A 55693-nucleotide genomic window follows, 5' to 3' on the forward strand; every position below is an offset into this window, starting at 1 on the left:
GTTCGGCCGCCGGGCGCGGCGGTGGGCCGGCGCGGGCCCGCGGTGGCGCCGCCGGTACGCCCGGCGGTCCGGCGGGCGGCACCCGCCAGGGCGGCGCCGGACTCCACCGCAGCCGCGGCGGGGCGAAGGCCGCCGAAGCCGAAGCCCAGGGGAAGGGCAGGGGCGAGAAGGAGCGCACCGCCGGGCAGCGGCCGGACTACCTCGTCGAGGACGAGGAGCCCAGCACGCCGCAGCGCACGGTGGCGCCCCGCGTCATCGAGTAGCCCGCCGCCCGCCGGGCCGGCCCCCGCCGGCGGTCGGCCCGGCGGGCGGCGGGGGATAAATCGGGAGACGGTACCCCGGCCGCCCTGCTAGCTTCCGCGTCCATGGACCCCGTCGGTGAAAAAGCGATACGCGCCTCGTTCGTCAACTGCTCGAAGGGCGAGGCGAGCAGGATCAATCTCCCCGCACTGCCGGACGTCTCCTGGGGGGACCTGGACTTCCTGGGGTGGCGTGATCCGGGTGCGCCGGACCGGAGTTATCTGGTCGCGCCGCGCGGCGAGGGACTGATCGGCGTGACGCTGCGGGTGCCGCAGGGCGTGCGGCGGACCTTCACCAAGACGACGGTGTGCTCGGTCTGCCTGACCGGGCACCCCGGTTCCGGGGTCAGCCTGCTCGCCGCCCGCCGCGCCGGTCCCGCGGGCCGCCAGGGCAACACCGTGGGGACGTATCTCTGCGCCGACCTCGCCTGCTCCCTCTACGTCCGCGGGCGCAAGCAGTCCCAACTGGCCGGCCGGCACGAGGAGACGCTCCCGGTGGAGGAGCGGATCGCCCGCGCGGTGCGGAACCTGGACGCCTTCCTGGACAAGGTCCTGGAGGGCGCGGCCTAGGGCCGGGCGCACGGCCAGACCCACCGCTCCGACCCACCGTTCCGACCCGCCGCTCCGGCCCACCGGCCCGATCCACCGCCGGGCCCCGGGCGCTCCTCTAGAGCCCGTGCTCCGCGAGGAAGTCAGTGACCAGCGCCAGCCACTCCTCGCCCCGTTCCACCATCGGCAGATGGCCGCTCGCGATCTCCGCGTACGCGGCTCCCGGTATCCGGTCCGCCAGGTGGCGGGAGTGGGAGGGGTGCAGCAGCGCGTCCCGGGTCGTGGCGATGACCAGGGTCGGGACCGCGATGCCCGGGAGGTCGGCGGTGGTGTCCACGGTCCCGACGAGGGCCGTCTGTTCGGCCGAGCCGCGCGGCGGCAGCGCCGGGTCCGGGTCCAGGACGGCCGCCAGCTCGGCCGGCGGCAGCGCGCTCAGGTACTCGGGCGCCAGCCCGCTGAGGGCGCGGGCCTGGGCGAAGCCGGCGTAGTCGCCCCGGTCCAGGAGGCGCAGCCACAGGTCCAGCCAGATCCGCGCCCGGGCGTCCGGCTTCGCCAGGCCGGCGGTCAGGACGAGGCCGCGCACCCGCTCGGGGTGGCGCGCGGCGGCCCGTACGGAGACCGCCGTGCCCAGGGAGAAGCCGATCAGGGTGAAGGTCTCCAAGCCCGCCGCGGTGGCCTGTCCGACCACCGCGTCGGCCAGCGCGTCCAGCTCCAACGGGCCGGTGGCGCGCGGGGTTTCGCCGGACCCGGGGTAGTCGGGGGCCACCACGCGGTGGCCGGAGGCGGTGAGTGCGGGGATCAGGGTGCCGTAGTTGTTGTGGACGCTGCCGGTCGCGCCGTGGGCGAGCAGTACGCCGGGGCCGGCGGCCGGGCCCGCGACGGTCGTGGCGAGCGGCGGAAGGGGGGCGGGGGCGGCACCGTGCGGTGCGGGAATCTGCGTCATGGGAAAGAGGTTGCAGCCTGACACCGGTGTGAAGGTCAAGCCGGCGGCGGCAGCAGGTCCCGCCGGCGCGAGCAGCAGGGGGAGACGACGGCATGGAGGATCGGATGCATATCGGGGAGCTGGCGCGCCGCACCGGCGCCAGCACCCGCTCACTGCGCTACTACGAGCAGCGCGGGCTACTGTGCGCCCGCCGCGACCCGAACGGCTACCGCAGCTACGACGCCGAGTCGGTCGAGACCGTCGCCCGGATCCGCGAACTGCTCGCCACGGGGCTGAACACCGACACCATCCGCGCGCTGCTGCCCTGCGCCCAGGGCGGACCCGGGCTCACCCCGTGTGCGTTCTCGTCTGGCGTGGTGGAGCAGCAGATGGCCCAACTCGACGCGGAGATAGCCCAGTTGCGGGAGCGCCGGGCGGCGCTGGGCGCGTATGCAGAGATCATGCGGGAACGGCGCGTCCAGGACCGGGCGTTGGCCGCGATGGCGCTACGGTCGGCCTGAGCGGCCCGGCGCACCGGACACCCGGCACCGGAGCCGCCGGCACGGCGCGCACAGCGCGATCATCGGGAGCAACGGGGGACGGCGTGCTGAGAGTGCATTTCACCGCGCGGGATCTGGCCTGCACGCGACTGGCCGACGGGGCGGATCCGCTCTGGGAAACGGTGCTGAGCCTGCACGCGCTGCGCGACCCCCGGGCCCGCAGCGACCCGGCGCTCACGGCCTGGCGCCGGCACGCCGTACGGCACGGGCCGGGCCCGCTGCGCACCGTCCTGCCGCTGGTGCCGCAGCACGGCTACTTCCCGGACTTCCTCACCCCGTTCGCGGCCCTGCACGGCGTGGAACCCGGCCTGGAGGCGGTGATGAGCACCCCGCGCCGGCGGCTGCGCGCGGAGCTGGCGCTGCTGGCCGAGCGGCACGGGCAGCCGCTGCCGCCGTGGGTCCGCGAGATCGCCGACGGCGAGCCGCCCGCGCTGCGCCGGCTGGCCCGCGGGCTGCGTACGTACCACCATCTCGCCATCGCGCCCGGCTGGCCGCGGATCGCCCAACAGGTCGGCGCGGACCGGGCGTTGCGCCGGCACGCGCTCGGCGAGGCGGGCGCGGAGGCGATGCTGCGCACCTTCGGCCCGACGATGCGCTGGCAGCGGCCCGTCCTGGAGGTCGCCTATCCCGTCGACCGGGAACTCCACCTCGCGGGGCGGGGGCTGGTCTTCGTCCCCTCGTACTTCTGCCGGGGCGATCCGGTGGCGCTGGCGGACGGGGAGCTGCCGCCGGTGCTGGTGTATCCGGCGGCGGCGCCGCAACGCCCGGCGTACGGCGAAGGGCCCCGCTTCCGTGCGTACGGAAGCGGGGCCCTCGATGGCCGGGTGGCCCCGGGAGGGGCCGGTCGGCTCAGAAGCGCCGGGTGATCAGCGCCCGCTTGACCTCCTGGATTGCCTTCGTGACCTCGATACCGCGCGGGCAGGCGTCCGTGCAGTTGAAGGTCGTACGGCAGCGCCAGACGCCGTCCTTGTCGTTGAGGATTTCGAGCCGCTGCTCGCCGCCCTCGTCGCGCGAGTCGAAGATGAAGCGGTGCGCGTTGACGATCGCCGCCGGGCCGAAGTACTGGCCGTCGTTCCAGAACACGGGGCACGACGTGGTGCAGGCCGCGCACAGGATGCACTTGGTGGTGTCGTCGAAGCGCTCGCGGTCCTCGGCGGACTGGCGGCGCTCGCGGGTCGGCTCGTTGCCGGTCGTGATCAGGAAGGGCATCACGTCCCGGTACGCCTGGAAGAAGGGCTCCATGTCGACGACAAGGTCCTTCAGCACCGTCAGGCCCTTGATGGCCTCGACGGTGATCGGCTTCTCGGGGTTGATGTCCTTGATCAGCGTCTTGCAGGCCAGGCGGTTGCGGCCGTTGATGCGCATGGCGTCGGAGCCGCAGATGCCGTGGGCGCAGGAGCGCCGGAAGGTCAGCGAACCGTCCTGGTCCCACTTGATCTTGTGGAGGGCGTCCAGGACGCGCTCCTTGGGATCGATCTCCAGCTGGAAGTCCTGCCAGCTGGCGTCCTCCGCGACCTCCGGGTTGAACCGGCGGATCCGGAAGGTGACGCTGATCAGGTGCGACGCGTCGTTCTCGGCCGCGTCCAGCGCCGCGGAGTGCTTGTCGAGAGTCGGGGTGCTCATCAGTACTTACGCTCCATCGGCTGGTAGCGGGTCTGCACGACCGGCTTGTAGTCGAGGCGGATCGACTCGGAGCCGTCTGCGCCCACCTCGCGGTACGCCATGGTGTGCCGCATGAAGTTGACGTCGTCGCGGTTGGGGTAGTCCTCGCGGTAGTGGCCGCCGCGGGACTCCTTGCGGGCCAGGGCGGACACCGCCATGACCTCGGCCAGGTCGAGCAGGTTGCCCAGCTCGACGGCCTCCAGCAGGTCGGTGTTGAACCGCTTGCCCTTGTCCTGGATCGCCACGTTCCGGTAGCGCTCGCGCAGCTCGGCGATCTTCTCGACCGCGGTCTTGATCGTCTGCTCGGTGCGGAACACCATCACGTTGGCGTCCATGCACTCCTGGAGCTCCTTGCGCAGCTCCGCCACCCGCTCGTTGCCGGTGGAGTTCCGCAGCCGCTCCACCTGGTCGGCGACGAGCTTCGCCGGGTCCTCGGGCAGCTCCACGAAGTCGGCGGTGGCCGAGTACTCCGCGGCGGCGATGCCGGCCCGGCGGCCGAAGACGTTGATGTCCAGGAGGGAGTTGGTGCCCAGGCGGTTGGCGCCGTGGACGGAGACGCAGGCGACCTCGCCGGCGGCGTACAGGCCCGGGACGACGGTGGTGTTGTCGGCCAGCACCTCGCCCTCGACGTTGGTCGGGATGCCGCCCATGGCGTAGTGCGCGGTCGGCTGGATCGGGATCGGGTCCGTGTAGGGCTCGATACCGAGGTACGTGCGCGCGAACTCGGTGATGTCCGGGAGCTTGGCGTCCAGCTGCTCCGGCGGCAGGTGCGTCAGGTCCAGGTAGACGTGGTCGCCGTCGGGACCGCAGCCGCGGCCCTCGCGGATCTCCGTGTAGATGGAGCGCGAGACGACGTCACGCGAGGCGAGGTCCTTCATGACGGGCGCGTACTTCTCCATGAAGCGCTCGCCGTCCTTGTTGCGGAGGATGCCGCCCTCACCGCGCGCACCCTCGGTCAGGAGGATGCCCATGCGCCAGATGCCCGTCGGGTGGAACTGGAAGAACTCCATGTCCTCCAGGGGCAGGCCGCGGCGGTACGCGGCGGCCTGGCCGTCACCGGTCAGGGTGTGCGCGTTGGAGGTCACCTTGAAGAACTTGCCGGTGCCGCCGGACGCGAAGATGATCGCCTTCGCCTGGAAGACGTGGATCTCGCCGGTCGCCAGCTCGTACGCGACGACGCCCGCGGACTTCTTGACGCCGTCGACGTCCTGGAGCAGCAGGTCGAGCACGTAGAACTCGTTGAAGAACTCCACGCCCTCCTTGACGCAGTTCTGGTACAGCGTCTGGAGGATCATGTGGCCGGTGCGGTCCGAGGCGTAGCAGGACCGGCGGACCGGGGCCTCACCGTGGTTGCGGGAGTGGCCGCCGAAGCGGCGCTGGTCGATCGTGCCGTCCGGGGTGCGGTTGAACGGCAGGCCCATCTTCTCCAGGTCGAGGACCGAGTCGATGGCCTCCTTCGCGAGGATCTCGGCGGCGTCCTGGTCGACCAGGTAGTCGCCGCCCTTGATCGTGTCGAAGGTGTGCCACTCCCAGTTGTCCTCCTCGACGTTCGCGAGGGCGGCGGCCATGCCGCCCTGGGCGGCGCCGGTGTGGGAGCGGGTCGGGTAGAGCTTCGTCAGCACGGCGGTGCGGCTGCGCTTGGTCGACTCGATGGCCGCGCGCATGCCCGCGCCGCCGGCGCCGACGATGACGGTGTCGTACTTGTGGATCTTCATTGATTGGTACCTCGGTCCCTCGTGGCCCGGCGCCTAGCGGATGTTCGGGTCGAAGGTGAAGATCACCAGCGTGCCCAGAAGGACGGTGAACACCGTGGCGGTGTAGAGCAGCATCTTCAGCCAGAAGCGGGTGTTGTCCCGCTGCGCGTAGTCGTTGATGACGGTGCGCAGGCCGTTCGCGCCGTGCAGCATGGCGAGCCAGAGCATGCACAGGTCCCAGGCCTGCCAGAACGGCGAGGCCCAGCGGCCGGCCACGAAGGCGAAGCCGATCTTGGAGACGCCGCCGTCGAGCATCAGCTGGATCAGCAGGTGGCCGAGGACGAGGACGACGAGCACGATGCCGGACAGCCGCATGAACAGCCAGCCGTACAGCTCGAAGTTGGTGCGGGTCGACTTCGGGGTCTTGCCGGTGCGCTTGCGCGGCGGCTCGATGACCGGTGCGGGGTTGTCCACGTCGTAGAGCGGGACGCCGTCGGACGCGCCCGCCGCGGTGGCACCTGCGGTGGTGGAATCAGCAGACATCTCGCGTCAGCTCCCGAACAGCGTGCGCAGCGTGTGCTGGAGCACGGGGTAGAAGGCACCGGCCATCAGCACGACCCAGACACCGACAACGGTCCACAACAGCTGCTTCTGGTACTTCGGGCCCTTGGACCAGAAGTCCACCGCGATGACCCGGAGGCCGTTGAGCGCGTGGAAGAGGATGGCGGCCACCAGGCCGTACTCCATCACGTTGACGATGGGCGTCTTGTATGTCGCAACGACGTTGTCGTACGCCTCGGGAGAGACGCGCACGAGAGCGGTGTCGAGGACGTGGACGAACAGGAAGAAGAAAATGAGGACGCCGGTGACTCGGTGAGCCACCCAGGACCACATGCCTTCCCGGCCGCGGTACAGCGTTCCAGCCGGCACGGAAGAACCCTCCGGGAGCGGGGACTAGGGCCGCGCCGGCTTCTCTGTCGGTCGGGCCCGGCCGGGTACGGTCCACCGGCCGCTCGTCATCGTATCGACGAGCTGTCGGTTCCTCGCGCGGGGGTCCTTAGGTGTGATCAAACAGGCACCAACGGGCTATCACACAAGCACGAAGCGGGACGTCAGGGACAGGTGGCCGCAAGTCGCGCCAGTCGGCCGCGGGCCAGTCGCCGCAATTCGTCCGCGGTGACCGACCGCTCCTGGTCCGGTGCGTTGCCCAGCCGGGTGCGGAGGGCGTACAGCGTCCGGTCCAGCAGCTCCTCGTCGCGGTAGCCGTCCAGGCAGAGCGTGAAGACATGGCGGAAGCGGCGCTCGTACTCGGCGTGCGCGGCCCGCAGCGCGGTGGCGGCGGCGCGGGTGCCGGGGCCGCGGGCAGCCGTCGGGAGCGGGGCGGCGGACTCCCGCGCGAGGGCCCCGGCCACCTCGGTCGGGGTGAGGTCGTAGCTGGCCTCGTCGCAGGCGGCCAGCAGGGATCCGGGGTCCGGGTAGGGGCGGTGCGCGGCGACCCGCTCGGCCCAGCGGCGGCTGCCGCAGCAGGCCAGCAGGGCGGCCACCGCAGCGTCGTGGGAGAGGGCGTTGAAGCGGTCGAGACCGCGCGGCGGGGGGTGTGCCGATGGCGGCGCGATCCGGCTCTGCCAAGGTATGCCGCACCTCTGGACGTGCGGGTGAGGCCGCGTCATCGGGCGGGCGGCCGGGGTGTCGCCGGACAGCGTGGGCTCCTCGGACGGATGAGATCGGATGCGAAGGGGTCTGTTCGACGGGTGCGGGGCGGGCGGCTGACGGAAGCTGGAGGGGCGCTTGAGCGGAGTTGAGCGAAATCGGATGAAAAGCCTGATGCGTACGGAAGCGGAGGCGGGTGCGGTGATGCGGCGGACGATGCGGCACCAGGCGGATTTCCGGCGGTCCAGCGGCCCCCGTGAAGGGGTGAGCGACGGTGACCCCACGCTAACGACGCTTGTCGGCCACTGTCCGATGGATGCGCGATTTTCACCCGGATGAGAGAGCTTTTGCGCGCACGGTGGACGACCCGTTCTGCGCTCCTGGCAATGCCTTCGCCCCGAAAAGTGAGGATTGCACGATGTCGAACCCGATGCGGCTGCCGCAGTTCCTGTGGCCCTCGGCCTCCCCACCGCCCCCTCGGAAGCCCCGCGGCACCGGCCCGGCGGCCCGGTCCGTGCTGCTGGCCGCCCCGGTGCTCGCCGGAGCGCTGGTGCTCAGCGGCTGCTCGGGAGCGGCCGATTCCCAGCCCCCCGGGCGTGCCGTGGCCCCCGAAGGCCGTGCCGCGCCCACCCCCACCTGGGCAAAGGTGACCGGTCCGCCGCACATCGTCCCGGCCGTACGGGAGTTCCGCCCGGCCGACGGCATCGGCTGGCGTCCGTCCAAGGGCGCCCGGGTGGTGGTGACGGCCGGAGCGAAGAGCACCGTCGCCGATGAAGCGCAACTCATGGCCAAGGATCTCGGCGGGCTCCCGGTTGTGTGGGGGGAGCAGACCGTGCGGCCCGGGGACGTCGAGGTGAAGCTCACCGGAAAGGGCGGCGGCCGGCCGGACAACGCGCCGCCCGCGAGCACCGCCGACGAGTCCTACACGCTCACCGCCCGCGGCACCCGGCTCACTCTCACGGCCCCCACCGACGCCGGGATCTTCAACGGCACCCGCACCGTCAAGCAGGCCGTCCGCACCGCCGGCGGGCTCCCCGAGGGCACCATCGACGACCGTCCGGACCGCCCCGAGCGCGGGATGATGCTGGACAACGCCCGCAAGCCGTTCACCGCGGCCTGGATCGAGGCCCGCATCCGGGAGCTCGCCGACCTCAAGCTCAACCAGCTCCAGCTGCACTTCTCCGACGACCAGGGCTTCCGCATCCAGAGCGACAGCCACCCCGAGATCGTCTCCGCGGACCATCTGACCAAGGACCAGGTCCGCCACCTGGTGAAGGTCGGGCAGAGCCTGCACGTCGCGGTCATCCCGGAGATCGACTCGCCCGGCCACCTCGGTGCCGTGCTGGACCACCATCCCGACCTCCAGCTGCGCAGCGCCTCCGGCAGGGTGGTGCGCGGCGCGATCGACATCTCCAAGCCGCAGTCCGCCGAGCTGGTCGACTCGCTGCTGAAGGAGTTCACCCAGCTGTTCCAGGGCCCGTACTGGCACCTGGGCGGCGACGAGTACCAGGCGCTGACGGCCAGTGATCCGGAGGCGTCGTATCCGCAGCTCGCCCAGGCCGCACGGGCGAAGTACGGGTCCGGTGCCACCATCAAGGACCTGGCCGCCGGCTGGCTCAACGACCGGCAGAAGACCGTGGAGGCGGGCGGCAAGAGCCGGATCGAGGCCTGGAACGACGGCTTCTTCGCCGACGGCAAGGTGGCCGCGGACAAGAACCGCACGGTCGTCTACTGGACCGGCAAGGAGATCGGCGCCCGCGACCCGGCCGCGTACCTTAACGAGGGCCGCCGGGTGCTGAACGCCAACGACGAGTACCTCTACTACGTGCTCGGCGAGCCCAACAACTTCACGTATCCGACCGGCGAGCGGATCTACCGGAGCTGGACCCCGAGGGTGCTGCGCGGCACCGCCCCGGTGTCCGTGCCGGTGAGCCGGACCGGGCCCGACCGGATCCCGGGCGGGCGGTTCGCGGTCTGGTCCGACCGGTCGCAGGCGCAGACCGAGCAGCAGATCGCGGACGGTATCCGGCTGCCGCTGGCGGCGCTGGCGCAGAAGACCTGGGACCCGCGGACCCCCGCCATGTCCTGGGCGGACTTCAAGGCGCTGGCGAACCGGGTGTGAGCGCTCCGGGGAGAAGCACCGGAGACGGGATACGAGGGACGGCCGGGGCCGCCACCCCCCACAGGAGAGGCCCCGGCCGTCGTTCTCGGAGAGCCCGCAACGGGCTCCTAATCGATACAGCGCCGACGGGCCGAAAAGCGTCACACGGGGTACGGGCGGCGGCACGGCCAGTGGTCTGGACGTGAGCCGGGCAGGGCCCGTAACGTGCCAGAACGCGCCGGTGGGCGCGTTGATCGCGGCCGTTCCGGCGGCCGAAGAACGGCCAGTTACCCGGGAGTTCAGATGGAATCGTGCGCGCGTGACGCTTGTGCGCCGAACGTCCCAAGAGGTGGGCCGGGTGCCGGAAGACCGATCTCACGGGTTACGGTCAGCAGACGCAGCCGGATTACCGGCGGTCGGCCGGGCAGCTGAGCGAGGCGATCGCACGGCGGCTCCGGCGGACGGACGACGAACCATCAGCGAAGAACCAGCGGCAGTGCGAAGCAGCAAGGACCGGGCGGCGGACATTCAGCGTGCGACAGGATGGACCCGTGCGAGGGGACGACATTCAGCCGGACGACGGTCGGCTGACGGTTGCCGTGCAGGCGGCGCAGGACGGCGACGAGGCGGCCTTCCGGGTCGTCTACCGCGCAGTGCATCCGCGACTTCTCGGATATGTACGGACCTTGGTGGGCGAAGCGGACGCGGAGGATGTGGCGTCCGAGTCCTGGCTCCAGATAACCCGCGACCTCGCCCGCTTCAGCGGCGACGCGGACCGCTTCCGCGGCTGGGCTGCCCGGATTGCCCGAAATCGCGCGCTTGACCATATTCGGATGCGCGGGCGCCGCCCCGTCATCGGCGGCGACGAAAGTGAACTCGCCGACACTCCCGGCGCGTCCGACACCGCGGGCGAGGCGCTGGAGGCACTGGGCACCGGCCACACGCTCCGGCTGATAGCGCGGCTGCCGCAGGATCAGGCCGAGGCGGTGACGCTGCGGGTGGTCGTCGGGCTGGACGCCAAGAGTGCGGCACAGGTCCTGGGCAAGCGGCCCGGGGCGGTGCGCACGGCGGCGCACCGTGGGCTGCGCAGGCTCGCCGAGCTGCTGGAGGAGGGCGGTGCGGACGGCGGGGGACAGGGTTCCTCCGGGGCGTCCGCGGCCGGTTCGGGCAAGGGTGGTGGAACCGTGGGTGAGGTGCCCATACAAGGGCGAAGACGTCGCGATGGTGTGGCGGAATCGTACGTACCAGGTGTGACGGAAACGGCCGCACGAACGCAGAAGGACATGTGATGGCCGACGACGACCGGTACAGCTGGCTCGACAAGGACGCCGCGGAGCGACTGCTGCGTGGCGAGCCGGTCAGTTCCCGGGACGGCGACGGCGCACACGAACTCGAACAGCTGCTGACGGCCGCCGCGGCCGTCGGCTCCGGCCTGCCCGAAAGCGCCGTCCTGCCCGGCGAGGAGGCGGCGCTGGCCGCCTTCCGCCAGGCCGGGCACGGCCCCGACGCGCGTGCGCGCGATGCCGCCCGGGCCGGCCGGCTGCCCACCGTGCATGCCGCCCGCTCCACCGACGTCGCGGAACGCACCCGGCTCGCCCGCCCGTTCCGGCGCGGCTTCGCGGTCGCCCTCGCGGTCTGCGCGATCGGCGGCATCGCGGTCGCGGCCGGTACGGGCGTACTGCCGACCCCTTTCCGGGGCGGCGAACCCGAGCCCGGTGCCAGCGTCTCGGCGGCCGAGTCGCCGAGCCCCCTCGACGGCGGGCAGCCCGCGCAGACCGGCGGCGAAACCAGCCGGACCCCGGGGGCCGCCCCCGGCGGCCGGACCGCCACCCCCGGCCCGACGCCCACCCCGGGCGGCAGCCCCGGGAGCAGCCGGAGCCCGGCCACGCCCGGCCCCGCCGACGGAATCCTCGGCGGCACCATAGGTGGCGACGGCAAGAACCTGCCCGGCGGAGCCAACAAGAAGAACCTGCTGCTGACGGTCTGCACGGACTACGAATCGGGCAAACGCGGCGATATGGACCGCGACACGCTCAAGCGCCTGGAGAGCAAGGCCGGCGGCCCGGACAAGGTGCACGCCTTCTGCCGGCAGTACCTGGCGCAGAGCCAGACCGGCGGCAGCACGGGTGACAACGATGGCTTGGGCGGCGGCAGCGGCCACAGCGGCGGTCAGAACGGCAGCGGCGGTGGCGGTGGCGGCGGTGGCGGCGGCCAGAACAGCAGTGGCGGCAGCGGCGACGAGGAGGGTGACTCTTCCCCCTCCGCCTCGCCGAGCGTGAGCCCCCCGCCGGCCCCCACCACCCCCGCGCCGACCCCCTCCACGGCCTCGCCCACCCCCGCCTGAACGGCTCCCGCCGGCCAGGTGTGACGTTTTTTGAGCCAGTGACGCAGTAGAGAATGAGCCGACTGGTCATCGGCGGCGCACGAGCCGGGGTTCCCCCCGTACCCACGGCTCAGCGCACACGGCGCGGGCGGGGCACGTTCCCCCGGCCCTGCCCGCGCCCAAGCTTCAGCCCCCATTGCGCCTAAGCCGGCGCCGCTCTCGCGGAGTCGGTTGCGCGGAGTGGGGGTTTCTCAATTTTCGCTTCGGTCAAAGACCTTTCTTGGGGGGCGCCGTTCAGGGCGCTTCGCGGCCGGAGTTCCGCGGGTGCGGCTCTCCGCCTTCCGGCTTGTGGGTTCGGGAGAGCAGGGCCGATCGGTCCGCTGTGGTGAATTCGCCGGTCGGCGGAAGTCCCGCCTGTTTCTGGAAGGCGCGGAGCGCCGTGGCGGTTTCGGTGGCGTAGTAGCCGGTGGGGGAGTGGGGAAAGAGGCCCAATTGGGTTAGCCGGGCCTGGAGGTCGCGTACGGGGGCACCGTGCGCGCTGGTTCTCATGAGGGTGGTCGCCGTCGCGGGATGACAGGCCGCGGCCAGTGCGAGCACCGCCAGCACCGCCGCCGTTCGCCGTCCGCTGCTCCGCCGCATGACCCACCCTCTTCCCAGCGGTGCGACGGGGCGAACCTGCGGGCATGCTGTGAATACGGCGGAAACCGGTACTGGTCACCCATTTGGAGGCGTACGGGATATGGCGCGGTACAGCGAGAGCGGGCTGCCCCTTGAGCCGGTGTACGGGCCCGAGGCGCTGGCGGGGTGGGATCCGGCGCAGAAGCTGGGGGAGCCGGGCGCGTACCCGTACACGCGCGGGGTCTATCCGTCGATGTACACCGGGCGTGCCTGGACGATGCGGCAGTACGCGGGGTTCGGTACGGCGCGGGAGTCCAACGCGCGCTATCGGCAGCTGATCGAGCACGGCACGACCGGGCTGTCGGTCGCCTTCGATCTGCCGACCCAGATGGGGCACGACTCGGACACCCCGATCGCGGCCGGCGAGGTCGGCAAGGTCGGGGTGGCGATCGATTCCGTCGAGGACATGGAGGTGCTCTTCGGCGGAATTCCGCTGGGGACGGTGTCGACGTCCATGACCATCAACGCGCCGGCGGCGCTGTTGCTGCTGCTCTACCAACTGGTGGGCGAGCAGCAGGGAGTGGCCGGCGGGCAGCTGAACGGCACCGTGCAGAACGACGTGCTGAAGGAATACATCGCGCGCGGCACCTATATCTTTCCGCCGCAGCCGTCACTGCGGCTGACCGCGGATATCTTCCGCTACTGCCGGGCGGAGATTCCCCGGTGGAACACGATCTCGATCTCCGGCTATCACATGGCGGAGGCCGGTGCCTCGCCGGTGCAGGAGATCGCCTTTACGCTCGCCAACGGCATCGCCTATGTCCGTACCGCGCTCGCGGCGGGAATGGACGTCGACGACTTCGCGCCCCGGCTGTCGTTCTTCTTCGTCGCGCGGACCACGCTCCTGGAAGAGATCGCCAAGTTCCGGGCGGCGCGCAGGATTTGGGCGCGGGTGATGCGGGAGGAATTCGGTGCGCGGAATCCGAAGTCGCAGATGCTGCGGTTCCATACGCAGACGGCGGGGGTGCAGCTGACCGCGCAGCAGCCGGAGATCAATCTCGCGCGGGTGACGGTCCAGGGGCTGGCCGCGGTGCTCGGCGGGACCCAGTCGCTGCACACCAACGCGTTCGACGAGGCCATCGCGCTGCCCACGGACAAGGCGGCGCGGCTGGCGCTGCGGACCCAGCAGGTGCTCGCGTACGAGACCGATGTGACCGCCACCGTCGATCCGTTCGCCGGGTCGTACGCCGTCGAGGCGATGACGGACGAGGTGGAGGCGGCGGCCGTGGAACTGCTGGGGCGGGTGGCGGACATGGGGGGCGCGGTGGCGGCCATCGAACGGGGCTTCCAGAAGGACGAGATCGAGCGCAACGCGTACCGGATCGCGCAGGAGACGGACGCGGGGGAGCGGGTGGTGGTCGGCGTCAACCGCTTCCGGACCGAGGAGGAGGAGCCGTACGAACCGCTGCGGGTGGATCCGGAGATCGAGGCGCGGCAGGCCGAGCGGCTGGCGGCGCTTCGCGCGCGGCGGACCGGGTCCGCGGTGACCGCGGCGCTCGGCGCGCTGCGCAAGGCCGCCGAGGGGACGGACAACGTGCTCTACCCGATGCGCGAGGCGCTGCACGCGAAGGCGACGGTGGGCGAGGTGTGCGATGCGCTGCGCGGGGTGTGGGGGACGTATGTGCCGACGAACGCGTTCTGAGGCGCTGTGGGGGGCATCGCCGAGGTAAGTCCACAAGCCGGACGGCGGCCGGTGACCGCCGGCCGCCGCCCCGCCCAGGGCATGTCCTGTGGAACTGCGAGAACTGTGAGAACTGTGCGAACTGCGTTGGGGCTTCGCCGCGCAACGGCGAATCGCAGGACAGGCCCCAAAAGCGTGTTCGCCACAGGTGACGCGCTCGGCCGTCGGCGTTACCGGGCTGTTTCCGTCCAGGTGACCGGCAGTTCGTGGACACCGTAGATGTTCATGTCGGTCTTGAGCTTCACCTCGCGGGCGGGGATGGCGAGTTCGAGGGTCGGGAAGCGACGCAGCAGTCCGTCGAAGCCGGCGCGCATCTCGATGCGGGCCAGTTGCTGGCCCAGGCACTGGTGGACGCCGTGGCCGAAGGCCAGGTGACCGCGGGCCTTGCGGTGCACGTCCAGGGTGTCGGGGCTGTCGAAGCGCCGGGGGTCGTGGTTGGCGGCCAACAGCGCGACGAGGACGGTGGATCCCTTGGGGATCGTCTCACCGCCGAGTTCGATGTCCTCCGTGGCGTAGCGGTAGAAGACGTCGCCGACGGTCAGGTAGCGCAGGAGTTCCTCGACGGCATCGGGCAGCAGATCCGGGTCGGCGCGCAGTTCGGCCAGCTGCTCGGGGTGCTCCAGGAGCGCGAAGGTGCCCAGTGCCAGCATGTTGGCGGTGGTCTCGTGGCCCGCGAGCAGCAGCAGGAAGGCGATACTGGTCAGTTCCTCGATGCTGAGGTCGTCATGGCGGGCCAGGTCGGACAGGAGGTCGTCGCCGGGTTCGGCGCGCTTGCGGGTGACCAGTTCGGCCAGGTACGTGGTCATTGCGCCGTACGCGGCCATTTTCTCGTCGAGCGTTACGTCCTTCTCCATGAACTTGGTGGAGTTGACCTGGAAGTTCTCCCGGTCCGCGTAGGGGACACCGAGCAGTTCGCAGATCACCAGCGAGGGCACCGGCAGCGCGAACTCCTTGACCAGGTCGACCGGCGGGGCCAGGCGCGCCATCTCGTCCAGTTGCCGCTCGACGATGTCGCTGATGTGCTCTTCGAGCTGCTTCATGCGTTTGACGGTGAAGGCGCCGGTGAGCTTGCGCCGCAGCCGGGTGTGGTCCGGCGGGTCCATGGAGATGAACAGGCCTGGCACCTGCGGGGACGGTTCGGTGGCGGCGGGCATGCCGGGGGTCTCGAACGGCACGTGGAGAATGCCGATGTCCTGGCGGGAGCTGAACCGGGTGTCGGCCATGAGGTGGCGGACCGCGTCGTAACCGGTGACGAGCCAGCCCTCGTGACCGTTGGGGAAGACCAGGGGACTGACCGGGCGGGCCTCGCGCAGCCGGGTGATGCCGCGGGGCGGGTCGAAGGGGCCCGCATCGCGCTCCATCGGGAGGCCGTGCGGGACGGGAGCCGTTTCACTCATCTGCTTGCCTTTCGCGGTGGTTGTTGCGGCCGGACGGCGGCGGGTGACTGCGGACCGGCGCGCCGTGGCGTGGGCATGACAGGAGAGCCCGTGGGGGCCTCCTGCCATCGGAGGCCGAAGTGACCGGGGAGTGGGCGAGTGGGCGGGGCCGGTGCTCAGGGCTTGGCGCGGAGGACGTCGATGTTGCCGTACCGGGTACGGGCGCGGACCTCGACGGTGTCCTCGGCCGTGTCCGGGGACTCGGACGCGGTGAGTGTGTTGCGCACCTGCCCGGAGCGCGAGCTGACGTCGAGCCAGGCGGCCGTGCCCTCGCGGATACCGACCTCGATGGCGCCGTAGGAGGTCTCCAACTGGACGGTTCCGCGGGCCACGTCGGCCACGCGCACGGTGCCGTGGGCGGTGGTCGCGGCGACCGAGCTCTCGGCGCGCCGGATGTCGATGTCGCCGTTGGCGTTGCTCACCCGCAGCTCGCCGGTCACGGCGCCGACGGTCGTGGTGCCGTGCGAGTTCTTCAGGACGGCGGAGCCGTCGATGAGGCCGACGCGCAGGCTGCCGGTGCTGGTGGTGATCTCGGCCGTGCCCTCGACCCGGTCCACGGTGATCGAGCCGTGCGAAGCGGTCAGATACAGCGGTCCGGTCGTGTCCAGCCGTACATCGCCCGCGGAGGTCTTCACGCGGACCTCGCCGAGCCGGCCCTCGCCGAGCACCTGGGCCCAGGCGCCGGTCATGTCGATGCGTGAGCCCGCGGGCAGTTCGACCGTCACATCGACGGTGCCGGGGCGGCGAAGCGAATTGCGCAGCTTGGGGGTCCTCACGGTCAGGGTGCCGCTTGCGTACGTGACCTCGGTCTGCTCGGCCGACCGCACGTCCCGGTCCTGCTTCGGGTCGCGGGGCCGCACCTCGACGACCGTGTCGAGGCGGTCGCCCGCGGTGAACTGGATGGAACCGGCCTCCACGTGCACCGTGGCCGCGATCGGTTCGGGAGTGTCGAAAGAAGGCATGGCTGTCCCGTCCTCTTGGGTCTCATGATCGTCCCCGCTCGTGGGGACGTGGTGTGGGTGAAGTGGCGCGGGCGCGGGCGCGGCTAGCGCACCCAGCCCTTGAAGTTCTGTCCGAGGGTGTGGGCCCGCTCCCCCGTACGGGGCCGCGCACCGCCCTCGACCGCGGCCGACACGGCGCGCACCAGCCACGCGTTGACCGACAGGCCCTCGCGGCTCGCGGCCTCCTCGGCGCGCGCCTTGAGGTGGGCCGGCAGCCGCAGATTGACGCGGGCCGTGCCACCTTCGTCGCCGTCCGCGGGGAGCGGCGCCGCGAGCGGTTCGGCGGGTGCGGTCGCCGCTTCCGGGTGGCCGTTGTCACCGGGCGGCAGCGTCACCACGAAGTCGGGGTCCAGCCCGCGCAGCCGTACGTCGACCGAGCCGGGGGCGAGTTCGCGGGTGATCTCGTCCATCGCGGCGGAGAGCACATTGAGCATGGTCAGACGGGTCGCCGACTCCAGAGGTGCGGTGAGCCGCTCGGCCAGCTCGCGGGCATCTTCCCCGCCGGCTTCGGCGGCCACCGCCAGTTCGCGGCGGAGAGTGTCGACATACGGGGTGAGGTCCATGACGTCATGATGGCACCACTGTGGTGCCATATGCAAGTCCGGATGGCGTCGCATGTGTGGCGGGTCCGGGGGTGGCCGCCCTGACCTGCGGAAAGGGGGAGGGATGCGACCTGAGCCATTGTGGCGCCATGCGCGCTCCTGTGCTTTCGGGGGTGGGGAATGGCGGCGGGCGGCACCGGGTGGCGCCGGGCGGCACCGGGCGGCACCGGGTGGCACCGGGTGGTGCTGGGTGGTGCTGGACGGTGCCGGATGGTGCCAAGTCGCGCCATCCGGCGTTGTGTGATGCCGCGATCCCGTGTGATGCCGCGCGATGCCGCGTGATCCCGTCTGACGCCATGCGATGCCGCGAGAGGGCGGACTGCCGGCCCCTCGTGCTCCGCCGCCGTTCAAGAGCTGTCGCCGCTGGCCTTTCGGGCTTACCTCGGCGGTACCCCCTGTGCAGTGGTCCGGAGCGCCGGGCCGGGTGCGGTGCGGGGGGCCTCGGCCGGTCGGTCACACTGGTGGCATGTCGTCACCCCGCAGGGCGTGCCCCGTCTGCACCCGAGAGATCGCCGTCGTCGGCGGGCGTTTCGCTCGTCATGATCCTCCCCCAGCTAACGCTGGGAGGTACCCCCACGGGACGGCGTACAGGATCGAGCTGATCTCCTGCCCGGGGTCGCGGCGGACGGCCCCGATGATGGCGCCGGCGGAGAAGCTGTTCGACCCGGAGGAGCCGCCGATGCCCGGTCAGCAGCCGCTGTTCTGAGGCCGTTCGGCGAACTACGGTGCCAGCACGTCCAGTTCGGCCATCGCGCCGGCCGTGATCTCCCGCGTCAGGGACTCCGCGCGGGCCGCGTCCCCGGTCCGTACCGCCTCGGCGACCTGGACGTGCAGGGTCACCGCGGCCGGGTCGGGGTCGGTGAACATGACGTGGTGCTGGGTGCGGCCGGTGAGGACGGCGTCGACGACATCGGCGAGGCGGGCGAACATCTCGTTGCCGGAGGCGGTGAGCACCACCCGGTGGAAGGCCATGTCGTGGACGAGGTAGGCGTCGAGCTGCTGGCCGCGTGAGGTGGCCACCATGCCCATGGCGTGCTCGGTGAGCTGGGCGCACTGGGCGGGCGTGGCGTGGGTGGCGGCGAGTCCGGCCGCGACCGGTTCGACGGCCGAGCGTAGCACGGTCAGCGAGCGCAGCTGCCGGGGGCGATCCCGGCCGGTCAGCCGCCAGCCGATGACCCGGGGGTCGTAGACGTTCCACTCCTCGGTGGGGCGCACGGTCACCCCCACCCGGCGCCGGGAGGCGACCAGTTGCATGGACTCCAGGACCCGGATCGCCTCGCGGATGACGGTGCGCGAGACGTCGAAGCGCTGCGCCAGCTCGTCCGTGCGCAGGACCGTTCCCGGGGGGTAGTCGCCCGCGGTGATCGCGGGCCCCAGGGACTCCAGTACGCGGCCGTGCAGGCCCTTCTCCCCGTTGTCCCCGGTGTCCGCGGGCGCCCCGTTTTCCATGGGCCAAGCCTACGGTCCCGCACCTCGGCCAAATAAGTATGACTTTTGCGTCACAGGGGCTTGAATACGTCGTACCTAATGGGTTTCAGTGGGGGCGCACGAGGTCGAAGACGACGGCGTCATAGCGGTATGGCGCGGTCCGTCCTGCTAGGTGAGGTAAACGGGATGAGCAGCGCCGACGTCATCGTCGTGATGGGCGTGGCCGGGACCGGCAAGACCACGATCGGTCCGCTGGTGGCCGCCGCACTGGGCGTTCCGTACGCCGAGGGCGACGACTTCCATCCGCCGGCCAATATCGCCAAGATGTCGGCGGGCACCCCGCTGGACGACGCCGACCGCGGCCCCTGGCTCGACGCCATCGGCGCCTGGGCGCACGGCCGGGCCGGGCAGGGCGGAGTGGTCAGCAGCTCCGCGCTCAAGCGCGCCTACCGCGACCGGCTGCGGGCCGCCGCCCCGGGTGTGGTCTTCCTCCATCTCACCGGTGACCGCGCGCTGATCGAGGCGCGGATGGCTGAGCGCAAGGGCCACTTCATGCCGGCCGCGCTGCTGGACTCGCAGTTCGCCACGCTCGAACCGCTCGGACCGGACGAGGCGGGCGTCGCCGTCGATGTGTCCGGGACGCCGGAGGAGATCGCCGGACGGGCGGTGGCCGCACTGCGGGCCCTGGCCCCGAACAGCTAGCCCCGCCCCCCCCGGGCCGCACCCCACACTCGCCACCCCCCGCACCCCCTTCCCCCTCCGTTCAACCAAGGGAATCGCCGTGACACATCTCAGCGTCGAGATGCTCGCAGCGGATGCGACCGCGCCCATCACCACGGCCGGTCATGCACAGCTGGGCATCGCCGTTCTGGCGGGTATCGCCGTCATCGTTCTGCTGATCACCAAGTTCAAGCTGCATGCGTTCCTGTCGCTGATCGTCGGCTCTCTGGTGCTCGGCGCGGTGGCCGGGGCGCCGCTCGACAAAGCCATCGCCAGCTTCTCGACCGGGCTCGGGACCACGGTCGCCGGTACGGGAGTGCTGATCGCGCTGGGCGCCGTACTGGGGAAGCTGCTCGCCGACTCGGGCGGCGCGGACCAGATCGTGGACACGATCCTGGCCAGGGCCGGCCGGCGGGCGATGCCCTGGGCGATGGTGCTGATCGCCGGGATCGTGGGGCTGCCGATCTTCTTCGAGGTCGGGATCGTGCTGCTGATCCCGGTGGTGCTGCTGGTCGCCAAGCGCGGCAACTTCTCGCTGATGCGGATCGGGATTCCGGCCCTGGCCGGGCTGTCCGTGATGCACGGGCTGATCCCGCCGCACCCCGGGCCGCTGGCCGCGATCGACGCGGTCAAGGCGAACCTGGGCGTCACGCTGGCCCTCGGCGTCGTCGTCGCGATACCCGCCGCGATCATCGCCGGCCCGGTGTTCTCGCGGTACGCGGCCCGATGGGTCGACATCGCCCCGCCCGAGAAGATGGTGCCCGAGCGGGCTTCCGAGGAGCTGGCGAAGCGGCCGGGCTTCGGGATCACCGTGGCCACCGTGCTGCTGCCGGTGGTGATGATGCTGGCCAAGGCGCTGCTGGACGTCGTCGTGGACGACCCGAAGGACGGCCTCCAGCGGGTCTTCGACGTCGTCGGCTCACCGCTGATCGCGCTGCTCACCGCCGTCGTCGTCGCGATGTTCACCCTCGGGCGCTCGGCCGGCTTCACCCGTGGCCGGATCGCCTCGACCGTCGAGAAGTCGCTCGGCCCGATCGCCGGGGTGCTGCTGATCGTCGGCGCGGGCGGCGGCTTCAAGCAGACACTGGTGGACTCCGGCGTCGGCCAGATGATCCTGGACATATCCCGGCACTGGAACGTCTCGGCGCTGCTGCTGGCCTGGCTGATCGCGGTCGCCATCCGGCTCGCGACCGGCTCCGCGACGGTGGCCACCATCTCCGCGGCGGGCCTGGTCGCCCCGCTCGCCGCCGAGATGAGCACCACGCACAGCGCGCTGCTGGTGCTGGCCATCGGTGCCGGGTCGCTGTTCTTCAGCCATGTCAACGACGCGGGCTTCTGGATGGTCAAGGAGTACTTCGGGATGGACGTCGGCCAGACCCTGAAGACATGGTCGGTGATGGAGACGCTGATCTCGGTGGTCGGGATCGCGGGCGTGCTGCTGCTGTCGCTGGTCGTCTAGCGACGGCAGCGGCAGCAACCGCCCGCTCCGCCGGGGAACTTCGCGACGATGCGGCCTCGCCGCGGTGCGGGAGCGGCACCGCGGCGGGGCCGACGCCACTGGCGGAGACTCAGACCGCCTGCGTGGCACCGAAGTACGCGCCCAGGGCAGCCGCCACCGGTGCCGTCGCCCCGTCCGCCGGTGCCGCGAGTGCGATATAGCCGTCGGGGCGGACGAGGAACACGCCCGGCCCGGCGCCGTATGCGTCCCGTATGTGCCCGTCGGCGTCGAGCAGGTCGGGCGCCGGGCCGCCCACCCGGACCGTGCGGAGCAGCGCCGGGTCGTCGGCCCCCGGAAGTGACGCGACGTCAAGATCCGTGTCACCCAGGGCGATCAGGGTGAAGTGCGGGCCCCTGAAGGCGTCGAAGAGGCGGCTGGGGGTGCCGTCGGCGGTGGTGCAAGGGGCGTCGGGGGCCCGGTCGCCGGCGGTGCGGGCGCCCTCGGGGAGGCCGGTGCGCAGTTCGCGGGTGAGCGGGCTGTCCGGGTAGCCGATGTCGAGCTGGTGCAGGTCCCGGCCGCGGCGCAGCGAACCGGAGCGGTGCAGCCGGGTGCTGGTCTCCAAGATGCGGGCCGCGATCGGGCGGCGCTCGGTCTGATAGGTGTCGAGGAGGCTTTCGGGGGCGCCGTGCCGCAGCACCTGGCCGAGCTTCCAGCCGAGGTTGTAGGCGTCCTGGACGCTGGTGTTCATGCCCTGGCCGCCCGCGGGCGAGTGGATGTGCGCGGCGTCGCCGGCCAGGAAGACCCGGCCGTGGCGGTAGGTGTCCGCCATCCCCGCCCGGGGGCGGTAGACGGAGGACCACAGCACCTCGCGGACCTGCTCGGGGGCGAGGTGGGTATGGCACGCGATCAGCGCGCGGACCGCCTCGGGGGAGGTGTCCGGGTCGCCGCCGGCCGCCGCGAAGCACTGGAAGTGGTCGGTGCCGACGAGCGGGAGCAGCGTGACGAAGCCGTGCGGCGGCAGCACCCAGCGGTGCCAGTGGTCCCGGTCCAGGCCGTCGATCCGCACGTCCGCGACGATCGAGACGCCGGGCGGCAGGTCCGGGCCGCTCATCTGGATGCCGAGCTGCCTGCGGACGGTGCTGCGCCCGCCGTCGGCGGCCACCAGGTAGGCGGCGCGGACGGTGCGGACGGCGCCGTCCGCACCGGTCAGCCGGGCGGTCACGCCGTCCGCGTCCTCGGTGAAGTCTTGCAGCTCGGTGCCCAACAGGACGCTGCCGCCCAGCTCCAACAGCCGTGCGTGCAGCACCTGTTGGTTGCGCCACTGGGGGAGCATCAGGGCGTTGGAGTACGGGGTCGAGGGGGTGGGGTCGACCAGCTCGATCATCTCGTGGGTGTGGGCGATCCGGCCGTCCTCCCACAGCGCCAGCGGCGGGTACAGGCCCCCCGCGGCCTGGGCGGCGGCGAGCACGCCGAGGTCGTCGAAGACCTCCTGGGTGCGCGGCTGGACGCCGGTGCCGCGGGCGCCGCGGGAGAACTCCGGCTGCCGCTCGACGAGCAGCGCGGTCACTCCGCGGCGGGCGAGGTCGATGGCGAGGGCGAGGCCGGTCGGACCTGCGCCGGTGATCAGTACGTCGACGGGCGCGGTCGCGGCGTCGGCGGTGTCCCCCGGCATGGCCTCAACGATGTCTTTAACGGTGTTAAGTTCCATGGTTCCCAGGCTGCATTTAACGGTGTTAAGTTGTCAACGTGGTTTCGCGAATCGACCGGAAGCAAGTGGCCGGGACGGCCCTGCGGCTGCTGAACGAGGTCGGCCTCGACGGGCTGACGCTGCGCCGCATCGCCAAGGAGCTGAACGTCCAGGCCCCCGCGCTCTACTGGCACTTCAGGAACAAGCAGGAGCTGCTGGACGAGATGGCCACCGAGATGTTCCGCCGGATGACCGGGCCCCTGGTGGCGGAGCACCGGTCCGGCGGCGGCCAGGTCTGGGAGACCTGGCAGGAGATGGTGGTCGCCACCTGCTCCACTCTGCGCGAAGCCCTGCTCGGCTACCGCGACGGCGCCAAGATGATCAGCGGTACGCGGATGACCGACGACAGCTTCGCCGCGCCGCTCGAACTCTTCATGAGCCACTTCACCGCGGCCGGCTTCGCACTGCCCGAGGCGGCGCGCGCCTGGTGGACCGCGTACAACTTCACCATCGGACTCGTGATCGAGGAGCAGTCGGTCCACCCCGACCCCGCGGCGCCGCAGGTGCGGGACCCCGCGTACGACGTCACCGACCGCGAGCGGCGGCTGGCCGCGGACTATCCGCTCGCCGCGACGGCCGGGCGGCAGATGTTCGGCGACTTCGAGGAGGGGTTCCGCACCGGGCTGCGGATCATCATCGCGGGCATCGAGGCCAACCACGGGCCGGGGGACGGGAGTTGAGGGTGAGCCGGCGGATCCGGCCGGGCGGATCCGCCGGCGCTACCGGCGGGGGTCGATCGCGCGTCGCAGCCGGGGCGTCAGCGGCCGTTCCACCCAGCGGTGCATCATCCACGCCAGTGTCAGCATCAGGCCGACGGTCAGCAGCAGCGTGGCGTACGAGGGCAGCCCGGCGCCGTGGTGCAGGGCGTGGATCACGACCCAGCCCAGATGCTCGTGGACGAGGTAGAAGGGGTAGGTCAGCGCCCCGGCGACGGTCAGCCAGCGCCAGTTCGCCCGGTGCAGCTTGCCCAGCGCGACGGCCGCGACCAGCGCGAAGCCCGCGGTGACGACGGCGACGATGCCGGCCGCCGAGCGGTAGGAGAAGGCGTGCACGGAGGCCGGGTGCCAGAGCCCGGCGACCGCGTAGTGCTGCCCGATCAGCCAGCTGACCAGCACGATCGTCCAGGCGACCGGGTCCCGCGGGCCGAAGCGGTGCAGCAGGTAGAGGCCGACCCCGCCGATGAAGAACGGGGCGTACTGCGGCATCAGCACGACGTTGAGGAACGGCTCGTGGGCCGACTGCGCCAGCGCCGCGGCCAGCGTCCAGCCCGCGCAGAAGAGGACCACCCGGCCGCGGGTGGCGCCCGGCAGGACCACGCACAGCGCGAAGAGCGCGTAGAACCGCATCTCGGCCCAGAGCGTCCAGCACACACCGAGGACGCGGTGCACGCCCAGCGGGTACTGGAGCATGGTCAGATTCGTCAGCACCTCGCTGGGCGAGAGCGCCTTGTAGGCCACCCACGGAAGCGTGAAGACCGCGGTGACCAGAAGGATCGCGACCCAGTACGCCGGGTAGAGGCGGGATATCCGGGAGGCGACGAAGGAGCGCAGGGTCCGCCCCCAGCCGCTCAGGCAGATCACGAAGCCGCTGATCACGAAGAAGATCTGCACACCCAGGCAGCCGTAGGCGAACAGCCCCGAGACGTACGGGAATTGGTGGGCCGGCGAGCCGCCCCAGGCGCGGGAGATGTCGCCGCTGCGGCCCCCGTAGTGGTACCCGGCGACCATCAGGGCGGCGATCAGCCGCAGCCCGTCCAGCGCGCGCAGCCGGGCGGCGCCGCCCTCCTTGCCGCGGCCCCGGGGTGCGGCGCTCGGCTCGGTGGCGGTGGCGGTGGCGGTGCGGTCCGGCGCCGCGGGGCGGATGCCGTTCGCCGGTGTGGTGGTGGTCATCCGAAAGCGGCCCGCTTCTTCAGTCGGCGCTGTACGGCCCGTGCCCGGCGCGCGACCCGGCGGACGGTGGCGTTGCGCGGGATGAACGACAGCTGGGAGGGGATCGCGCCGGGCAGCGCCAGCGCGGTGAGCCGGCGGCGCTTGAAGTAGCGCCGGGTGTACGGGTCGAGGTGGGCCGCGAGATAGCGCTCGGCGGCCGGGCGCAGCTGCGGGTAGATCTGGTGCTGCATCGCGTAGCCGACGGCGGTGACCAGGCCGTTGATGTTCTCCGCGGCGGTGGCGGCGCGCGGCTGCGGGCTCTGGTCGTCGAGGTCGGGCACCAGCGCGTCCACGATCGTCACCGGCACCCGGTTGCTGTTCTGGTACGGCGTCAGTCGTTCCAGCAGCAGCCCGGTACCGGTCCGCGCGACCGGCAGGCCGTAGAACGCGGAGGCGGTCAGCAGCGCGGTGGAGAAGCAGCCGACGACCAGCGCGGGCCGCATCCGCTGGTAGAGCACCTCGGCCAGGACCGGGCGGTCCAGCACCGTCAGGGAGATCTCCAGCTTCTCCGCCTCCCGCTCCAGCAGCTGCGACCAGCGGGCCGGCGCGGACGGATGCGGTTTGAAGACGATCTCGCGGTGGCCGCGCTCGACGGCACCGCGCACCATCCGCACATGCAGCTCCTCCTCCTCTTCGGGAGTGAGGATGGACAGCGCCGAGAGGTACTGGCCCAGGAGCAGCGCGGCGCCCTCCGGTACGCCGTCCAGGTCCGTCGACTCGTCCGCATCCTCGGCGAGTTCGGCGAGCACCTTGGTGAAGACCGCGGTCGGTACGGTCTCCGGCTCGACGTCGAACTCGGTGAGCAGCAGCGGCTTCAGCCCCGGGACGAGGTCCAGGTGGAGCAGCCGGTTGATGCGGGTGCCGACGAGCGGGTCGAGCTTGTTGCGGGTGGGGCCGTAGCTCATCAGCCCGTCCGCGTAGACGTCGACCGGCGCCTCCGGGAAGAGCTGGGCCAGCGCGAGGGCCGGGCTGACCTGGATGGACTCCACGACCAGCTCGACGCGGTCGTCGCCCAGGTCCCACAGCATCCTCAAGTACCGCTCCCACAGCGGGACATCGTCCGCGCGCGGCGACCAGCCGCCGGGGTGGAACGGGCGGATCGTCTCGTTCCAGGACAGCACCCGGTCGAACCGGCCGCGCAGCCGCGCGAAGCCCGGCATGGTGTCCAGCGAGGCGGTGGTCTCCGGGGTCGTGGCGTTGTTGCTGAGCAGCAGCAGCCGGCGGTCGGCCGCGGGGAAGCAGTCCGCGTCCAGCGCGGCGGCCAGCGTCGCCGCGCCGTAGAGCGTCGACGCCAGGAAGATCTGGGTAGTGGGCCGGTTCGGCATCAGGCGGCGACCTCCGCCGGGACAGGGCGGCGGCGCAGCCGCCGCAGCCGGGACGCGCGCTGCACATCCATCGAATCCAGGGCGTCCTTCAGTACGTCCTGCGGCATGCGTTTCATGGCCGCCGCGCTCATCGCGCGCAATTTACGGGCCACCGGCGGCTCGAATCGTTCGATCGAACCGAGGTGGTGGGAAATGATCGCGCAATAGGTGCGCACCGCTTTGGGCAGCAGCAGATGCGCATCGCGATCCTGTGCGGTTTCCTCGATCACCTGATCGAAAGCGCGGATGAAGTCCAATTGCCGTACGTCTCCGATCTGGGTCAGCGACGACGCCACTCCGCGCCGGTAGAAAACCCCGAGCAGGCCGGTCACCGCCATGGATTCCGCCTCGCGGTGCAGCCGCCAGATCCACGGGCGGTCCTCCGCGGTGCGCAGTCCGTCCCGGAAATGCAGCACTCCGGCGTCCAGCAGCCGGCGGTGGTAGATGCCGGCCCAGGCGTAGGCGTAGTCGACCGAGGTGGAGCGGTCCGTGGGCAGGATCGCCGCCCGGGGGTCCATCACCACTCCGCGCCGGCCGTGCGGGACCCGGTGCACGGTGCGCGCCTTGGCGGTGCACTGGACATGGTCCGTGCGGACGAAGTCGCACCCCAACTCCTCGATCACGCCGAGGAGTTCGGGGAGGTATCCGGGCTCCAGCCAGTCGTCGCCGTCGAGGAAGGTGACGTACTCGCCGCGGGCCGCGTCCAGTCCGGTGTTGCGGGCGGTGGCCAGGCCGCCGTTCTTCTCGTGCCGCAGTACCCGGGCGCCCGGCAGCTCGCGCCCGGCGCGCGCGAGGATCTGCGGGGTCTCGTCGCGTGAACAATCGTCGACGAGCAGGAATTCGAAGTCCTCGCGAGAGTTTGCCGCCAGGCTTTTCAGGGTGTCGGGCGCGTATGTCTGCACGTTGTAGAACGGCACGATGACGGAGAGCTTAACCACCCGCGTGACGTTAGGTCCGGCGCCCGGCATTCGTCTTGACGCGGTGCGTACTTCGCGGTGAACGAAGAATGGCGGGATGGTTAACCGGCTCGATAATCGGTCGGGTTCGGTATCCGTCGGCGCGCTGTTAACCCTTTGTTGCTTCCCAGTTGGCCCGCCGACCCACGGGCCTTCCTAGCGTCTTCGACGTGCCATCACGTACCGAATCCTCGCTGCGGGTCGCGGTGCTCGCCGACTCGGACACCCGGTGGAAATGGGGCGCTTTGACAGCGTACCGCCTCCAACCGGGCAGCCGGCTCGACGGCTATCTGCTCCGCGGTCGTGCCACCCCCACGGTCCGCCAGCTCGACGAGGTCGGCGCCCGTGCGGACGCGCTGCGGGAAATCAGGGGAGTCGACTTCCTGGACGTGATGGAGCGCGCCGCGCGCGGCGCCGGCCCGGACCGCTGCGACGTCGTGGTGCTGGCCTGCGTGGGCGGCGCGGTGCAGGCGATGCTGCACGGCCTCGCCCACGCCTGGCGGGGTGCACGGCGCCGCCCCGTCGTCGTCACCGGTTACGTCGGTGTGGTCTACGAGAAGCTCGCCGACGGGCTGCTGCTGCGGCACGGCGCGGATGTGGTGCTCGCCAACTCCCGCCATGACGCGGACCGGTTCCGCGCGGTCTACCACGGAGTGGGAGCCGCCACCGGCAGCGTCGTGGAGTGCGCGCTGCCGTTCCTCGGCGGCACGCCCTACGCCGGCGAACACCACCCGTACACCGTGGTGTTCGCCGCCCAGCCGTCCGTCCCGGACAACCGTGCCGACCGAACATACCTGCTGCGCCGAGCAGTTGAGCACGCCCGCCGGCACCCCGACCGCGAGGTGCTGATCAAGCTCCGCAGCAGGCCCGGCGAGCACACCACGCACATCGAGGAACTGCCGTACCAGAAGCTCGCCGCGAAGATCCCCGGCGGCCTGCCCGCCAACTGCCGCCTGGTGTACGGGAACATGGGCGAGGTCCTGGATCGCACCGACCTGATGGTCACGGTCAGCTCCACCGCCGCCCTGGAGTCGCTGCACCGCGGCATCCCCACCGCGGTCCTCACCGACCTCGGCATCCGCGAGGCGCTCGGCAACCACCACTTCCTCGGCTCCGGCTGCCTCGTCTCCTGGGACGCACTCGACGCCGGCCGCCGCCCGGTGCCGGCCCCGACGTGGCTGGCCCGCCAGGGAGTCGCCGCGTCCGGCACCCCCGGCACCACCCCGCACGACGCGTACGAGCACGCCTTCGATGTCGCCCGCGACCGGGTCGACGAGCTGCGCACCGCCGACCGGCTGCCGCCGATCACCCCGTACTACACACCCCGCACCGCCCCCGGCTACCTCCCCGGCATCCTGGCCCGCTACGGCCTCGACCCGCAGGGCGCGCCGCTCACCGGGCACACCGAGGAGCCCGCGGAGGCCGGCGGGCTGCGCCGGATCGCCCGCGACACGGTCCGCGAGGCCGCCCGCGGCGCCTACCGGCACGGGGTCCAGCGCGTCGCGCCCGCCATCCGCCGCTGGGGGCAGCTGTGACCGTCCCCCGCTCCCGCCCGACGAAGGAGTTCGCAATGCACCCCACCGTGGTGGCCGTCATCCCCGCCCGCGGCGGCTCCAAGGGCGTACCGGCCAAGAACCTCGCCGCCGTCGGGGGAGTGCCCCTGGTGGCCCGCGCGGTCCGCGAGTGCCGGGCCGCCCGGCTGGTCACCGACGTGGTCGTCTCCACCGACGACGCCGGGATCGCGGCAGCCGCGCGTGGCGCCGGCGCCATCGTCATACGCCGCCCCGGCGAGATCGCCGGTGACACCGCCACCAGCGAGGCCGCGGTACGGCACGCCATGGACGCCTACGAGCAGGAGCAGGGCCGGCCGGTCGACGCGGTGCTGCTGGTCCAGTGCACCAGCCCGTTCCTGGTCCGCGAGGACATCGACGCGGTGGCCGCCGCGGTGGTCGAGGGCGGCGCGGACAGCGCGCTGACCGTGGCCCCCTTCCACGGCTTCGTCTGGCGGGACGCCGAGCCCGATGACCCCGCCGACCCCGAGGCCCCGGAGGCCACCGGCGGCTTCGGCGTCAACCACGACAAGTCCTTCCGGCCGCGCCGCCAGGACCGCCCGCAGGACCTGCTGGAGACCGGCGCCGCCTACGCCATGGACGCGGCCGGCTTCCGCATCAGCGGCCACCGCTTCTTCGGCCGTACGGAACTGGTCCGCACCGACCCCGCCCGGGTGCTGGAGATCGACGATCCGCACGACCTGGCCCGCGCCCGCGCGCTCGCCCCGCTGCTGGACGCCTCTCCCCCAAGCACTCCGTGCAGGGGGTACCCCCAGGCTTCGAGGGCGCTTCCGACGAGGGACGACATCGACGCCGTCGTCCTCGACTTCGACGGCACCCAGACCGACGACCGGGTGCTGATCGACGCCGACGGACGGGAGACCGTGGCCGTGCACCGCGGGGACGGCCTCGGGATCGCCGCGCTGCGCAAGGCGGAACTGCACCTGCTGATCCTCTCCACCGAGCAGAACCCGGTGGTGGCCGCCCGCGCCCGCAAGCTCAAGGTGCCGGTGCTGCACGGCATCGACCGCAAGGACCTCGCCCTCAAGCAGTGGTGCGAGGAGGCCGGTGTGCAGCCCGAGCGGGTGCTCTACGTCGGCAACGACGTCAATGACCTGCCGTGCTTCGACCTCGTCGGCTGGCCGGTCGCGGTCGCCTCGGCGCACGACGCGGTGCGCGGCGCGGCCCGCGCGGTCACCGCGACGCCCGGCGGCAGCGGCGCCATCCGCGAGATCGCCGGCTGGCTTCTCGGCCCCTCCCTGTGACGCCGTTACAGCGCCCGCCCGCCACGACCGCCACCCCGTTGCCCACTCCCGTGACCCACCCCTATACCGCCCCCGTACCAGAGCAGAGGAACCTCCCATGAGCAGCAACTCCCGTCTCCGCGCCCTCGGTGACCGCCTCGCCGGCCCCGGCCGCCCCGTCTACGTCACCGGCGAGATCGGCATCAACCACAACGGCGACCTGGAGAACGCGTTCGCGCTGATCGACGCCGCCGCCGACGCCGGCTGCGACGCGGTCAAGTTCCAGAAGCGGACCCCGGAGATCTGCACCCCGCGCGACCAGTGGGACATCGAGCGCGACACCCCCTGGGGCCGGATGACCTACATCGACTACCGCCACCGCGTGGAGTTCGACGAGGACGGCTACCGCGCCATCGACGAGTACTGCAACAAGCGCGGCATCGCCTGGTTCGCCTCCCCCTGGGACGTCGAGTCCGTCGCCTTCCTGGAGAAGTTCGACGTCCCCTGCTACAAGGTCGCCTCCGCCTCGCTCACCGACGACGAGCTGCTGCGCGCCATGCGCGCCACCGGCCGCACCGTCATCCTGTCGACCGGCATGTCGACCCCCCGGCAGATCCGGCACGCCGTCGAGGTCCTGGGCAGCGACAACATCCTGCTCTGCCACGCCACCAGCACCTACCCGGCCAAGGCCGAAGAGCTCAACCTCCGCATGATCCACACCCTCCAGGCCGAGTACCCCAACGTCCCGATCGGCTACAGCGGCCACGAGACCGGCCTCCAGACCACCCTCGCCGCGGTCGCCCTCGGCGCCACCTTCATCGAGCGGCACATCACCCTCGACCGCGCCATGTGGGGCTCCGACCAGGCCGCGTCCGTCGAGCCGCAGGGTCTGACCCGCCTGGTCCGCGACATCCGCACCATCGAGGAGTCCCTCGGCGACGGCGTCAAGAAGGTCTACGAGAGCGAGCTGGGCCCGATGAAGAAGCTGCGCCGGGTCGCCGGCGTGGTCGCCGAGGCGGAGGCCACCGAGGCCGCCGAGGCCGCCGACCGTGCACCGGCGACCGTCTGACGGACTGACAGGAGTTCCGGACGTGAGCTCACCCGAAGGGACCCGCGCCGAGCCGCCCGCAGCCGGCGCGCCGGTCCCGCCCCAGGAGACGGCGGGGACTCCCGCCCGCCGTCTCCTCGGGGTCCCCCGCCAGCGAAAGAGATCAGTGCCCTCGGGAGACGCGCCCCCCATGCCCGCTTCGGACACCGCCGGCGACACCGCCACCCTCGCCTTCGTCGAGAGCCCGGTGCAGCTGCTGAACGTCCTCGAATGGGCCCACGCCGACCGGGCCGGCGCGCTCACCGTCGTCGTGCTCGCCCCGCACGACCCGATGACCCGCGGCCAGCTGCGCCGGATGGCCGAACTCGCCCGCGACGAAGGCCATACCGTCCGCTGGGAAGAGGCCCGCGGCGGTGCGACCGCGCCGCTGCGCACCGTCGGCGGACTGACCGGGCACCTGCGCCGCGCCCACCGCATCGTCATCGGCGACCCGTTCTCCCGCTACGTCCAGCTCCTCCTCGGCCTCGTCCGGGCCCGCGACATCGTGGTGGTCGACGACGGCACCGCCACCATGGAGTTCATCTCCCAACTCGCCCGCGGCGAACGGCTGGTGCGCTGGCACCGGCACGGCAGCGGACGCCGCCCGCGCGATCTGCTGTTCGCCCCGTTCGCCGCCACCGCCCGCCGCCGGCTCACCCCGGGGCCCGAGGACGCCCGGCGCCGCCGCACCGTCGCCCTCTTCAGCTCGATGCCGGTCGAGGCGCCAACGGGCATACAGATCCAGGCCAACGAGTTCGCCTGGATGCGCGGGCGCTTCGGCCCGCCCCGCCCCACCCGCACCGCCGACATCGTGGGCACCTCGCTGGTGGAGACCGGAGTCGTTGACGCCGACCGCTACCTGGAGGCGGTCGCCGCCCTGGCCCGGACGCACGGCGCCACCCGCTACTTCGCCCACCGCCGCGAACGCCCCGGCAAACTCCGCCGCCTGGCCACCGAGACCGGCCTGGAGGTGGTGCGCCCCGACCTGCCCCTGGAACTCATCGCCCGCCGCGGGCCCATCGGCCGGTTGATCCTCAGCTTCCCGTCCACCGTCGTCCACACCCTGCCGCTGGCCCTCCAGGGCACCGGCGTCGAGGTCGCCGTCTGCGACATCGACCCCGCCTGGCTCACCGCCAACGCCTCGCCGCGCGCCCAGGGTTTCCTCGACGACGTCACCGGCACCGCCCGCGACGTGCGGCGACTGCCGCCCGCCGAAAGCGACGCGGCGCCGTAAGCGGTACTTCATACCCGTCCCATAAACCGTCCATGCACCGAGCGGCCTAAATTTTCTTCCCCTAACGGGCTGAACTTTTGTTGATCGAGGGACAGTTGCCCAGTTCGGCCCCGTACCCTTCAACGGGTGAACCAACTGATGTCCCGCGATGCCGACCACCCTCATGCCCCCGACCTCGCCGGCACCCTCCCCGAGGAACTGGTCCCCGAACTCACCGCGTTCCGCCGCGACTTGCACCGGCACCCGGAGCTCGGCAACCAGGAGTTCCGGACCACCGCGGCGATCAAGGACCGCCTGGAGCGGGCCGGGCTGCACCCCCGGATCCTCGCCACCGGCACCGGCCTCATCTGTGACATCGGTACGGACACCGGCGCCGGCGACCTGCTCGCCCTGCGCGCGGACATCGACGCCCTCCCCATCCCCGACACCAAGACCGTCGGCTACGCCTCCACGATCCCCGGCCGGGCGCACGCCTGCGGACACGACGTGCACACCACCGTCGTCCTCGGCGCGGGCCTGGTCCTCGCCGACCTGGCCCGGTCCGGCCGGCTGCCGCGCCCCGTGCGCCTGATCTTCCAGCCCGCCGAGGAAGTCCTCCCCGGCGGCGCCGCCGACGCCATCGAGTCCGACGTCCTGGAAGGCGTCGGCCGGATCCTCGCCGTCCACTGCGACCCGCGCGTCGACGCCGGCCGGATCGGGCTCCGTACGGGAGCGATCACCTCCGCCTGCGACCGCCTGGAGGTCGAACTCGACGGCCCCGGCGGCCACACCGCCCGCCCGCACCTGACGACGGACATGGTCACCGCGGCGTCGCGGGTGGCCCTCGACGTGCCGGCCCTCATCGGCCGCCGGGTCGACGCGCGGTCCGGTCTCTCCGTCACCTGGGGCCGCCTGGAGTCCGGCCACGCCTGCAACGTCATCCCGCAGCGCGCCGAACTCTCCGGCACCGTCCGCTGCCTGGACCTGGACACCTGGCGCCGGGCCCCCGACCTCGTGCACGCCGCGATCGACGAGGTCGCGACGCTGCACGGCGCCAAGTCCCAGATCAACTACGTCCGCGGCGTCCCCCCGGTCGTCAACGAGCCCGCCAGCACCCAGCTCCTCCACGACGCCATGGCCGCCCGCCGCGGCAGCGCCGCCGTCGAGGACACCGAACAGTCCCTCGGTGGCGAGGACTTCTCCTGGTACCTCGAACACGTCCCGGGCGCCATGGCCCGCCTCGGCGTCCGCCCGCCCGGCGAGCTGAGCCGCCTCGACCTCCACCGCGGCGACTTCGACGTCGACGAACGCGCGATCGCCGTCGGCGTGGAGCTGTTCACCGCCGCGGCCCTTCTGGACGGGGACCGCCCGGCCTGATCACCGCCTGTCCGCGCCCCGTTGCCCTGCGCCATGTCACCGAGGGTGGATGGCGTGTGACGTTCCGCGGTCGCGGGTGGCTGACACTTGTCAGCCGCCCGCTCTTGTTTCCGTTCCGCGTCCTGGGAGACGAAGTGATAACGGCCACGCATTGGAGGGTTTTGCGCCGGGTCTACGCGCGTTAATCTCCCGGCAGTCAGCGTCGAAGGAGGCGCTACGAGTCGAAGGGGCCCTCGTGCACCGGGTATCCAAGATCGTTGCCGCGGGCATTGCCACCGCGGCCCTCACCGCCTCGCTCAGCGCCTGCGGCGCGTCGTCCACCGAGTCCGGCAGCAAGGACAAGGGCGTCGGGCTCGCCTTCGACGTCGGCGGCCGGGACGACCACTCGTTCAACGAGGCGGCGTCTCGCGGCGTGGACAAGGCCCAGAAGGACTTCGGCGAGAAGTCCAAGCTGATGACCGCCAAGAACGGCGAGACCGAGGCGGACCGCGAGCAGCGGCTGTCCTCGCTGGCCGAGGCGGGCTACAACCCCGTCATCGGGGTCGGCTTCAACTACGGCAACTCCGTCAACAAGGTCGCCAAGCAGTACCCGAACACCACCTTCGGCGTCGTCGACTCCCCCTCCCAGGCCAAGAACGTCTACGGCATGGTCTTCGCCGAGCAGGAGGGCTCCTACCTCGCCGGTGTCGCCGCCGCGCTCAAGAGCAAGACCCACCAGGTCGGCTTCATCGGCGGTGTGAACAACGCGCTGATCCAGAAGTTCCAGGCCGGCTTCGAGCAGGGCGTCCGGGACACCGACCCCAAGGCGAAGGTCACCTCCGAGTACCTCTACGCCAACGACGACAAGGGCTTCAACGACCCGGCCGCCGCGAAGGGCAAGGCCAAGGGCATGCTCGACGCCGGTATCGACGTCATCTACACCGCGGCCGGCCAGTCCGGCAACGGCTCGATCGAGACGGTCGCCGGCAAGAAGGGCACCTGGGCGATCGGCGTCGACTCCGACCAGTACCTCCAGCCGGGCCTGGCCCAGTACAAGAGCTCGATCCTCACCTCGGTGATGAAGAACGTCGACGTGGCGGTGTACGACCTGATCAAGAGCGTGCACGACAAGAAGCCGCTGACCGGGAACAAGAGCTACACGCTCAAGGACGACGGCGTGCGCCTGTCCACCTCGGGCGGCTTCATCGACGACATCCAGGCCAAGATCGACGAGGCGAAGAAGAAGATCGCTTCGGGTCAGGTGAAGGTCAGCGAAACCCCCGCCAAGCAGTAAGGTCTCTCCAGCCCGGCGCGGCGGCCATCAGGCCGTCGCGCCGGGCTGGCGGCCGGAGCAACCCGGCAGCTCATTCGGCTTTTTTCGGCGCCAACACTACGCGCGTAGCGCGGAGTTGGCGCGATATCTTCACCTCTCCGCTCCTTCGTACCACTCCCTGTCCCCCGAGGAGAGTGCGCCATCAAAGCGTCCAGCAGCCCCCAGGCAGACAGCGCCCCCGCCGCGGCACCGGCGGTGGAACTCCGCGGGATCACCAAGCGGTTCCCGGGAGTCGTCGCCAACCACGACATCGACATCACCATCCACCGCGCCACCGTGCACGCGCTGGTCGGCGAGAACGGCGCAGGCAAGTCCACGCTGATGAAGATCCTCTACGGCATGCAGAAGCCGGACGAGGGCACCATCAGCATCGACGGCGAAAAGGTCAGCTTCCACAGCCCGGCCGACGCCATCGCCCGCAACATCGGCATGGTGCACCAGCACTTCATGCTCGCCGACAACCTCACCGTCCTGGAGAACATCGTTCTCGGCGGTGAGAAGCTGCACGGCATCGGTGCCAGGGCCCGCGCCGAGATCATCAGGATCTCCGACCGCTACGGCCTCGGGGTCCGTCCCGACGTCCTCGTCGAGGACCTCGGCGTCGCCGACCGCCAGCGCGTGGAGATCCTCAAGGTCCTCTACCGCGGTGCTCGTACCCTCATCCTCGACGAGCCGACCGCGGTCCTGGTCCCGCAGGAGGTCGATGCGCTCTTCGACAACCTGCGGGAGCTCAAGGCCGAGGGCCTGGCCGTCATCTTCATCTCGCACAAGCTGGGCGAGGTGCTCTCGGTCGCCGACGACATCACGGTCATCCGGCGCGGCACCACAGTCGCCTCCGTCGTCCCCGGCGAGACCACTCCCAAGCAGCTCGCCGAGCTGATGGTCGGTAGCGAACTGCCCTCGCCGCAGACCGGCGAGTCCACCGTCACGGACGTGGAGATGCTGAAGGTCGAAGGGCTGCGGCTGAGCACCGCCGACGCGGAGGGGGTGGCGCGCACCGTCCTGGACGATGTGTCGCTGACCATCCACAAGGGCGAGGTCCTGGGCATCGCGGGTGTGGAGGGCAACGGCCAGGCCGAACTGGTCGAGGCCATCATGGGCATGCGCGACCCCGACGGCGGCACCATCACGCTGGACGGCGTCGACATCAGCCATCTGCCCACCCGCACCCGGCGCGAGGACGGCATCGGCTACATCCCCGAGGACCGCCACCGGCACGGCCTGCTGCTGGAGGCCCCCCTGTGGGAGAACCGCATCCTGGGCCATGTCACCGAAAAGCCCAACGCCAAGGGCAGGCTGCTCGACCTGAAGGCCGCCCGTGCCGACACCGAGCGAATAGTCGCCGAGTACGACGTCCGTACCCCCGGCATCGAGGTCACCGCGGCCTCGCTCTCCGGCGGCAACCAGCAGAAGCTGATCGTCGGCCGGGAGATGAGCCACCACCCCAAGCTGCTGATCGCCGCGCACCCCACCCGGGGCGTGGACGTCGGCGCCCAGGCACAGATCTGGGACCAGATCCGCGCCGCCCGCCACGAAGGTCTCGCCGTGCTGCTGATCTCGGCCGACCTGGACGAGCTGATCGGCCTGTCCGACAGCCTGCGGGTGATGTACCGCGGCCGACTCGTCGCGGACGCGGACCCCGCCACCATCACCCCGGAGGAGCTGGGCTCGGCCATGACCGGTGCCGCCAGCGGCCATCTCACCGATTCCGACGGCGGCACCGCCGCCGACCCGGAGCCGCGCCCGTCCCAGGAGGGAGAGTCCGAGTGAAGAAGCCCGACAAGAACAAGCTGATCCTGGGCATCGCCGCGCCGGTTCTGGCGATCATCGCCGCACTGGCCATCACCTCGGTGATCATCCTGGTCACCGGCAAGGACCCGATCCACGCCTACATGGTGATGGCCGACTTCGGCTCCAAGAGCGACAGCCAGGTCTGGATCATCAACAAGGCGGTCCCGTACTACCTGTCCGCGCTGGCCGTCGCCATCGGCTTCCGGATGAACCTCTTCAACATCGGCGTCGACGGCCAGTACCGCATCGCGGCGTTCTTCGCCGCGGTGGTCGGCGGTGCGCTCACGCTCCCCGGCTTCCTCCAGATCCCGCTGATCATCATCGTCGCGATGCTGGTCGGCTCGGTCTGGGCGGGCATCGCGGGTCTGCTGAAGACCACCCGCGGTGTCAGCGAGGTGATCACCACGATCATGCTGAACGCCATCGCGGCGGCCGTCATCGGCTACTTCCTCCAGGACGGCCGGCTCGCGGTCAAGGACGGCAACCTCTTCCACACGCCGAACCTCCCGGCCTCCAGCCACTTCTTCACCCTCCCCACCACGCCCGCCCCCATCGACGGCTTCGTCGTCGTCGCCGTCGTCGTCGGCTGCGTGTACTGGTTCGTGCTCAACCGCACCCGCTTCGGCTTCGACCTCCGTACGGTCGGCCAGTCCGAGTCCGCGGCCGAGGCCAGCGGCGTCAGCGTCAAGCGGATGATCGTCACCTCCATGCTGCTGTCCGGCGCCGCCGCGGGTCTGATCGGCATGCCGACACTGCTCGGAACCTCGTACAACTACGGCACCGACTTCCCCATCGGCATCGGCTTCACCGGCATCGCCATCGCGCTGCTGGGCCGCAACCACCCGGTCGGGATGGCCGCCGCAGCGCTGCTGTGGGGCTTCCTCGAACGCACCGGCACCCAGCTCGAATTCGAGAACTACCAGCAGGAGATCGTCGGCGTGATGCAGGGCGTCATCGTGCTCTGTGTCGTCATCGCCTACGAACTCGTGCGGCGATACGGCCTCAGACTCCAGCAGCGGCAGGTCGGCGCGGAACTCGCCGCCCAGGCCCGTAAGACCGAGAAGGCGGAGGTGTCCGCGTGAGCACGAACCTCACGGCTCCGGTCGACCAGAGCCCCACCCACCAGCCCAAGCCCAAGGCCTCCCGGGCCAAACTCAGCTACCCCCAGGTCCTGCTGATCATCGCGGGCGCCCTGGTCCTGCTGTCCCTGCTGCGGGTCGTCACCGGCGCCACCAACCTGACCGAGTCCGGCCAGTACACCGCCGCGCTCAACGCCGCGGTGCCGATCGGCCTGGCCGGTCTCGGCGGCCTGTGGGCCGAGCGCTCCGGCGTCATCAACATCGGCCTCGAAGGCATGATGATGCTCGGCACCTTCTCCGCGGGCGCGGTCGGCTGGCAGCACGGCCCCTGGGCCGCGGCGCTGGCCGGCATCGTCGGTGGCGCGCTCGGCGGACTGCTGCACGCGGTCGTCACCGTCACCTTCGGCGTCGACCACATCATCTCCGGCGTCGCCATCAACATCATGGCGCTCGGCCTGACCCAGTTCCTCGCCAAGCTGCTGTTCGGCGCGGACGGCAGCGCGGCGGCGACCGCCGGCGGCAACGACAAGCAGTCGCCACCGATGCACGACATGCCGACGTTCACCGTCCCGGGACTCTCCGGCTGGCTCCAATCCATCGAGCATCACCACTGGTTCCTGGTCTCCGACGTCGCCGGCATCCTCGGTTCCCTGGTCACCAACGTCTCCTGGCTGACCCTGCTGACCGTCGGCCTCTTCGTGCTCAGCTTCTTCGTCCTGTGGCGTTCCGCCTTCGGTCTGCGGCTGCGCTCCTGCGGCGAGGGTCCGATCGCGGCCGAGTCGCTGGGCGTCAACGTCTACCGCTACAAGTACGCGGCGGTGACCGTCTCCGGCGCGCTGGCCGGCCTCGGCGGCGCGTTCCTCGCGATCTACGTGCACATCTACCAGGACGGCCAGACCGGTGGCCGCGGCTATATCGGCCTCGCCACCATGATCTTCGGCAACTGGCGGCCGGGCGGCGTCGCCATGGGCGCCGGCCTGTTCGGCTTCATGGACGCGCTCCAGCTGCGCGGCGGCGGCCCCACCGTCCACGCGCTGCTGCTTCTGCTCGCCGTTCTGCTGGTCGGCCTGGCGCTGTGGAAGCTGCGCGGCGGGCAGCGTGTCCAGGCCGTGATCAGCCTGGTCGCCGCCGCGCTGCTCGGCGTCTGGTACGCCACCACCGATACGGTGCCGCTGGAGATCGTCGGCGTCGCGCCGTACATCGCCACGCTGCTGGTGCTTTCGTTGGCCGCACAGCGACTGCGGGTACCGAAGGCCATCGGCAAGATCTACAGAAGAGGTCAAGGCAAGTGATCACACCTCCCGACTGGGAGTCACTGCGGACGCAGGCCCGGGACGCGATGTCCCGGGCCTACGCCCCGTATTCCGGCTATCCCGTCGGCGCCGCCGCCCTCGTGGACGACGGCCGCACGGTCACCGGCTGCAACGTCGAGAACGCCTCGTACGGCCTCGGGCTGTGCGCCGAGTGCGGGCTGATCTCCGCGCTGTTCGCCGGCGGCGGGGGCCGGCTGACCGCCTTCACCTGCGTCGACGGCGCCGGCGAGCTGCTGGTCCCGTGCGGGCGCTGCCGCCAGCTGCTCTACGAGCACGGCGGCCCGGAGCTGCTGGTCGACACCGCGCTCGGCATCCGCCCGCTGGCCGAGCTGCTGCCCGACGCGTTCGGCCCCGGCCACCTGGCCCGGTAGCCACCCCCGGTATCCCCCCGGCGCCGTTGTTCCCGTCCCTTCTGGCCGCCGCCGGCTCTATGCGTGTAGAACGGGAGCTACCCGTTCGAAAGGAAGCCCCATGGACGTCATCAGCGTCATCCGTACCAAGCGCGACCGCGGAGAGCTGACCCCCGATCAGATCGACTGGGTGATCGACGCCTACACCCGTGGCGAGGTCGCCCACGAGCAGATGTCGTCCCTGGCGATGGCCATCTTCCTCAACGGCATGAACCGTACGGAGATCGCCCGCTGGACCGCCGCCATGATCGCCTCCGGCGAGCGGATGGACTTCTCGTCCCTGCCCCGCCCCACCGCCGACAAGCACTCCACCGGCGGCGTCGGCGACAAGATCACCCTCCCGCTCGCGCCGCTGGTCGCCGCCTGCGGCGCCGCCGTCCCGCAGCTCTCCGGCCGTGGCCTCGGTCACACCGGCGGCACCCTCGACAAGCTGGAGTCCATCCCCGGCTGGCGCGCGCAGCTGAGCAACGACGAGATGCTGGCCGTCCTCCGCGACGTCGGCTCGGTCATCTGCGCCGCGGGCGACGGGCTGGCCCCCGCCGACAAGAAGCTCTACGCCCTCCGCGACGTCACCGGCACCGTCGAGTCCATTCCGCTCATCGCCTCCTCGATCATGTCCAAGAAGATCGCCGAGGGCACCGGCTCGCTCGTCCTGGACGTCAAGGTCGGCTCCGGCGCGTTCATGAAGAACATCGACGACGCCCGGGAACTCGCCTCCACCATGGTCGGGTTGGGCAGCGACCACGGCGTGAAGACGGTCGCCCTGCTCACCGACATGGCCACCCCGCTCGGCCTCACCGCGGGCAACGCCCTCGAAGTCCGCGAATCCGTCGAGGTATTGGACGGCGGCGGCCCGCAGGACGTCATCGACCTCACCCTCGCCCTCGCCCGCGAGATGCTGGACGCGGCCGGCCTGAAGGACGCCGACCCGGCCAAGGCGCTCGCCGACGGCTCCGCCATGGACCACTGGCGCCGCATGATCACCGCCCAGGGCGGCGACCCGGACGCGGCCCTCCCGGTCGCCCGCGAGACCCACATCGTGACCGCCCCCTCCACCGGTGTGCTCCAGACCCTCGACGCGTACGCGGTCGGCCTCGCCGCCTGGCGCCTGGGCGCCGGCCGGGCCCGCAAGGAGGACCCGGTGCAGGCCGGCGCGGGCATCGAGCTGCACGCCAAGCCGGGAGACGCGGTGACGGCCGGCCAGCCGCTGCTCACCCTCCACACCGACACCCCGGAGAAGTTCGACTACGCGCTCGCGGCGCTGGAGGGCGGGGTGGAGATCGGGGCGGCGGACGCGGGCTTCACGGCCTCGCCGGTGGTGCTGGAGCGGATCGGCTGACCCAGGCGTTCTCGCCCGACGTCAGGCGCGGAACTCCCCGTTCCTGACCGCGGAGACGAACGAGGCCCACCCCGCCGCCGAAACGACGACCACGTCCCCGTCCGGAACCTTGCTGTCCCGGACGGGGACGACGCCGTGGGCTTCTATGTGGGCGGGGGAGAATTCGAGGCACTGTCCGCCGTCGCCGCCGCTGTAGGACGACTTGATCCACTCGACGTCCGAAAGATCGAAGCCAGTGCTCATGATCGGTACCCCTTCAGCACGGTCTTGATGAGAACTCGTGATTGCGCGGGAGACAACGCGTTCGCCCTCAACCGATCGTAGCTGTCGAGGTGCAACGTGATGGTGTCGGCGGAGTCATACAGCTTGCCGCCCTGCGGACCATCGGCATACAGCACGGTGGGGGAGCCATCGAAGGTCAGCATGGTGAACGGCCTTGTATGCGCCCCCGGTGCTCCTGCTGAGAACGGCATGATCTGGAGGTCGACGTGTGGTGACGTCATAGCCGTCATCAGGTACTCCAACTGTTCGGCCATAACTGCTCTGTCGCCTACGACCGTTCGTAGGCACGCCTCGTGCAGGATGACCCATAGCGGCGGCGGTTTGTCACGCTCGAAGACTTCGCGACGACGCAGACGGGCTGCGACCCTGCCGTCGATCAGATCCGCGCTTTCCCGTGGGTGCGACGAGCTGAAAATGGCCCGTGCGTAAGCGTCTGTCTGGAGGATGCCCATGACGAGGCTCGCGGAGTAGTCCAGTATCGACAACGTCGAGGAGGCCCAGCTCCGCCTCGCCGCCGAACTCGTCGAGGAGGCCCGGCGCGTGCTCGACGCCCGTAGCTGGACGTCCGGTGAAATCCACCTGCTGGCCGTCGAGTTGACCGATTCGCTGGCCGACGTCCACCGCGTCGCGGAGAGCCGGGGCGCCCGCCTGCCCGCGGACGCCCGTCCCGCGGCCATCGTCGGATGACGCCCGTGGTGTACGTTCCGGCCGGTCGGGCCGTGAGGCCGTGCCCGTTCCCGTGCGCCGTCTGCCGGCGCGCGGGCCGCCGGACCGAAGCGCACGAGGAGACCCCCGTGACCGAACTCACCGCCGACCATTACCCGGTGGAGGACCGTGACCTGACCATTGACACGTCGCCGTTCGGGCGGGACTGACCGGCAGCCGGTACGACGAAGGGCCCACCCCGCCAGGACAGGTGGCGGGACGGGCCCTTCGGCTCGCGGGGCCCGGAGGGCCGGGTAGGGCAGGCGGTTACGCGGCCCTCGCCAGGCTCAGCAGCCGCCGCTCGGCCGCCGCCTTACGCGTGGCGTACAGGGTGATCGACGCCGCACCGACCATCGCGGCCAGCCCCAGAAGGACCGTGCCCTGCCAGCCGGCGGCGCGGAAGGCGACCGCGCCGAGGGCGCCGCCCAGGCTGCTGCCGATGTAGTACGCGCACTGGTAGAGCGCGGACGCCTGGGCGCGCGCGGTCTTGGCGGTGCGGCTGACCGAGGACGAGGCGACCGCGTGGCCCGCGAAGAAGCCGGCGGTGATCAGCACCAGGCCCGCGAGCACCGCGGCGACCGAGGCGGCCAGGGTGAGCAGCAGACCGGTGGAGGTGGTGCCGACGGCCAGGTACAGGGCGCCGCGGCGGCCCATCCGGCCGACCAGCTTGCCGGCCGCGGCCGAGGAGACCGTACCGACCAGGTAGACGATGAAGATCGAGCCGACGATGCCCTGCGGCAGGTTGAACGGCTCGGCGACCAGGCGGTAGCCGATCACCGTGTAGACCGCGCCGAAGACCGTCATGAACAGGGCGCCGATGCCGTAGAGGCGGCGCAGCAGCGGGTCGGAGAGGTGGCCGCCCAGCGTACGGGCCAGCGTCCGCGGGCCCACCGAACGCGCCGCGAAATGCCGGGCCTTGGGCACCAGCAGCCGGAAGGCCACCGCGCACACCACGGCCAGCACGCCCACCGCGCCGAGCGCGGCCCGCCAGCCCCAGGCCTGCGCGACCCAGCCGGTCACGATCCGCCCGGACATCCCGCCGATGCTGTTGCCGGCCACGAACAGGCCGATCGCCCCCACCAGCGCCTTGGCGCGGACCTCCTCCGCCAGGAACGCCATCGCCGACGCGGGCAGCCCGGCCAGCGCGACGCCCTGGACGGCGCGCAGCGCGATCAGTACGCCGAGCGTCGGCGCGAACGGGACCAGCAGCGCGATCAGCGCGGCGACCGAGAGCGAGGCCGTCATCAGCGCGCGGCGGCCGAAGCGCTCGGAGACCGCGCTCAGCGGGATCACGCCCAGCGCCAGCCCGAAAGTGGCCGCCGAGACGGTCCAACTGGCCTGGTCGGGGGAGACGTTGAGGTCGCCGGAAATGGCGGGCAGCAGCGCCTGGGTGGAGTAGAGGAGGGCGAAGGTGGCCACTCCGGCGGCGAAGAGGGCGAAGCTCATCCGGCGGTAGCCGGGGCCGCCCGGCCGCAGCTTGTCCGACTCGGGGTCGGGCGCGGCGGCGGTGGAAGAGGTGTCTGTGGACGACTGGGGAGAGGCGACCGCACGGTCGGTGACGGACGCCCCGGTATCAGCGGGAGGCATACCCCGAACGTAGGCCCCCCTACTTCATGCGTCCAATGCATAAAAACGCCATAATCGATGCTGTGACACATGATCCCAGTTCACCACCGCCTCTGTTGCAAGGTCGCAACAGAAAACACATTCCGGAACGCCCCCGCGGCGCCCCGCGCGAAGGCCCGGAGCCCGCGGAGCTGGGCCCCGGATCCTGGGCGCCGGCCCTCGCTCCGCGGCTCGCCCAGTTCGCCGCCGTCGCCCGGCACGAGCACGTCACCCGCGCCGCCCACGAACTCGGCATGCCGCAGCCCACCCTCAGCCGCGCCCTGGTGCGGCTGGAGGACGACCTCGGCGTCGCCCTCTTCGCCCGGCACGGCCGCACGCTCTCCCTCACCCCGGCCGGCCGCGGCTTCCTCGCCGCCGTCGAGCGCGCCCTCACCGACCTGGAGCGGGCCACCGACTCCGTCCGCGCCGACGCCGACCCGGCCGCCGGGAAGGTCGCCTTCGGCTTTCTGCACACGCTCGGCCCGGAGACCGTCCCCGGCCTGATCCGCAGCTTCCGCGCCGACCACCCGGGCGTCCGCTTCCAACTCGTCCAGAACTACGGCGAGGCGATGATCGAACGGCTGCGGGCCGGCGACCTCGACCTCTGCCTGACCTCCCCGGTGCCCGACTACCCCGACCTGGTCGCCCGCCGGCTCGACGAGCAGAAGCTCCGCCTCGTCGTCCCGGACGACCACCCGCTGGCCGCCCGCAAGCGCATCCGCCTCGCGGAGGCCGCCGGCGAGCTCTTCGTCACCCTCGAACCGGGCTACGGCCTGCGCCGGATCACCGACGCACTGTGCGCCGAGGCCGGCTTCACCCCGCGCGTCGCCTTCGAGGGCGAGGAGGCCGAAACCCTCCGCGGCCTGGTCGCGGCCGGCCTGGGCGTGGCCCTGCTGCCCCCGCCCGCCGTCCCCCGCCCCGGTGTCGCCGAACTGACCGTGACCGCCCCGCGGGCGGTCCGGGAGATCGGCGTGGCATGGCTGGACGGCCATCCGGACACCCCGCCGGTGGCCGCGTTCAAGAAGTTCCTGCTGAGCCGGCGGGGGGTGTTGCTCTCATGAGGCGGCGAGCGGCCCGGGCCCAGCGGGCGGCGGCCTGCTCGACGGCGTCCACGGTGGGGACGGGAGCCACCGGCTCCCAATAGGGCCGCGCCGCGGTGTACTTGGCGGCGAGCTCGCCGGCGAGGGACCGACGGACCTCGGGGGTGGTCGCGGCCGCGATCCGGCGGGCCCAGCGCACGGTGTCCACCACCGCCGACTTCATCCGCTCGTAGCCGAGGTAGAACCCGAGGCCGTTCAGCCAGCCGGGCCGGCATTCGGCCGGGGCGGCGCGCTCCCACAGGGCCCGCACCCGGGCGTCTTCGCCCGGCAGGTAGGACATCTTGTGCAGGTGGTCCGCCAGGTCGTAGACCGGGTCGCCCCACAGCGCCAGCTCCCAGTCGAGGAAGACCGTCCGCCGGTCGTCGGTGATCATGTTGCCGCGGTGCAGGTCGGCGTGGAGCAGCCGGAACGGGCGGGCGCGCAGTGCACCGGCCCGCCTCTCCAGCAGGCCGCAGGGATCGTCGGGGACGCCCAGTTCCGCGTAGAGCCGCAGGGTCGGCGGGTCGCCGGCGGCGCGGATGGTGCGGACGAGCGCCAGCAGCGCGGCGGCGAAGCCGGCGGTGTCGCCGTCCCCGGGCCAGCCGGCCGGCGTGGCGGGGAGCTTGCCGGACGGCACCCGCAGCAGCTGCCCGAACAGCTCGCCGATGTCGTCCAGTACCCGGCCCGGCAGCGCCGTCCCCACCGGGCACACCTCGTCCAAGGACCGGCCCGCGATGAACTCGTGGATCTGGAAGGGCGGTTCCGCCTGTGCGTGGAGCAGCTGCGGCGCTGCGCCGACGTACGGGCGGATCGCCTCCAGCAGCTGTGGCTCCGACCACACCGTCAGGTCCATCGACTCCGCCCCGGGGGTCGGAATGCGGACCATCACCGGGCCGTCGCCGGATCCCACCCGCACGTTGCGGTTGTAGTAGCCGGCGTGTCCGTCGTCCCGCCGGCGGGCCTCCTCGTACAGCGTCATCGCGTCCATGCGCCTGTCCACCGCCCCTTCATGGGCTCCTGTGCGTCGGTCCCCTGCGCAGTCCGGCGCGGATGTCCTCGGTCGTGACGTCCGAGACCACTCCCCAGTCCCGACGGGCGGCATTCACCTTCTTGGCCAGACGTGACACAAGAAACGCGCCGAATGCGGGATCCGTACCGGGCGCGGCCAGCTGCTTGGAGTAACGGACGGTGTCCACCACCGCCGACTTCAGGCGCTCGTGGCGCAGGTACGCCGCCACGTCGCGCCGCCAGCCGGCGGTGCACCCGGCCGGCATCGCGCGCAGCCAGCGGGCCACCAGCGCCTCCCGTTGGTCCTCGGGATAGTCCATCTTGTGCAGGTGGATGGCGAGTTCGTAGACCGGGTCGCCCCACAGGGCCAGCTCCCAGTCGAGGAACCACGTCGCCCCGCCGGACACGATCATGTTCTTCCGGTGCAGATCGGCGTGGAGCACCGAGAATGGGCGAGATGTCAGCGCGGCCCACCGCTCCTCGGTGCCCGCCAGCGGATCGGCCGGGAAGCCGAAGTAGGCGAACACCTCGCCGTACTCCGCCAGATGGTCCGCGTGGATCCGCCGGGTCAGCGCGGACAGCCGTCGCCCGAAGCCCGTCGAGTCGCCCGCGACGGGCCACTCGCCCGGCAGCGACGGCAGCTTCTCGGCCGGGATCGCCGACAGCTGCGCCAGCAGCCGCACCACATCGTCCAGGACATGGCCGGGGACGGCGCTGCCGCGCGGCGAGAAGCCGTCGAGCAGCCGCCCGTCGATGAAGCTCTGCACCTGGAAGCGTGGCCGCTGCGAGACGTGGCGCAGCTCCGGCGCGTGGTCCACGTACGGGCGGACGGCGGCCAGCACCTCCTCCTCCCGCCACAGCCGGACGTCCATCACGTCGGCGCCCGGCAGCGGGATCCGCACGTTGACCCGGCCCTCGGGCGTGTCCAGCCCTGTGTTGCGGTTGTAGTACCCGGCCGCGGTCTCGGTGGTCGCCAGCGCCACCGCGTACAGCTCCTGGTGGTTCATGCGCCCGCCCCCAAGAACAGCGACAGCATCGCGTCGGTCCGGCGCTCCAGGGCGTCCAGCGGGAGCAGCAGGTGGAGGCCGGCCCGGGCGCGGGTGGCGGCTGCCGCGAGCTCCGGGTCGTCCGCGCCGAGCCGCAGCGCCGCCCGCTGGATGGCGAGCACCAGCGACGGATAGACGTCGCACGCCTCGAACTCGGCGACCGCCCGGCGCAGTAGCGCCAGACACTCCCCGCGGTGCCCCTGTCGCAGCAGCAGGAACGCCCGGTACATGTCGGCACGGGCCCGGCCGGACCGGTAGCCGGCCCGGTCGAGGGCGGCGTAGGCGCTGAGGAAGGACGAGGCGGCCCGCTCGTAGGCGCCGAGCCGGGTCTGTGCCATGGCCATCGCGGTGTACGCCTTGCCGATCTCGTGCTGGGCGCCCAGCTCCCGCTGGACCTCCAGGGCCGCCGCGGCCTCCGCGACGGCGCCCTCCGGGTCCGTGAAGGCCAGCAGTTCGGCGCGGTTGGTCCGGATGTTCGCCGAGCCGAACGGGTCGGCGGTGTGCCGGTACTCCTCCTCGGCCTCCGTGAGCAGTTCGCCGGCCGCGTCGAAATCGAGCAGGAAGCGGTGGCCTAGGTGGAGCAGCCGGGTGACGTCCGCCCGGATACCGCGGTGTTCCGTCCCGCACATCTCGTATACGGAGACGGCCAGGTCGAACGCGGCCGCGAAGTCACCCTGCCACATCCTGATGTCGGCCAGGCAGAAGCCCGCGGAGATCCGCACCGGACCTGACTGCTCGTCCCAGACCTGCTGGAAGATCCGGGCCGCGGTGCGGCTCTCGCCTGCGATCCGCCGGGCGTTGGCGGCGGCGAGCGCGAGCCGGGCCGAGACCGCGGTACCGGCCTCCCGCTCCACCTCCGGCGCCAGGTCGATCACCGCCCGGGCGTTGCCCAGGGCGAGCAGTGACTCCGCCTCCAGGCAGTCCGCGGCCTCCCGCAGCGAACCGTCCGCATCGGGCCGGGCGGCCAGGTAGTCCCGCAGGTCCCGCACGATCCCGTCCACTGCCTGGCGCCCGCCCATCGCCATCCCGCGGTCGGCGCAGGCGTGGATCTGTTCGGCGGTGATCTCCTCGGCGTGCAGACCGTGGTAGACCGCCTCCCGCAGTGGCGCCGAACGGGACACCCCACCCCTCTCCGGCAGACCCCCCGAGCGGTCCACGGCCTCTTCCCAGTACGCCCGCAGCCGGGCGTGCACGGCCCGCCGAACGGCGGGGGAGAGGTGGGACTGGAGGGCGGCGACCATGAGCTGGTGCAGCCGGTACCGGCCCTGGGCCAGGGGATAGGCGAAGGAGTACGCGGTCAGCGACTCCCAGGTCAGCAGATGCGCGGGGAGATTGAAGGCCCGTCCCAAAGCCCGGAACGCCTCGAAGTCGAAGGTGCGCGCCACGCTGAGCAGTTCCAGGATCCGGACCTCGTCGGGCGGGACGTGCTGGAGGAACCGCTGGACGATGTGCTCGGAGGTGATCGTCGTCTCCAGCCGGGCCGGGTTCTGGTGGTACGTGTCGATGGCCAGGTGGAGGTAGAACGGCACCCCGGCGCTGGCCTCCGCGATCGACCGCTGCCGGCCACCCTCGGCGATGCCCGCGGCGGACAGCAGATCGAGCCGGGCCGCCATCGGCAGCCCTTCCACGGACACCTGGCGGATCACCGCAGCCCAGTCCTTGTCGTACGCCGCCCACTGGAGCGGCTCCCGGCTCGCCACCACGGTCAGCCCGCCCTGTAACTGGCCGAGCAGGTCCCGCAGCCAGGCGTCCGCGCCGAAACTCTTCCCGCCGGGGAGCGGCGCGGGGACGAGCGCCTCGTATGCGTCCACGAACAGCACGAACGGCCGCTCGCGACTGGCCTCGCGCAGTTCCTCGGCGAGCAGGTAGGAGACCGCGTATCCCAGTTCCGCGTTGGAGAGGTTGTCGAGGTCCCGGAGCGTCGGGTCGTTCTTGATGCGCTGCTTGCGCTGCCGGCTGGTCAGGACCCGGTCGGTGAGCCGTACCAGCCCGGCCGCGGTGCCGAAGACCGGGAACCCCATGGCGTCGTCGAGGATCTTCGAGAGCACGTCGCTCTCCTCCGCGAACGGCGTGCTGGACCGGTCCATCCGCAGCTGCGGATGGACGCGTTGCCACAGCACGGCGTAGGCGATGTCGAAGCGGTCGAACTTCACCCCCTGCGCACCGAAGTCGGTGCGCAGCACGGCGAGCGCGTCCTCCTGCTGCCGCAGCGCGGGGATCTGGAGGTCGAGGTGGGCGGTGCGGTACGCCTCCCCGGTGCGGTTGCGGAGCTCCTGCAACAGGCGGGACTTTCCGATGCCGCCGACGCCCACGATGTTGAGAAGGTGCGGACCGTCGGACGGCGGCAGCCGGAACAGTGCCTCGTCATAGGCGGACAGCGCGTTCTCCCGGTCGAAGAACTGGCGCTGCAGCGCGGACACACGCCGGTATCGCGGCCCAATGGGCATACCGAATCCCCCCGTTGCTCTCGGCTCCCAGGGAGGCTACCCCCGACGCAACCACCCCGCACCGGAGTTGCCCTGCTGGCTCAGTACCGCAGCGACCGCCCGAACCCCGACGCCAGCGGCATCCGCAGTCCCAGGGGCGGGGGCGCGGCCAGGGCGTCCTTCACCGGCCGGGCGAAGTTCCGGGTGAACAGCGAGCCGAGCATGAAGTCCGCGGCCAGCGCCCAGACTTCGGAGCGGTGCTGATGCAGCGTGTGGCCGTCGGAGTGCACCTCGAAGCGGCAGGTGTCGCGGTTGACCTTCTTGGCCCGCTCGGCGTAGCGGTAGGAGATTTCGGGGTCGACCCGCTCGTCGTTGGTGCCGTGCACCAGGAGCACCTGCCGGCCGATGAGCTGCTTGACCGGGTCGGGCTCGCCGTCGTCCCGGCGCGGGTCGGGCAGCCAAGGGGCTATCGCCAGGACGGAGTTGACGGCCGGGTGGCCGGCGGCGTGCAGTGCGGCGCGGGCGCCCATGCCCGTACCGACCAGGGCCACCGGAACGTCGCCGTAGCGCCGCACCACCTCCTCCAGTGCCCAGGAGGCGTCCCGTGCCGGATGCGCGGCGGCGCCGTTCCAGCCGCGGCAGCGGTAGTGCACCACGTGGGCGGTCAGCCCCTCGGGTCGACCGGCCTTCGCCAGCCGGGCCGCCAGCGGGCGCACCGCGAGCGCGGGCACCGGCGACGGCCGCCCCAGCCCGGTCGGCCCGCCCCCGGGCAATAAGAGAGCGACACCGCTCACCGCCTTGTCCGTCCCTGCCGGTCCCAGTGGTTTTCCCAGCCGGGCCTCGCGCACCGGTAGCGCTTGCTGAGCCATGACGAGAACGATGGCAGAAGGCGGCGCGCTGTCCACCCTGTGGATGGGTCACTGTTACGTATCGTTCGGCGAGCTCTACGCGCGTAGGGGCTAGAGTGCGGAAATGACGAGCGAGACCAGTAACCTGCCGACCGCCGAACAGATCCGCCGCGCCCCCAAAGTGCTGCTCCACGACCACCTCGACGGCGGGCTGCGCCCCGGTACCGTCGTCGACCTGGCCCGCGAGAACGGATACGCCGGACTCCCCGAAACCGACCCGGAGAAGCTCGGGATCTGGTTCCGCGAGGCCGCCGACTCCGGCTCGCTGGAGCGCTATCTGGAGACCTTCGCGCACACCTGCGCCGTCATGCAGACCCGCGAGGGGCTGACCCGGGTCGCCGCCGAGTGCGCCGAGGACCTGGCCGCCGACGGCGTCGTCTACGCCGAGGTGCGCTACGCCCCCGAACAGCACCTGGAGCAGGGCCTCAGCCTCGAAGAGGTCGTCGAGGCCGTCAACGACGGCTTCCGGGAGGGCGAGCGGCGCGCCCGCGAGAACGGCCACCGCATCCGCGTCGGCGCCCTGCTCACCGCCATGCGGCACGCCGCCCGCGCCCTGGAGATCGCCGAACTCGCCAACCGCTTCCGCGACTCGGGCGTCGTCGGCTTCGACATCGCGGGCGCCGAGGCCGGCTACCCGCCCACCCGCCACCTCGACGCCTTCGAATACCTCAAGCGGGAGAACAACCACTTCACCATCCACGCCGGTGAGGCCTTCGGCCTGCCCTCCATCTGGCAGGCGCTCCAGTGGTGCGGCGCCGACCGCCTCGGCCACGGCGTCCGCATCATCGACGACATCGAGGTCGGCGAGGACGGCTCCGTCGCCCTCGGCCGGCTCGCCTCGTACGTCCGCGACAAGCGCATCCCGCTGGAGATGTGCCCCACCTCCAACCTCCAGACCGGCGCCGCCACCTCCTACGCGGAGCACCCCATCGGCCTGCTGCGCCGGCTCCAGTTCCGCCTCACGGTCAACACCGACAACCGCCTGATGAGCGGCACCAGCATGTCGCGGGAATTCGAGCACCTGGTGAGGACATTCCGCTACACCCTCGACGACATGCAGTGGTTCACGGTCAATGCCATGAAGTCTTCCTTCATTCCTTTCGATGAACGTCTGGCCATGATCAATGACGTCATCAAGCCCGGATACGCGGAACTCCGGTCCGAGTGGCTGTTCCGCCAGAGCGCCACAACTCCCCTCACCAACAGGGGATCTGACGCTGGGTGAGTGATGCGGAAAAAAGCTGTAGCGCAACGGCCGGTGAATTGTCCACCGGCCGTTTTTTCCGTGGTGGTGGCTGTTTGCGGCGACGGTGGCGGAATCACTAGGTTTCTTAGCCGGTCAAGCCCCCATCACGAGGACGTAATTCGATGAAGCAGACTGTCAAGACTCTTGGTGCCGTCGCGCTCGGCGCCGTCTTCGCCGCCACCGCCGCGGGCGTCGCCTCCGCCGCCCCGGTCGGCAACTCGATCGACACCAACGGGGTGCTGCACAGCCTGCCGGTCAAGGACGCCACCAAGACCATCGCCGGGGCCTCCGGCCACATCAAGAAGGACGGCAACGGCCCCATCAAGGCTCACCTGAACCCTCAGGGCAACCAGATCGCGGGTCTGCCCGTCGCCCTCCCCGTGAACCCCTGAGCAGCCGACCGGCCTGCTCGCCGTCCCCTAGGGGACGACCCCGCCGTGCCCCGTTCCGTACGTCGTGTCCCGTATGGAACGGGGCACGGTCATGTCCCGGGGGAGCCCCGGGTCACCACGCCGCGGCACCGGTCGCCTGCTCCTCCGAGGGGAGGAGCACCCAGAGCGCCAGATAGACCAGGAACTGCGGGCCGGGCAGCAGGCAGGAGAGCAGGAAGATCACCCGCATCGTGGCCGGGCGGATGCCGAAGCGGCGGGCGAGGCCGGCGCAGACGCCGGCGATCATGCGGTTGTCGGTGGGGCGGACCAGTGCGGCGGGCATGGGGCTGCTCCTTCTCGGCGTCCTACGGGACGGCTTTCTCGGCTTTCTCGGCCTTCTCGGCTTTCTCGGCCTCGGCGGATTCGGAGCGATCGCCCCGATGCCTCAAAGGTAGGTTCGGCCGCCGGAGAAGACGTCAGCCTGCGGGGCCAGACCGACCCTGGAGATCTTCGGGGTCGCACCCCTGGGATGCTCGTACCGGCGGCGGAGCCGGGACCGGGCCCCGGGGACGACGGCGAGGTGGGCCAGTGCCACCCCCAGGGTGCTCAGCAGCGCGGTGTCGATGTCCGGGACCTGCCCCGGCACCCCGGATTGGAGCACCTCGATGGTGAGCGCGATCATCGCCCCGGCGAAGACCGTACGGGCCAGCGAGCCCAGCGGGGAAACGTTCAACCGGCCGCCCGCCAGCGGCAGCAGCACCCCCAGCGGCGCCAGCAGCAGCACCGAACCGCCCAGGTGCCACACCGCCTGCCACGTGCCGCGCGCCAGCTCGGCGTGGATCGACGCCAGCGGCTCCAGATTCGGCGCCGGCACCCACGGCACCGTACGAGGACGCAGCATCAGCCAGCAGACGATCAGCAGGTGCACCACGAGGAGGAGAATTCCGGTGGCGCGCAAACGGGGGGCGACGGTGCCGCCAGGGCCATGACGCTGCACACAGGCCAGGACGCCGGCAGCGGGGGCCGCGGTTCCGCCCGCTTGCGCCCGGCTCGGGCGGATGCGCGGCCCGGCCGCGCACGAGCCCCGCGCACCCGCGGCGGCCCCTCGGAGCGGTGCCGCTCAGCTCTGTTCGGAGAGCGGATCGCCCCAGCCCGTCCGCTGCGCGATGTCCGGATTGGTCAGGACGTCCGCCGAGCAGTCGTAGCGGTGCGGCGCCCCCGCCCCCGGGCCGCCCAGCAGCGCCGCATGCGTCCGGCCCAGCGCGCTGCTCGCCCCGTACGTGCACACCAGCTGCGCCAGCGCGAACGACGGCAGGTCGTCCGGCTGGACCGACAGCCGCAGCGCCTCCTCCGGATCGCCGGACCGCGGCCCGTCGACCCGCAGCTCCCTCGGCAGCACCGTGCTGAACCCGGCCCTGACCTCCCCCGGCAGCGGCTGCTTCTGCAACTCCGCCAGCAGCGTCCGGGCGGACAGCAGCCGGACCTCCGCCGCCGTGGTCCCCTTGGGCAGCGACACCATCCGCTCCACCTGGGCCAGCGCCGAACCGCACACCAGGTAGACCGAGACCTGCACCGTGGCGGACGCGCCCGGCCCCGGCTCGGCGGGCGGGGCCTTGCAGCTCACCCGCGACGGTGCGCCGCCCGCGTCGACCGGCACGGACGTCCCGCGGATCCCGCAGCCCGCCGCGGCCAGGGCCAGAGCCGCGACCGCCGCGGTGCGCCGCCACGTCCCGGGCCGGATGCAGACCGTCATCGCTCGCCCCCCGTGCCCTCGCCGCCACCGCCGGACGTCCCGCCGTCCGCCCGCTCCGCGCCGTCGGCCAGCCGGGAGGCGTCCATCGGCAGCCACAGGGTGAACACCGCGCCGCCCTCGGGGTGGTTGGCCGCGGTGATCTCCCCGCCGTGGATGTGCGCGTTCTCCAGCGCGATCGACAGGCCCAGACCGCTGCCCTCGGACCGCGGCCGGGACGCGCTGGCCTTGTAGAAGCGGTCGAAGACATGCGGCAGGACCTCATCCGGGATGCCCGGACCGTGGTCCCGCACCCGGATCACCAGCCGCCCGCCCTCGTCCGCCGGGCCTTCGGGCAGCTCGGTGCGCTCCCCGGCCTCCGTGCGCTCCGCTGCCTCCGGACGTTCCGCCGGCTCGGTGTGCACCGACACCCGCACCGGCGAGCCGCCGTGCTTGAGGGCGTTGCCGATCAGATTCGCCAGGATCACATCCAGCCGCCGCGGGTCCAGACGGGACACGATGCCGCGGTCGGCGTCCAGATCCACCGCGTCCAGCCAGGCCCGCGCGTCGATACAGGCGGTCACCTGGTCGGCGACATCGACATCGTCGAGCACCAGCCGGGCCGTCCCCGCGTCGAAGCGGGTGACCTCCATCAGGTTCTCGACGAGATCGTTCAGCCGCCGGGTCTCGCTGACCACCAGCTGCACGGCCGGCGCGATCATCGGGTCGAGGGAGTCCGCCTCCTCCTCCAGCACCTCGCTGACCGCGGTGATCGCGGTCAGCGGGGTGCGCAGCTCGTGCGACATGTCCGCGACGAACCGGCGGGACGCCGCCTCCCGCGCGCTCAGCTCCTCGACGCGCTGCTCCAGCCGCTCCGCCGTGCGGTTGAACGTCCGCGACAGATCCGCCAGTTCGTCCGTGCCGGTCACCCGCAGCCGGGTGTCCAGCCGCCCCTCGCCCAGCTGCCGCGCCGCGTACCCCAGCCGCTGCACGGGCCGCAGCACGGTCGTCGCGGCGGCCTGCGCCAGCAGCGCCGAGCCGACCAGCGCCAGCGCCGTCGCGATCCCCAGGGACCAGGCCAGCGAGGTGAGGTCCTGCCGCTCGGTGGCCAGCGACTTCAGCATGTAGCCGGTCGGCCCGCCGCCGATCACCTTCGCCCCGGCGATGAGATACGGGACGTCCCCGACCTCCTTGCGCTGCCAGTACAGGTGGTGCGCGAAGTGGTTGGACTCGTCGACCGGGCGCACCTGGTCGACCGCGTTGCGCAGCGACTGCGGGACGCTCTTGAGCGTCAGCAGGTCCTTGTTGGTGGTGGCCGCGCACTCCTTGCCCGCGCGGTCCAACCCGATCAGCAGCACCGTGTAGTTCTGCGGACCGGCCGCCATCTGCCGTGCGGCGTCCTGGAGTTCGGAGCACCGCGGGCGCAGCGGCAGCGACCGCGTGCTGTCCTCCAGCGACTTGCGGAAATCCTTGAGGACGGCGTTCTGCGTACGGTCCAGCACGGTGTTGCGGTTGAGCCAGTACGCGATCCCGGACGCCGAGACCGCCGCCGTCAGCGCGACCAGCGCGAACACCACGACCAGCCGCAGCCGCAGGCTCGTCCAGCGCAGCAGTCCGGCGGCCCGGCGCAGCAGCCGGGTGGGCCGCCGACCGGAACCGGCCGCGGTGGATTCCCGGCCGGCGGTGTCCCGTGCGTCCGAAGCCCCGCCGTCCGCCGGCGTGCCCGATGTCCCGTCGTCTCCCGGGGAGCGTGGTGTCACTGCGGGGTGTCCAGCCGGTAGCCGACACCGCGGACCGTGCGGATCAGCGTCGGCGAGGACGGCACGTCCTCCACCTTCGCGCGCAGCCGCTGCACACAGGCGTCCACCAGCCGCGAATCCCCGAGGTAGTCGTGCTCCCACACCAGCCGCAGCAGCTGCTGCCGGGACAGCGCCTGACCGGGCCGGCGGCTGAGCTCCAGCAGCAACCGCAGCTCGGTCGGCGTCAGTTGCAGATCCTCGCCGTTCTTGGTGACGGTCATCGCCGAGCGGTCGATCACCAGCGAACCGAACGTCGCCGAATCGCTGGACTCGCGCTCACCGCGCCGCAGTACGGCCCTGATCCGGGCGTCCAGCACCCGCCCCTGCACCGGCTTGACGACATAGTCGTCCGCACCGGACTCCAGGCCCACCACCACGTCGATGTCGTCGTTGCGCGCGGTGAGCAGGATGATGGGCAGCTGGTCCGTACGCCGGATCCGGCGGCACACCTCGAAACCGTCGATGCCCGGCAGCATCACATCCAGCACGATCAGGTCCGGCCGCTGCTCGCGCAGCAGTTTCAGGCCGTCCTCGCCCGTCGCCGCGGTCACCACACGGTGACCCTGGCGCGACAGCGAGAGTTCGAGGGCCGTGCGGATGGCGTCGTCGTCCTCGATCAGCAACAGGAAAGGCACGCAGCCATTCTGGCCCATGGCACGGCGGGAGATCGACCGGTGCCGCCCTGCCACACCGGACCCGCCCGGATGACGGACCGCGCCGCACCGTCACCGGCCCTGTGACACGTCTGTGACAGTCGGCGGACACCCCGATGAAACTGGCTTGGCAGTCTTTTGGGCATCCGGAAGAGATCAACACCCGCAACGGGCGAGATCAGCGCCGGGGACACACCGAACGAACTGGCTCGACCGACGGGGGGCGCGAGATGAACACACTGCACGGCACCACTTCCAGCGCAGTTATCACGCGGCTCCACGACGTCGTGCGGGCCGGCGAGAAGTCCGGTGCCGTGGGCGGGCGGGGGTGCGCTCGCGGCACCGGGCGTCAACGGCCGCCGTACATGGTGGCCATTGACGC

The 55693-nt window shown here is 71.6% G+C and carries 54 protein-coding genes and 1 pseudogene (1 of these 55 cut by a window edge); 28 read left to right on the forward strand and 27 right to left on the reverse strand.

Annotated features, from left to right (window positions below):
- Nucleotides 1–263 (forward strand): annotated as a pseudogene (locus tag IEZ17_RS29980) (hypothetical protein); the annotation flags it as partial.
- Between the two features lie 102 nt (nucleotides 264–365).
- Nucleotides 366–869 (forward strand): FBP domain-containing protein, encoded by a 504-nt coding sequence (locus tag IEZ17_RS29985; RefSeq protein WP_189305598.1) that lies wholly within the window; start codon nucleotides 366–368, stop codon nucleotides 867–869.
- Between the two features lie 97 nt (nucleotides 870–966).
- Here IEZ17_RS29985 and IEZ17_RS29990 read toward each other — a convergent pair whose 3' ends face one another.
- Nucleotides 967–1791 (reverse strand): alpha/beta fold hydrolase, encoded by an 825-nt coding sequence (locus tag IEZ17_RS29990; RefSeq protein WP_189305600.1) that lies wholly within the window; start codon nucleotides 1789–1791, stop codon nucleotides 967–969.
- 92 nt (nucleotides 1792–1883) lie between these two features.
- On the opposite strand from IEZ17_RS29990, the gene IEZ17_RS29995 reads away from it, so the two are divergent.
- Nucleotides 1884–2291, forward strand: coding sequence for a MerR family transcriptional regulator (locus IEZ17_RS29995; RefSeq protein WP_229852795.1), 408 nt, complete (start codon nucleotides 1884–1886; stop codon nucleotides 2289–2291).
- Nucleotides 2292–2374: 83 nt separating this feature from the next.
- Nucleotides 2375–3196: a hypothetical protein gene (locus tag IEZ17_RS30000; protein WP_229852796.1), complete on the forward strand. Its 822-nt coding sequence runs from the start codon at nucleotides 2375–2377 to the stop codon at nucleotides 3194–3196.
- Here the strand turns inward: IEZ17_RS30000 and IEZ17_RS30005 are convergent.
- From IEZ17_RS30005 to IEZ17_RS30025, 5 genes are all read right to left on the reverse strand, one after another.
- The gene (locus tag IEZ17_RS30005; RefSeq protein ID WP_189305602.1) at nucleotides 3180–3953 is read right to left on the reverse strand and encodes a succinate dehydrogenase iron-sulfur subunit; all 774 of its coding nucleotides are present in this window, start codon (nucleotides 3951–3953) and stop codon (nucleotides 3180–3182) included. The two genes, IEZ17_RS30000 and IEZ17_RS30005, sit on opposite strands and share 17 nt — an antisense overlap.
- Nucleotides 3953–5707 (reverse strand): succinate dehydrogenase flavoprotein subunit, encoded by a 1755-nt coding sequence (gene sdhA / locus IEZ17_RS30010; RefSeq protein WP_189305604.1) that lies wholly within the window; start codon nucleotides 5705–5707, stop codon nucleotides 3953–3955. Before sdhA ends, IEZ17_RS30005 begins: the two co-directional genes overlap by 1 nt.
- Before the next feature lie 33 nt (nucleotides 5708–5740).
- Nucleotides 5741–6229: a succinate dehydrogenase hydrophobic membrane anchor subunit gene (locus tag IEZ17_RS30015; protein WP_189305606.1), complete on the reverse strand. Its 489-nt coding sequence runs from the start codon at nucleotides 6227–6229 to the stop codon at nucleotides 5741–5743.
- A gap of 6 nt (nucleotides 6230–6235) precedes the next feature.
- Nucleotides 6236–6616: a succinate dehydrogenase, cytochrome b556 subunit gene (sdhC, locus tag IEZ17_RS30020; protein ID WP_159508404.1), complete on the reverse strand. Its 381-nt coding sequence runs from the start codon at nucleotides 6614–6616 to the stop codon at nucleotides 6236–6238.
- Between the two features lie 182 nt (nucleotides 6617–6798).
- On the reverse strand, nucleotides 6799–7356 hold the full coding sequence (locus IEZ17_RS30025) for a 2-oxo-4-hydroxy-4-carboxy-5-ureidoimidazoline decarboxylase (RefSeq protein WP_189305608.1): 558 nt from the start codon (nucleotides 7354–7356) through the stop codon (nucleotides 6799–6801).
- 398 nt (nucleotides 7357–7754) lie between these two features.
- Between IEZ17_RS30025 and IEZ17_RS30030 the strand changes: the two genes are divergently transcribed.
- The 3 genes from IEZ17_RS30030 to IEZ17_RS30040 all read left to right on the forward strand — a co-directional run bounded on the left by IEZ17_RS30030 (nucleotide 7755) and on the right by IEZ17_RS30040 (nucleotide 11781).
- Nucleotides 7755–9458 carry a beta-N-acetylhexosaminidase gene (locus IEZ17_RS30030; protein ID WP_189305610.1) on the forward strand — a complete coding sequence of 568 codons (1704 nt, stop codon included), beginning with the start codon at nucleotides 7755–7757 and terminating at the stop codon, nucleotides 9456–9458.
- A 530-nt stretch (nucleotides 9459–9988) separates the two neighbouring features.
- Nucleotides 9989–10726, forward strand: coding sequence for an RNA polymerase sigma factor (locus tag IEZ17_RS30035; protein ID WP_189305612.1), 738 nt, complete (start codon nucleotides 9989–9991; stop codon nucleotides 10724–10726).
- Nucleotides 10726–11781: a hypothetical protein gene (locus IEZ17_RS30040; protein WP_189305614.1), complete on the forward strand. Its 1056-nt coding sequence runs from the start codon at nucleotides 10726–10728 to the stop codon at nucleotides 11779–11781. Before IEZ17_RS30035 ends, IEZ17_RS30040 begins: the two co-directional genes overlap by 1 nt.
- A 273-nt stretch (nucleotides 11782–12054) precedes the next feature.
- Here IEZ17_RS30040 and IEZ17_RS30045 read toward each other — a convergent pair whose 3' ends face one another.
- The gene (locus IEZ17_RS30045) at nucleotides 12055–12399 is read right to left on the reverse strand and encodes a peptidoglycan-binding domain-containing protein (RefSeq protein WP_189305616.1); all 345 of its coding nucleotides are present in this window, start codon (nucleotides 12397–12399) and stop codon (nucleotides 12055–12057) included.
- A 100-nt stretch (nucleotides 12400–12499) separates the two neighbouring features.
- Here IEZ17_RS30045 and IEZ17_RS30050 point away from each other — a divergent pair, with 100 nt between their 5' ends.
- Complete coding sequence (locus tag IEZ17_RS30050) at nucleotides 12500–14080, forward strand: acyl-CoA mutase large subunit family protein (RefSeq protein ID WP_189305618.1); 1581 nt, start codon at nucleotides 12500–12502, stop codon at nucleotides 14078–14080.
- Between the two features lie 209 nt (nucleotides 14081–14289).
- On the opposite strand, the gene IEZ17_RS30055 is transcribed toward IEZ17_RS30050, so the two are convergent.
- The 3 genes from IEZ17_RS30055 to IEZ17_RS30065 form a co-directional block, all read right to left on the reverse strand.
- Nucleotides 14290–15516, reverse strand: a complete 1227-nt coding sequence (locus IEZ17_RS30055; RefSeq protein WP_189305620.1) for a cytochrome P450 — start codon at nucleotides 15514–15516, stop codon at nucleotides 14290–14292.
- A 155-nt stretch (nucleotides 15517–15671) separates the two neighbouring features.
- On the reverse strand, nucleotides 15672–16517 hold the full coding sequence (locus tag IEZ17_RS30060; protein WP_189305622.1) for a DUF4097 family beta strand repeat-containing protein: 846 nt from the start codon (nucleotides 16515–16517) through the stop codon (nucleotides 15672–15674).
- A gap of 83 nt (nucleotides 16518–16600) precedes the next feature.
- Nucleotides 16601–17119 carry a toxin-antitoxin system HicB family antitoxin gene (locus IEZ17_RS30065; protein WP_189305624.1) on the reverse strand — a complete coding sequence of 173 codons (519 nt, stop codon included), beginning with the start codon at nucleotides 17117–17119 and terminating at the stop codon, nucleotides 16601–16603.
- Between the two features lie 505 nt (nucleotides 17120–17624).
- On the opposite strand from IEZ17_RS30065, the gene IEZ17_RS43110 reads away from it, so the two are divergent.
- Nucleotides 17625–17864 carry a hypothetical protein gene (locus IEZ17_RS43110; RefSeq protein ID WP_229852797.1) on the forward strand — a complete coding sequence of 80 codons (240 nt, stop codon included), beginning with the start codon at nucleotides 17625–17627 and terminating at the stop codon, nucleotides 17862–17864.
- 14 nt (nucleotides 17865–17878) lie between these two features.
- Here IEZ17_RS43110 and IEZ17_RS30070 read toward each other — a convergent pair whose 3' ends face one another.
- Complete coding sequence (locus tag IEZ17_RS30070; protein WP_189305626.1) at nucleotides 17879–18607, reverse strand: FadR/GntR family transcriptional regulator; 729 nt, start codon at nucleotides 18605–18607, stop codon at nucleotides 17879–17881.
- Between the two features lie 165 nt (nucleotides 18608–18772).
- On the opposite strand from IEZ17_RS30070, the gene IEZ17_RS30075 reads away from it, so the two are divergent.
- The gene (locus IEZ17_RS30075; protein ID WP_189305628.1) at nucleotides 18773–19288 is read left to right on the forward strand and encodes a gluconokinase; all 516 of its coding nucleotides are present in this window, start codon (nucleotides 18773–18775) and stop codon (nucleotides 19286–19288) included.
- A 79-nt stretch (nucleotides 19289–19367) separates the two neighbouring features.
- A complete protein-coding gene (locus tag IEZ17_RS30080; RefSeq protein ID WP_189305630.1) occupies nucleotides 19368–20765 on the forward strand; it encodes a GntT/GntP/DsdX family permease in 1398 nt (465 codons plus the stop codon).
- 109 nt (nucleotides 20766–20874) lie between these two features.
- Here the strand turns inward: IEZ17_RS30080 and IEZ17_RS30085 are convergent, their stop codons facing one another.
- Nucleotides 20875–22416, reverse strand: coding sequence for an FAD-dependent monooxygenase (locus IEZ17_RS30085; RefSeq protein WP_229852805.1), 1542 nt, complete (start codon nucleotides 22414–22416; stop codon nucleotides 20875–20877).
- Between the two features lie 74 nt (nucleotides 22417–22490).
- On the opposite strand from IEZ17_RS30085, the gene IEZ17_RS30090 reads away from it, so the two are divergent.
- Nucleotides 22491–23171 (forward strand): TetR/AcrR family transcriptional regulator C-terminal domain-containing protein, encoded by a 681-nt coding sequence (locus tag IEZ17_RS30090; RefSeq protein WP_189305634.1) that lies wholly within the window; start codon nucleotides 22491–22493, stop codon nucleotides 23169–23171.
- A gap of 39 nt (nucleotides 23172–23210) precedes the next feature.
- Here IEZ17_RS30090 and IEZ17_RS30095 read toward each other — a convergent pair whose 3' ends face one another.
- From IEZ17_RS30095 to IEZ17_RS30105, 3 genes are read right to left on the reverse strand one after another with little or no spacing between them, the layout of a single operon-like run.
- Nucleotides 23211–24380 (reverse strand): acyltransferase family protein, encoded by a 1170-nt coding sequence (locus tag IEZ17_RS30095; protein ID WP_189305636.1) that lies wholly within the window; start codon nucleotides 24378–24380, stop codon nucleotides 23211–23213.
- Nucleotides 24377–25744, reverse strand: a complete 1368-nt coding sequence (locus IEZ17_RS30100) for an alpha-2,8-polysialyltransferase family protein (protein WP_189305638.1) — start codon at nucleotides 25742–25744, stop codon at nucleotides 24377–24379. Before IEZ17_RS30100 ends, IEZ17_RS30095 begins: the two co-directional genes overlap by 4 nt.
- Nucleotides 25744–26721, reverse strand: a complete 978-nt coding sequence (locus IEZ17_RS30105) for a glycosyltransferase family 2 protein (RefSeq protein ID WP_189305640.1) — start codon at nucleotides 26719–26721, stop codon at nucleotides 25744–25746. The genes IEZ17_RS30100 and IEZ17_RS30105 overlap by 1 nt, the downstream gene beginning before the upstream one ends.
- A gap of 188 nt (nucleotides 26722–26909) precedes the next feature.
- On the opposite strand from IEZ17_RS30105, the gene IEZ17_RS30110 reads away from it, so the two are divergent.
- The 11 genes from IEZ17_RS30110 to IEZ17_RS30160 all read left to right on the forward strand — a co-directional run bounded on the left by IEZ17_RS30110 (nucleotide 26910) and on the right by IEZ17_RS30160 (nucleotide 40454).
- On the forward strand, nucleotides 26910–28274 hold the full coding sequence (locus tag IEZ17_RS30110; protein ID WP_229852798.1) for a DUF6716 putative glycosyltransferase: 1365 nt from the start codon (nucleotides 26910–26912) through the stop codon (nucleotides 28272–28274).
- Between the two features lie 35 nt (nucleotides 28275–28309).
- Entirely contained in the window at nucleotides 28310–29554 is a 1245-nt protein-coding gene (locus tag IEZ17_RS30115) for an acylneuraminate cytidylyltransferase (RefSeq protein ID WP_189305642.1), read from the forward strand.
- A 97-nt stretch (nucleotides 29555–29651) separates the two neighbouring features.
- Entirely contained in the window at nucleotides 29652–30602 is a 951-nt protein-coding gene (locus IEZ17_RS30120) for an N-acetylneuraminate synthase family protein (RefSeq protein ID WP_189305644.1), read from the forward strand.
- A 169-nt stretch (nucleotides 30603–30771) separates the two neighbouring features.
- Nucleotides 30772–31854 (forward strand): hypothetical protein, encoded by a 1083-nt coding sequence (locus IEZ17_RS30125; protein WP_189305646.1) that lies wholly within the window; start codon nucleotides 30772–30774, stop codon nucleotides 31852–31854.
- 138 nt (nucleotides 31855–31992) lie between these two features.
- The gene (locus IEZ17_RS30130; protein ID WP_189305721.1) at nucleotides 31993–33210 is read left to right on the forward strand and encodes an amidohydrolase; all 1218 of its coding nucleotides are present in this window, start codon (nucleotides 31993–31995) and stop codon (nucleotides 33208–33210) included.
- Between the two features lie 235 nt (nucleotides 33211–33445).
- Nucleotides 33446–34483: a BMP family lipoprotein gene (locus IEZ17_RS30135; RefSeq protein WP_189305648.1), complete on the forward strand. Its 1038-nt coding sequence runs from the start codon at nucleotides 33446–33448 to the stop codon at nucleotides 34481–34483.
- A 180-nt stretch (nucleotides 34484–34663) separates the two neighbouring features.
- Entirely contained in the window at nucleotides 34664–36292 is a 1629-nt protein-coding gene (locus IEZ17_RS30140) for an ABC transporter ATP-binding protein (RefSeq protein ID WP_373299998.1), read from the forward strand.
- On the forward strand, nucleotides 36289–37395 hold the full coding sequence (locus IEZ17_RS30145; protein ID WP_189305652.1) for an ABC transporter permease: 1107 nt from the start codon (nucleotides 36289–36291) through the stop codon (nucleotides 37393–37395). Before IEZ17_RS30140 ends, IEZ17_RS30145 begins: the two co-directional genes overlap by 4 nt.
- The gene (locus IEZ17_RS30150) at nucleotides 37392–38684 is read left to right on the forward strand and encodes an ABC transporter permease (RefSeq protein ID WP_189305654.1); all 1293 of its coding nucleotides are present in this window, start codon (nucleotides 37392–37394) and stop codon (nucleotides 38682–38684) included. Before IEZ17_RS30145 ends, IEZ17_RS30150 begins: the two co-directional genes overlap by 4 nt.
- Nucleotides 38681–39076 (forward strand): cytidine deaminase, encoded by a 396-nt coding sequence (locus tag IEZ17_RS30155; protein ID WP_189305656.1) that lies wholly within the window; start codon nucleotides 38681–38683, stop codon nucleotides 39074–39076. The genes IEZ17_RS30150 and IEZ17_RS30155 overlap by 4 nt, the downstream gene beginning before the upstream one ends.
- A 100-nt stretch (nucleotides 39077–39176) precedes the next feature.
- Nucleotides 39177–40454: a thymidine phosphorylase gene (locus IEZ17_RS30160; protein WP_189305658.1), complete on the forward strand. Its 1278-nt coding sequence runs from the start codon at nucleotides 39177–39179 to the stop codon at nucleotides 40452–40454.
- 21 nt (nucleotides 40455–40475) lie between these two features.
- Here IEZ17_RS30160 and IEZ17_RS30165 read toward each other — a convergent pair whose 3' ends face one another.
- Nucleotides 40476–40697, reverse strand: a complete 222-nt coding sequence (locus IEZ17_RS30165) for a DUF397 domain-containing protein (protein WP_189305660.1) — start codon at nucleotides 40695–40697, stop codon at nucleotides 40476–40478.
- Complete coding sequence (locus tag IEZ17_RS30170) at nucleotides 40694–41188, reverse strand: DUF5753 domain-containing protein (RefSeq protein WP_229852799.1); 495 nt, start codon at nucleotides 41186–41188, stop codon at nucleotides 40694–40696. The genes IEZ17_RS30165 and IEZ17_RS30170 overlap by 4 nt, the downstream gene beginning before the upstream one ends.
- A gap of 88 nt (nucleotides 41189–41276) precedes the next feature.
- Between IEZ17_RS30170 and IEZ17_RS30175 the strand changes: the two genes are divergently transcribed.
- Entirely contained in the window at nucleotides 41277–41423 is a 147-nt protein-coding gene (locus tag IEZ17_RS30175) for a hypothetical protein (RefSeq protein WP_189305662.1), read from the forward strand.
- Between the two features lie 285 nt (nucleotides 41424–41708).
- On the opposite strand, the gene IEZ17_RS30180 is transcribed toward IEZ17_RS30175, so the two are convergent.
- A complete protein-coding gene (locus tag IEZ17_RS30180) occupies nucleotides 41709–43028 on the reverse strand; it encodes an MFS transporter (protein ID WP_189305664.1) in 1320 nt (439 codons plus the stop codon).
- A gap of 35 nt (nucleotides 43029–43063) precedes the next feature.
- Between IEZ17_RS30180 and IEZ17_RS30185 the strand changes: the two genes are divergently transcribed.
- On the forward strand, nucleotides 43064–44107 hold the full coding sequence (locus IEZ17_RS30185; protein WP_373299988.1) for a LysR family transcriptional regulator: 1044 nt from the start codon (nucleotides 43064–43066) through the stop codon (nucleotides 44105–44107).
- Here the strand turns inward: IEZ17_RS30185 and IEZ17_RS30190 are convergent.
- The 4 genes from IEZ17_RS30190 to IEZ17_RS30205 form a co-directional block, all read right to left on the reverse strand.
- Entirely contained in the window at nucleotides 44064–45125 is a 1062-nt protein-coding gene (locus IEZ17_RS30190; protein ID WP_189305666.1) for an aminoglycoside phosphotransferase family protein, read from the reverse strand. The two genes, IEZ17_RS30185 and IEZ17_RS30190, sit on opposite strands and share 44 nt — an antisense overlap.
- 7 nt (nucleotides 45126–45132) lie before the next feature.
- Nucleotides 45133–46140: a phosphotransferase family protein gene (locus tag IEZ17_RS30195; protein WP_189305668.1), complete on the reverse strand. Its 1008-nt coding sequence runs from the start codon at nucleotides 46138–46140 to the stop codon at nucleotides 45133–45135.
- A complete protein-coding gene (locus IEZ17_RS30200) occupies nucleotides 46137–48599 on the reverse strand; it encodes an AAA family ATPase (protein WP_189305670.1) in 2463 nt (820 codons plus the stop codon). Before IEZ17_RS30200 ends, IEZ17_RS30195 begins: the two co-directional genes overlap by 4 nt.
- Before the next feature lie 107 nt (nucleotides 48600–48706).
- On the reverse strand, nucleotides 48707–49474 hold the full coding sequence (locus IEZ17_RS30205; RefSeq protein WP_189305672.1) for an alpha/beta hydrolase: 768 nt from the start codon (nucleotides 49472–49474) through the stop codon (nucleotides 48707–48709).
- 103 nt (nucleotides 49475–49577) lie between these two features.
- Here IEZ17_RS30205 and IEZ17_RS30210 point away from each other — a divergent pair, with 103 nt between their 5' ends.
- Both IEZ17_RS30210 and IEZ17_RS30215 read left to right on the forward strand, forming a co-directional pair.
- Nucleotides 49578–50738, forward strand: coding sequence for an adenosine deaminase (locus IEZ17_RS30210; protein WP_189305673.1), 1161 nt, complete (start codon nucleotides 49578–49580; stop codon nucleotides 50736–50738).
- 143 nt (nucleotides 50739–50881) lie between these two features.
- Entirely contained in the window at nucleotides 50882–51151 is a 270-nt protein-coding gene (locus tag IEZ17_RS30215) for a hypothetical protein (RefSeq protein ID WP_189305675.1), read from the forward strand.
- Nucleotides 51152–51263: 112 nt separating this feature from the next.
- On the opposite strand, the gene IEZ17_RS30220 is transcribed toward IEZ17_RS30215, so the two are convergent.
- The 5 genes from IEZ17_RS30220 to afsQ1 form a co-directional block, all read right to left on the reverse strand.
- Complete coding sequence (locus IEZ17_RS30220; protein ID WP_189305677.1) at nucleotides 51264–51473, reverse strand: PspC domain-containing protein; 210 nt, start codon at nucleotides 51471–51473, stop codon at nucleotides 51264–51266.
- A gap of 102 nt (nucleotides 51474–51575) precedes the next feature.
- The gene (locus IEZ17_RS30225; RefSeq protein WP_268249860.1) at nucleotides 51576–52088 is read right to left on the reverse strand and encodes a VanZ family protein; all 513 of its coding nucleotides are present in this window, start codon (nucleotides 52086–52088) and stop codon (nucleotides 51576–51578) included.
- A 162-nt stretch (nucleotides 52089–52250) separates the two neighbouring features.
- Nucleotides 52251–52883 (reverse strand): hypothetical protein, encoded by a 633-nt coding sequence (locus IEZ17_RS30230; RefSeq protein WP_189305681.1) that lies wholly within the window; start codon nucleotides 52881–52883, stop codon nucleotides 52251–52253.
- Complete coding sequence (locus IEZ17_RS30235) at nucleotides 52880–54619, reverse strand: ATP-binding protein (RefSeq protein ID WP_373299992.1); 1740 nt, start codon at nucleotides 54617–54619, stop codon at nucleotides 52880–52882. Before IEZ17_RS30235 ends, IEZ17_RS30230 begins: the two co-directional genes overlap by 4 nt.
- A complete protein-coding gene (afsQ1, locus tag IEZ17_RS30240; protein WP_131124765.1) occupies nucleotides 54616–55293 on the reverse strand; it encodes a two-component system response regulator AfsQ1 in 678 nt (225 codons plus the stop codon). The genes IEZ17_RS30235 and afsQ1 overlap by 4 nt, the downstream gene beginning before the upstream one ends.
- 248 nt (nucleotides 55294–55541) lie before the next feature.
- Between afsQ1 and IEZ17_RS30245 the strand changes: the two genes are divergently transcribed.
- Nucleotides 55542–55693, forward strand: the 5' end (the start) of a protein-coding gene (locus IEZ17_RS30245; protein WP_189305683.1) for a SigE family RNA polymerase sigma factor. Its footprint extends 634 nt past the window's final position; the window shows 152 of its 786 coding nt (coding positions 1–152); its start codon is at nucleotides 55542–55544; its stop codon lies off the right edge, out of view.

Source organism: Streptomyces albospinus (assembly GCF_014648695.1).
GTDB classification, from domain to species: Bacteria; Actinomycetota; Actinomycetes; order Streptomycetales; family Streptomycetaceae; genus Streptomyces; species Streptomyces albospinus.

Excerpts from the sequence above, each read along its gene's own strand:
- IEZ17_RS29985 (WP_189305598.1), top strand. The coding sequence starts at position 366 with ATGGACCCCGTCGGTGAAAAAGCGATACGCGCCTCGTTCGTCAACTGC.
- IEZ17_RS29990 (WP_189305600.1), bottom strand. The coding sequence starts at position 1,791 with ATGACGCAGATTCCCGCACCGCACGGTGCCGCCCCCGCCCCCCTTCCG.
- IEZ17_RS29995 (WP_229852795.1), top strand. The coding sequence starts at position 1,884 with ATGGAGGATCGGATGCATATCGGGGAGCTGGCGCGCCGCACCGGCGCC.
- IEZ17_RS30005 (WP_189305602.1), bottom strand. The coding sequence starts at position 3,953 with ATGAGCACCCCGACTCTCGACAAGCACTCCGCGGCGCTGGACGCGGCC.
- sdhA (WP_189305604.1), bottom strand. The coding sequence starts at position 5,707 with ATGAAGATCCACAAGTACGACACCGTCATCGTCGGCGCCGGCGGCGCG.
- IEZ17_RS30015 (WP_189305606.1), bottom strand. The coding sequence starts at position 6,229 with ATGTCTGCTGATTCCACCACCGCAGGTGCCACCGCGGCGGGCGCGTCC.
- IEZ17_RS30025 (WP_189305608.1), bottom strand. The coding sequence starts at position 7,356 with ATGACGCGGCCTCACCCGCACGTCCAGAGGTGCGGCATACCTTGGCAG.
- IEZ17_RS30030 (WP_189305610.1), top strand. The coding sequence starts at position 7,755 with ATGTCGAACCCGATGCGGCTGCCGCAGTTCCTGTGGCCCTCGGCCTCC.
- IEZ17_RS30040 (WP_189305614.1), top strand. The coding sequence starts at position 10,726 with ATGGCCGACGACGACCGGTACAGCTGGCTCGACAAGGACGCCGCGGAG.
- IEZ17_RS30045 (WP_189305616.1), bottom strand. The coding sequence starts at position 12,399 with ATGCGGCGGAGCAGCGGACGGCGAACGGCGGCGGTGCTGGCGGTGCTC.
- IEZ17_RS30050 (WP_189305618.1), top strand. The coding sequence starts at position 12,500 with ATGGCGCGGTACAGCGAGAGCGGGCTGCCCCTTGAGCCGGTGTACGGG.
- IEZ17_RS30055 (WP_189305620.1), bottom strand. The coding sequence starts at position 15,516 with ATGAGTGAAACGGCTCCCGTCCCGCACGGCCTCCCGATGGAGCGCGAT.
- IEZ17_RS30060 (WP_189305622.1), bottom strand. The coding sequence starts at position 16,517 with ATGCCTTCTTTCGACACTCCCGAACCGATCGCGGCCACGGTGCACGTG.
- IEZ17_RS30065 (WP_189305624.1), bottom strand. The coding sequence starts at position 17,119 with ATGGACCTCACCCCGTATGTCGACACTCTCCGCCGCGAACTGGCGGTG.
- IEZ17_RS43110 (WP_229852797.1), top strand. The coding sequence starts at position 17,625 with ATGTCGTCACCCCGCAGGGCGTGCCCCGTCTGCACCCGAGAGATCGCC.
- IEZ17_RS30070 (WP_189305626.1), bottom strand. The coding sequence starts at position 18,607 with ATGGAAAACGGGGCGCCCGCGGACACCGGGGACAACGGGGAGAAGGGC.
- IEZ17_RS30075 (WP_189305628.1), top strand. The coding sequence starts at position 18,773 with ATGAGCAGCGCCGACGTCATCGTCGTGATGGGCGTGGCCGGGACCGGC.
- IEZ17_RS30085 (WP_229852805.1), bottom strand. The coding sequence starts at position 22,416 with ATGCCGGGGGACACCGCCGACGCCGCGACCGCGCCCGTCGACGTACTG.
- IEZ17_RS30095 (WP_189305636.1), bottom strand. The coding sequence starts at position 24,380 with ATGACCACCACCACACCGGCGAACGGCATCCGCCCCGCGGCGCCGGAC.
- IEZ17_RS30100 (WP_189305638.1), bottom strand. The coding sequence starts at position 25,744 with ATGCCGAACCGGCCCACTACCCAGATCTTCCTGGCGTCGACGCTCTAC.
- IEZ17_RS30115 (WP_189305642.1), top strand. The coding sequence starts at position 28,310 with ATGCACCCCACCGTGGTGGCCGTCATCCCCGCCCGCGGCGGCTCCAAG.
- IEZ17_RS30120 (WP_189305644.1), top strand. The coding sequence starts at position 29,652 with ATGAGCAGCAACTCCCGTCTCCGCGCCCTCGGTGACCGCCTCGCCGGC.
- IEZ17_RS30125 (WP_189305646.1), top strand. The coding sequence starts at position 30,772 with ATGCCCGCTTCGGACACCGCCGGCGACACCGCCACCCTCGCCTTCGTC.
- IEZ17_RS30130 (WP_189305721.1), top strand. The coding sequence starts at position 31,993 with ATGTCCCGCGATGCCGACCACCCTCATGCCCCCGACCTCGCCGGCACC.
- IEZ17_RS30160 (WP_189305658.1), top strand. The coding sequence starts at position 39,177 with ATGGACGTCATCAGCGTCATCCGTACCAAGCGCGACCGCGGAGAGCTG.
- IEZ17_RS30165 (WP_189305660.1), bottom strand. The coding sequence starts at position 40,697 with ATGAGCACTGGCTTCGATCTTTCGGACGTCGAGTGGATCAAGTCGTCC.
- IEZ17_RS30170 (WP_229852799.1), bottom strand. The coding sequence starts at position 41,188 with ATGGGCATCCTCCAGACAGACGCTTACGCACGGGCCATTTTCAGCTCG.
- IEZ17_RS30180 (WP_189305664.1), bottom strand. The coding sequence starts at position 43,028 with ATGCCTCCCGCTGATACCGGGGCGTCCGTCACCGACCGTGCGGTCGCC.
- IEZ17_RS30185 (WP_373299988.1), top strand. The coding sequence starts at position 43,064 with ATGCATAAAAACGCCATAATCGATGCTGTGACACATGATCCCAGTTCA.
- IEZ17_RS30195 (WP_189305668.1), bottom strand. The coding sequence starts at position 46,140 with ATGAACCACCAGGAGCTGTACGCGGTGGCGCTGGCGACCACCGAGACC.
- IEZ17_RS30205 (WP_189305672.1), bottom strand. The coding sequence starts at position 49,474 with ATGGCTCAGCAAGCGCTACCGGTGCGCGAGGCCCGGCTGGGAAAACCA.
- IEZ17_RS30210 (WP_189305673.1), top strand. The coding sequence starts at position 49,578 with ATGACGAGCGAGACCAGTAACCTGCCGACCGCCGAACAGATCCGCCGC.
- IEZ17_RS30215 (WP_189305675.1), top strand. The coding sequence starts at position 50,882 with ATGAAGCAGACTGTCAAGACTCTTGGTGCCGTCGCGCTCGGCGCCGTC.
- IEZ17_RS30220 (WP_189305677.1), bottom strand. The coding sequence starts at position 51,473 with ATGCCCGCCGCACTGGTCCGCCCCACCGACAACCGCATGATCGCCGGC.
- IEZ17_RS30230 (WP_189305681.1), bottom strand. The coding sequence starts at position 52,883 with ATGACGGTCTGCATCCGGCCCGGGACGTGGCGGCGCACCGCGGCGGTC.